The 55,922-nt window shown below is 57.9% G+C and carries 55 protein-coding genes and 2 tRNA genes (2 of these 57 cut by a window edge); 24 read left to right on the top strand and 33 right to left on the bottom strand.

The features are described from left to right. The 4 genes from surE to rpoS all read left to right on the top strand — a co-directional run. Window positions 1-67, top strand: partial view of a 5'/3'-nucleotidase SurE gene (surE, locus tag PMI29_RS18000; RefSeq protein WP_007996928.1) — the final stretch only. 683 nt of this gene lie to the left of the window's left edge; 67 of the gene's 750 nt are visible here — the last part of the coding sequence; the start codon falls outside the window, past its left edge; the stop codon is at window positions 65-67. Between the two features lie 41 nt (window positions 68-108). Next, the gene (locus tag PMI29_RS18005; RefSeq protein WP_177323274.1) at window positions 109-744 is read left to right on the top strand and encodes a protein-L-isoaspartate(D-aspartate) O-methyltransferase; all 636 of its coding nucleotides are present in this window, start codon (window positions 109-111) and stop codon (window positions 742-744) included. A gap of 211 nt (window positions 745-955) precedes the next feature. Further along, on the top strand, window positions 956-1,813 hold the full coding sequence (locus PMI29_RS18010; protein ID WP_007996924.1) for a peptidoglycan DD-metalloendopeptidase family protein: 858 nt from the start codon (window positions 956-958) through the stop codon (window positions 1,811-1,813). A gap of 105 nt (window positions 1,814-1,918) precedes the next feature. Next, window positions 1,919-2,926, top strand: a complete 1,008-nt coding sequence (rpoS, locus tag PMI29_RS18015) for an RNA polymerase sigma factor RpoS (protein ID WP_007996922.1) — start codon at window positions 1,919-1,921, stop codon at window positions 2,924-2,926. Window positions 2,927-3,397: 471 nt separating this feature from the next. Here the strand turns inward: rpoS and fdxA are convergent, their stop codons facing one another. Both fdxA and mutS read right to left on the bottom strand, forming a co-directional pair. Then, window positions 3,398-3,721, bottom strand: a complete 324-nt coding sequence (fdxA, locus tag PMI29_RS18020; RefSeq protein WP_007970729.1) for a ferredoxin FdxA — start codon at window positions 3,719-3,721, stop codon at window positions 3,398-3,400. Between the two features lie 141 nt (window positions 3,722-3,862). Continuing rightward, window positions 3,863-6,442, bottom strand: a complete 2,580-nt coding sequence (gene mutS / locus PMI29_RS18025; RefSeq protein ID WP_007996920.1) for a DNA mismatch repair protein MutS — start codon at window positions 6,440-6,442, stop codon at window positions 3,863-3,865. 209 nt (window positions 6,443-6,651) lie between these two features. Here mutS and PMI29_RS18030 point away from each other — a divergent pair, with 209 nt between their 5' ends. The 5 genes from PMI29_RS18030 to recX all read left to right on the top strand — a co-directional run bounded on the left by PMI29_RS18030 (window position 6,652) and on the right by recX (window position 10,138). Then, complete coding sequence (locus PMI29_RS18030) at window positions 6,652-7,386, top strand: LexA family transcriptional regulator (RefSeq protein ID WP_033052267.1); 735 nt, start codon at window positions 6,652-6,654, stop codon at window positions 7,384-7,386. A gap of 173 nt (window positions 7,387-7,559) precedes the next feature. Next, entirely contained in the window at window positions 7,560-7,901 is a 342-nt protein-coding gene (locus tag PMI29_RS18035) for a phage holin family protein (protein WP_007996917.1), read from the top strand. Between the two features lie 118 nt (window positions 7,902-8,019). Beyond that, window positions 8,020-8,520 carry a CinA family protein gene (locus tag PMI29_RS18040; protein ID WP_007971146.1) on the top strand — a complete coding sequence of 167 codons (501 nt, stop codon included), beginning with the start codon at window positions 8,020-8,022 and terminating at the stop codon, window positions 8,518-8,520. Between the two features lie 83 nt (window positions 8,521-8,603). Then, window positions 8,604-9,662: a recombinase RecA gene (gene recA, locus PMI29_RS18045; RefSeq protein WP_007996915.1), complete on the top strand. Its 1,059-nt coding sequence runs from the start codon at window positions 8,604-8,606 to the stop codon at window positions 9,660-9,662. Between the two features lie 8 nt (window positions 9,663-9,670). Next, window positions 9,671-10,138 carry a recombination regulator RecX gene (gene recX / locus PMI29_RS18050; protein WP_007996914.1) on the top strand — a complete coding sequence of 156 codons (468 nt, stop codon included), beginning with the start codon at window positions 9,671-9,673 and terminating at the stop codon, window positions 10,136-10,138. Between the two features lie 45 nt (window positions 10,139-10,183). Here recX and PMI29_RS18055 read toward each other — a convergent pair whose 3' ends face one another. Continuing rightward, window positions 10,184-11,302 (bottom strand): TIGR00730 family Rossman fold protein, encoded by a 1,119-nt coding sequence (locus tag PMI29_RS18055; RefSeq protein ID WP_007996913.1) that lies wholly within the window; start codon window positions 11,300-11,302, stop codon window positions 10,184-10,186. Between the two features lie 481 nt (window positions 11,303-11,783). Here PMI29_RS18055 and PMI29_RS18060 point away from each other — a divergent pair, with 481 nt between their 5' ends. Further along, complete coding sequence (locus tag PMI29_RS18060; RefSeq protein WP_007996911.1) at window positions 11,784-11,978, top strand: hypothetical protein; 195 nt, start codon at window positions 11,784-11,786, stop codon at window positions 11,976-11,978. Here PMI29_RS18060 and PMI29_RS18065 read toward each other — a convergent pair whose 3' ends face one another. Continuing rightward, entirely contained in the window at window positions 11,979-12,401 is a 423-nt protein-coding gene (locus PMI29_RS18065) for a quorum-sensing-regulated virulence factor family protein (protein WP_007990204.1), read from the bottom strand. Window positions 12,402-12,589: 188 nt separating this feature from the next. Here PMI29_RS18065 and PMI29_RS18070 point away from each other — a divergent pair, with 188 nt between their 5' ends. From PMI29_RS18070 to PMI29_RS18080, 3 genes are all read left to right on the top strand, one after another. Then, on the top strand, window positions 12,590-13,348 hold the full coding sequence (locus PMI29_RS18070) for a tRNA-uridine aminocarboxypropyltransferase (protein WP_007996910.1): 759 nt from the start codon (window positions 12,590-12,592) through the stop codon (window positions 13,346-13,348). 217 nt (window positions 13,349-13,565) lie between these two features. Beyond that, entirely contained in the window at window positions 13,566-14,216 is a 651-nt protein-coding gene (erdR, locus tag PMI29_RS18075) for a response regulator transcription factor ErdR (RefSeq protein ID WP_007996908.1), read from the top strand. Between the two features lie 75 nt (window positions 14,217-14,291). Beyond that, a complete protein-coding gene (locus PMI29_RS18080; protein WP_007996906.1) occupies window positions 14,292-14,654 on the top strand; it encodes a diacylglycerol kinase in 363 nt (120 codons plus the stop codon). On the opposite strand, the gene PMI29_RS18085 is transcribed toward PMI29_RS18080, so the two are convergent. After that, on the bottom strand, window positions 14,651-15,577 hold the full coding sequence (locus PMI29_RS18085; protein ID WP_007996903.1) for a LysR family transcriptional regulator: 927 nt from the start codon (window positions 15,575-15,577) through the stop codon (window positions 14,651-14,653). The genes PMI29_RS18080 and PMI29_RS18085 overlap by 4 nt on opposite strands. Before the next feature lie 147 nt (window positions 15,578-15,724). Between PMI29_RS18085 and fpr the strand changes: the two genes are divergently transcribed. Next, entirely contained in the window at window positions 15,725-16,504 is a 780-nt protein-coding gene (gene fpr, locus PMI29_RS18090) for a ferredoxin-NADP reductase (RefSeq protein WP_003443014.1), read from the top strand. A 182-nt stretch (window positions 16,505-16,686) separates the two neighbouring features. Here fpr and tsaA read toward each other — a convergent pair whose 3' ends face one another. From tsaA to rimO, 6 genes are all read right to left on the bottom strand, one after another. Then, a complete protein-coding gene (gene tsaA / locus PMI29_RS18095; protein WP_007996902.1) occupies window positions 16,687-17,382 on the bottom strand; it encodes a tRNA (N6-threonylcarbamoyladenosine(37)-N6)-methyltransferase TrmO in 696 nt (231 codons plus the stop codon). Between the two features lie 198 nt (window positions 17,383-17,580). Further along, window positions 17,581-18,351 (bottom strand): SDR family oxidoreductase, encoded by a 771-nt coding sequence (locus PMI29_RS18100; RefSeq protein WP_007996901.1) that lies wholly within the window; start codon window positions 18,349-18,351, stop codon window positions 17,581-17,583. 218 nt (window positions 18,352-18,569) lie between these two features. Next, the gene (locus PMI29_RS18105) at window positions 18,570-19,040 is read right to left on the bottom strand and encodes a DUF1456 family protein (RefSeq protein ID WP_007996900.1); all 471 of its coding nucleotides are present in this window, start codon (window positions 19,038-19,040) and stop codon (window positions 18,570-18,572) included. Between the two features lie 76 nt (window positions 19,041-19,116). Continuing rightward, window positions 19,117-19,827, bottom strand: coding sequence for an rRNA pseudouridine synthase (locus tag PMI29_RS18110; protein ID WP_007992725.1), 711 nt, complete (start codon window positions 19,825-19,827; stop codon window positions 19,117-19,119). 201 nt (window positions 19,828-20,028) lie between these two features. Next, window positions 20,029-20,502, bottom strand: coding sequence for an acetyltransferase (locus PMI29_RS18115; RefSeq protein WP_007996899.1), 474 nt, complete (start codon window positions 20,500-20,502; stop codon window positions 20,029-20,031). A 112-nt stretch (window positions 20,503-20,614) separates the two neighbouring features. Continuing rightward, window positions 20,615-21,952 carry a 30S ribosomal protein S12 methylthiotransferase RimO gene (gene rimO / locus PMI29_RS18120; RefSeq protein ID WP_007992720.1) on the bottom strand — a complete coding sequence of 446 codons (1,338 nt, stop codon included), beginning with the start codon at window positions 21,950-21,952 and terminating at the stop codon, window positions 20,615-20,617. Window positions 21,953-22,245: 293 nt separating this feature from the next. Here rimO and PMI29_RS18125 point away from each other — a divergent pair, with 293 nt between their 5' ends. Next, window positions 22,246-24,147, top strand: a complete 1,902-nt coding sequence (locus PMI29_RS18125) for a potassium transporter Kup (RefSeq protein WP_007996898.1) — start codon at window positions 22,246-22,248, stop codon at window positions 24,145-24,147. Window positions 24,148-24,393: 246 nt separating this feature from the next. Here the strand turns inward: PMI29_RS18125 and PMI29_RS18130 are convergent, their stop codons facing one another. The 4 genes from PMI29_RS18130 to PMI29_RS18145 all read right to left on the bottom strand — a co-directional run bounded on the left by PMI29_RS18130 (window position 24,394) and on the right by PMI29_RS18145 (window position 28,996). After that, on the bottom strand, window positions 24,394-25,689 hold the full coding sequence (locus tag PMI29_RS18130; protein WP_007996897.1) for a virulence factor family protein: 1,296 nt from the start codon (window positions 25,687-25,689) through the stop codon (window positions 24,394-24,396). Continuing rightward, the gene (gene mprF / locus PMI29_RS18135; RefSeq protein WP_007996896.1) at window positions 25,689-28,331 is read right to left on the bottom strand and encodes a bifunctional lysylphosphatidylglycerol flippase/synthetase MprF; all 2,643 of its coding nucleotides are present in this window, start codon (window positions 28,329-28,331) and stop codon (window positions 25,689-25,691) included. The genes PMI29_RS18130 and mprF overlap by 1 nt, the downstream gene beginning before the upstream one ends. A 279-nt stretch (window positions 28,332-28,610) precedes the next feature. Then, window positions 28,611-28,687: transfer RNA gene (locus PMI29_RS18140), tRNA-Met, on the bottom strand. 232 nt (window positions 28,688-28,919) lie between these two features. Continuing rightward, window positions 28,920-28,996: transfer RNA gene (locus tag PMI29_RS18145), tRNA-Met, on the bottom strand. Window positions 28,997-29,297: 301 nt separating this feature from the next. Between PMI29_RS18145 and dinB the strand changes: the two genes are divergently transcribed. Beyond that, on the top strand, window positions 29,298-30,359 hold the full coding sequence (dinB, locus tag PMI29_RS18150) for a DNA polymerase IV (protein ID WP_007996895.1): 1,062 nt from the start codon (window positions 29,298-29,300) through the stop codon (window positions 30,357-30,359). Window positions 30,360-30,488: 129 nt separating this feature from the next. On the opposite strand, the gene PMI29_RS18155 is transcribed toward dinB, so the two are convergent. From PMI29_RS18155 to PMI29_RS18170, 4 genes are all read right to left on the bottom strand, one after another. Beyond that, window positions 30,489-31,442: a hypothetical protein gene (locus tag PMI29_RS18155; RefSeq protein ID WP_007996893.1), complete on the bottom strand. Its 954-nt coding sequence runs from the start codon at window positions 31,440-31,442 to the stop codon at window positions 30,489-30,491. Window positions 31,443-31,461: 19 nt separating this feature from the next. Continuing rightward, window positions 31,462-33,177 (bottom strand): proline--tRNA ligase, encoded by a 1,716-nt coding sequence (locus PMI29_RS18160; protein WP_007996891.1) that lies wholly within the window; start codon window positions 33,175-33,177, stop codon window positions 31,462-31,464. A 143-nt stretch (window positions 33,178-33,320) separates the two neighbouring features. Then, a complete protein-coding gene (locus tag PMI29_RS18165; RefSeq protein WP_007996890.1) occupies window positions 33,321-34,880 on the bottom strand; it encodes an AmpG family muropeptide MFS transporter in 1,560 nt (519 codons plus the stop codon). 44 nt (window positions 34,881-34,924) lie between these two features. Beyond that, window positions 34,925-35,278 (bottom strand): MGMT family protein, encoded by a 354-nt coding sequence (locus PMI29_RS18170; RefSeq protein ID WP_007996888.1) that lies wholly within the window; start codon window positions 35,276-35,278, stop codon window positions 34,925-34,927. A 163-nt stretch (window positions 35,279-35,441) separates the two neighbouring features. Here PMI29_RS18170 and PMI29_RS18175 point away from each other — a divergent pair, with 163 nt between their 5' ends. Further along, window positions 35,442-36,449 (top strand): DUF481 domain-containing protein, encoded by a 1,008-nt coding sequence (locus PMI29_RS18175; RefSeq protein WP_007996886.1) that lies wholly within the window; start codon window positions 35,442-35,444, stop codon window positions 36,447-36,449. Window positions 36,450-36,598: 149 nt separating this feature from the next. On the opposite strand, the gene PMI29_RS18180 is transcribed toward PMI29_RS18175, so the two are convergent. After that, window positions 36,599-36,808 (bottom strand): cold-shock protein, encoded by a 210-nt coding sequence (locus PMI29_RS18180; protein WP_002554837.1) that lies wholly within the window; start codon window positions 36,806-36,808, stop codon window positions 36,599-36,601. Window positions 36,809-37,161: 353 nt separating this feature from the next. Here PMI29_RS18180 and dcd point away from each other — a divergent pair, with 353 nt between their 5' ends. Together dcd and PMI29_RS18190 are read left to right on the top strand one after the other, a co-directional pair. Continuing rightward, window positions 37,162-37,728, top strand: a complete 567-nt coding sequence (gene dcd, locus PMI29_RS18185; RefSeq protein WP_007940589.1) for a dCTP deaminase — start codon at window positions 37,162-37,164, stop codon at window positions 37,726-37,728. A gap of 107 nt (window positions 37,729-37,835) precedes the next feature. Further along, entirely contained in the window at window positions 37,836-38,045 is a 210-nt protein-coding gene (locus tag PMI29_RS18190) for a hypothetical protein (protein ID WP_007996883.1), read from the top strand. Window positions 38,046-38,190: 145 nt separating this feature from the next. On the opposite strand, the gene PMI29_RS18195 is transcribed toward PMI29_RS18190, so the two are convergent. The 6 genes from PMI29_RS18195 to PMI29_RS18220 form a co-directional block, all read right to left on the bottom strand. Continuing rightward, a complete protein-coding gene (locus tag PMI29_RS18195) occupies window positions 38,191-38,955 on the bottom strand; it encodes an ABC transporter ATP-binding protein (RefSeq protein WP_007996881.1) in 765 nt (254 codons plus the stop codon). A 13-nt stretch (window positions 38,956-38,968) separates the two neighbouring features. Next, on the bottom strand, window positions 38,969-40,087 hold the full coding sequence (locus tag PMI29_RS18200) for a succinylglutamate desuccinylase/aspartoacylase family protein (protein ID WP_007996880.1): 1,119 nt from the start codon (window positions 40,085-40,087) through the stop codon (window positions 38,969-38,971). Between the two features lie 27 nt (window positions 40,088-40,114). After that, window positions 40,115-40,825: an ABC transporter permease gene (locus tag PMI29_RS18205; protein WP_007996878.1), complete on the bottom strand. Its 711-nt coding sequence runs from the start codon at window positions 40,823-40,825 to the stop codon at window positions 40,115-40,117. Next, on the bottom strand, window positions 40,822-41,550 hold the full coding sequence (locus PMI29_RS18210; protein ID WP_007996876.1) for an ABC transporter permease: 729 nt from the start codon (window positions 41,548-41,550) through the stop codon (window positions 40,822-40,824). Before PMI29_RS18210 ends, PMI29_RS18205 begins: the two co-directional genes overlap by 4 nt. Before the next feature lie 56 nt (window positions 41,551-41,606). Further along, a complete protein-coding gene (locus tag PMI29_RS18215) occupies window positions 41,607-42,389 on the bottom strand; it encodes a transporter substrate-binding domain-containing protein (protein ID WP_007996874.1) in 783 nt (260 codons plus the stop codon). A 385-nt stretch (window positions 42,390-42,774) separates the two neighbouring features. Beyond that, window positions 42,775-45,225: a penicillin acylase family protein gene (locus PMI29_RS18220; protein ID WP_007996872.1), complete on the bottom strand. Its 2,451-nt coding sequence runs from the start codon at window positions 45,223-45,225 to the stop codon at window positions 42,775-42,777. 195 nt (window positions 45,226-45,420) lie between these two features. Here PMI29_RS18220 and PMI29_RS18225 point away from each other — a divergent pair, with 195 nt between their 5' ends. After that, window positions 45,421-45,975 (top strand): cysteine hydrolase family protein, encoded by a 555-nt coding sequence (locus PMI29_RS18225; protein WP_007996871.1) that lies wholly within the window; start codon window positions 45,421-45,423, stop codon window positions 45,973-45,975. A 160-nt stretch (window positions 45,976-46,135) separates the two neighbouring features. Here the strand turns inward: PMI29_RS18225 and PMI29_RS18230 are convergent, their stop codons facing one another. The 3 genes from PMI29_RS18230 to PMI29_RS0130030 all read right to left on the bottom strand — a co-directional run bounded on the left by PMI29_RS18230 (window position 46,136) and on the right by PMI29_RS0130030 (window position 47,397). Continuing rightward, a complete protein-coding gene (locus tag PMI29_RS18230; RefSeq protein ID WP_007955014.1) occupies window positions 46,136-46,342 on the bottom strand; it encodes an SEC-C metal-binding domain-containing protein in 207 nt (68 codons plus the stop codon). Then, the gene (locus PMI29_RS18235) at window positions 46,339-46,833 is read right to left on the bottom strand and encodes an LEA type 2 family protein (protein ID WP_007996870.1); all 495 of its coding nucleotides are present in this window, start codon (window positions 46,831-46,833) and stop codon (window positions 46,339-46,341) included. Before PMI29_RS18235 ends, PMI29_RS18230 begins: the two co-directional genes overlap by 4 nt. Window positions 46,834-46,920: 87 nt before the next feature. Continuing rightward, complete coding sequence (locus PMI29_RS0130030) at window positions 46,921-47,397, bottom strand: YchJ family protein (RefSeq protein WP_033052256.1); 477 nt, start codon at window positions 47,395-47,397, stop codon at window positions 46,921-46,923. Between the two features lie 500 nt (window positions 47,398-47,897). On the opposite strand from PMI29_RS0130030, the gene PMI29_RS18240 reads away from it, so the two are divergent. Then, window positions 47,898-48,659, top strand: coding sequence for a TOPRIM nucleotidyl transferase/hydrolase domain-containing protein (locus PMI29_RS18240; RefSeq protein ID WP_007996868.1), 762 nt, complete (start codon window positions 47,898-47,900; stop codon window positions 48,657-48,659). A gap of 328 nt (window positions 48,660-48,987) precedes the next feature. Here PMI29_RS18240 and PMI29_RS18245 read toward each other — a convergent pair whose 3' ends face one another. The 4 genes from PMI29_RS18245 to PMI29_RS18260 form a co-directional block, all read right to left on the bottom strand. Further along, window positions 48,988-49,212 carry a RidA family protein gene (locus PMI29_RS18245; RefSeq protein ID WP_274517871.1) on the bottom strand — a complete coding sequence of 75 codons (225 nt, stop codon included), beginning with the start codon at window positions 49,210-49,212 and terminating at the stop codon, window positions 48,988-48,990. A 202-nt stretch (window positions 49,213-49,414) separates the two neighbouring features. After that, the gene (locus PMI29_RS18250; RefSeq protein ID WP_177323272.1) at window positions 49,415-50,788 is read right to left on the bottom strand and encodes an amidase; all 1,374 of its coding nucleotides are present in this window, start codon (window positions 50,786-50,788) and stop codon (window positions 49,415-49,417) included. Between the two features lie 26 nt (window positions 50,789-50,814). Next, window positions 50,815-52,323, bottom strand: coding sequence for an amino acid ABC transporter permease/ATP-binding protein (locus PMI29_RS32830; RefSeq protein ID WP_443216449.1), 1,509 nt, complete (start codon window positions 52,321-52,323; stop codon window positions 50,815-50,817). 72 nt (window positions 52,324-52,395) lie between these two features. Beyond that, on the bottom strand, window positions 52,396-53,214 hold the full coding sequence (locus PMI29_RS18260; RefSeq protein WP_007996861.1) for an ABC transporter substrate-binding protein: 819 nt from the start codon (window positions 53,212-53,214) through the stop codon (window positions 52,396-52,398). A 454-nt stretch (window positions 53,215-53,668) separates the two neighbouring features. On the opposite strand from PMI29_RS18260, the gene PMI29_RS18265 reads away from it, so the two are divergent. The 3 genes in view from PMI29_RS18265 to PMI29_RS18275 are tightly spaced (at most 12 nt apart) and all read left to right on the top strand, a layout consistent with a single transcriptional unit that may run on beyond the window. Beyond that, entirely contained in the window at window positions 53,669-55,072 is a 1,404-nt protein-coding gene (locus PMI29_RS18265) for an amino acid deaminase (RefSeq protein ID WP_202948973.1), read from the top strand. A gap of 12 nt (window positions 55,073-55,084) precedes the next feature. Further along, window positions 55,085-55,876 (top strand): maleate cis-trans isomerase family protein, encoded by a 792-nt coding sequence (locus PMI29_RS18270; protein WP_007996859.1) that lies wholly within the window; start codon window positions 55,085-55,087, stop codon window positions 55,874-55,876. 4 nt (window positions 55,877-55,880) lie between these two features. Then, on the top strand, window positions 55,881-55,922 hold the start of the coding sequence (locus PMI29_RS18275) for a M20 family metallopeptidase (protein WP_050548070.1). Its footprint extends 1,098 nt past the window's final position; 42 of the gene's 1,140 nt are visible here — the first part of the coding sequence; the start codon lies at window positions 55,881-55,883; the stop codon falls past the right edge of the window.

The raw sequence follows: 55,922 nt of genomic DNA, 5'->3' as shown, positions 1-55,922 counted from the left end.
GCAACTCGATCGCACGTTCAATGATGCCTTCAGAAGTCTGGACGGCTGGCTGGAGGGGCTGCGCTAATGAGTCGCGAACAAGACGATATGCTGCGTCGCGGCATCGGCATGACCTCCCAGCGAACCCGGGAGCGGCTCATCCAGCGCCTGTACGAGGAAGGCATTTCCAACGCCAGGGTGCTGGAGGTCATTCGCCGAACCCCGCGTCACCTGTTCGTCGACGAAGCGCTGGCGCACCGTGCCTATGAAGACACCGCGCTGCCGATTGGTAATAACCAGACCATCTCCCAGCCTTATATGGTGGCGCGCATGAGCGAGCTGCTGCTGGAGGCCGGTCCCCTCGACAAGGTGCTGGAGATCGGCACCGGGTCGGGTTATCAGACGGCGGTGCTGTCGCAACTGGTCGAGCGTGTGTTCTCGGTCGAGCGCATCAAGGTTCTGCAGGATCGGGCAAAGGAACGTCTGGTCGAACTGAACCTGCGCAACGTGGTGTTCCGCTGGGGCGATGGCTGGGAAGGCTGGCCGGCACTGGCGCCGTACAACGGGATTATCGTCACTGCGGTGGCGACGGATGTGCCCCAGGCATTGCTTGATCAGTTGGCACCGGGAGGGCGAATGGTGATCCCGGTCGGGTCCGGAGAAGTCCAGCAATTGATGCTGATCATCCGCGAGGAACATGGTTTTTCCAGGCATGTCCTGGGGGCTGTGCGCTTCGTGCCATTGCTCAATGGGCCACTGGCCTGAGCATTTGTTTCGGCGCGCTGAATTCTCTTCGATTGCCTTTGTCTTACAGCGGCATCGTTCGTTTGAACGGGATTCATCGTCAGGCAGCAAACGTGTGCGCGACACCGATTCGCCGCATTAAAGGTAAAGCGTGCACGGCCCGTTATACTTGCGACAGTTCATGCCGGACTCCGGTATTTCACATTTTCAGCCACCACAAAGGGAGCGGCGGGTGAGTCTCACAGTCATAGCGCAGCGTATGGGTAAAACGAGCTTTCAGCGCCTGGTGACTGGCCTTGTCTTGAGTACCTTGCTGGTCGGTTGTTCCAGCAACAAATCCAGCGACGTACGTGTCGTGGACCGTAACAATGCCGCGGCCCAGCGTCCGGCCGTGACCACGGGACAATACGTCGTTCGCCCCAAGGACACCTTGTTCTCCATCGCCTTCCGTTATGGTTGGGACTACAAGGCCCTGGCGGCACGTAACAACATTGCTGCGCCTTACACCATCCATCCGGGTCAGACGATTCGCTTTGATGGTCGTAGCGATTCAACGTCGACGGCGGTGGTCAGTTCGTCCAGTTCAACACCTTCGTCTTCGAGTAAAACCACGGTCATCCGTCGTCCGGTAAACGGTGCGGCCACCAGCACAACGACGGTTGTACCGTCCGTCGCGAACAAGCCTGCACCCGCTCCGTTGCCCCCTCCCGGGCCAGCCCCGACCGGCTGGGGATGGCCATCTAATGGCATTCTGATCGGGAAATTCTCTTCAAACGGTAGTTTGAATAAAGGAATTGATATCGCCGGAGATTTGGGACAGCCTGTTTTAGCTGCGTCTGATGGGACGGTGGTGTACGCCGGGAGTGGCTTAAGGGGCTACGGCGAATTAGTGATCATCAAGCACAGTGAAACCTACGTCAGTGCCTACGGACATAACCGCAGGCTGTTGGTTCGGGAGGGGCAGCAGGTCAAGGTCGGACAGACAATTGCCGAAATGGGGTCAACGGGTACAGACCGGGTGAAACTGCATTTTGAGATTCGCCGCCAAGGTAAACCTGTAGATCCGCTGCAATTCCTGCCACGTCGTTGATCGCTTACCAGCCTGTTCCGTTGCGTAGAGGGGACAGGCTCCAGCGTTGCCAGGGATCAAGGCGCCGCTCGGGCTTGAGGTCGAACTCACCAAAGGACTATAACAATGGCTCTCAGTAAAGAAGTGCCGGAGTTTGACATCGACGATGAGGTTCTCCTGATGGAGAGCAGCATCGATACGGATTCGATGTCGAATGATGAAGGGGCGGCTCCACCTTCCGTTCGTGCCAAATCCAAACACTCCACATCGTTGAAACAACACAAGTACATTGACTACACGCGGGCACTTGATGCCACGCAGCTGTATCTCAATGAAATTGGTTTCTCCCCCCTGCTGTCACCCGAAGAAGAAGTTCATTTTGCGCGCCTGTCGCAAAGTGGCGATCCGGCCGGGCGCAAGCGAATGATTGAAAGCAACCTGCGGCTGGTGGTGAAAATCGCCCGACGCTACGTCAATCGTGGGCTGTCGCTGCTGGACCTGATCGAAGAGGGCAACCTCGGCTTGATCCGGGCAGTGGAGAAGTTCGATCCGGAACGCGGTTTCCGCTTCTCGACCTACGCGACCTGGTGGATTCGCCAGACCATCGAACGCGCAATCATGAATCAGACCCGGACCATCCGGTTGCCGATCCATGTGGTCAAAGAGCTGAATGTGTACCTGCGGGCTGCGCGGGAGCTGACGCAAAAACTCGACCATGAACCCTCACCCGAAGAAATCGCCAACCTGCTGGAAAAGCCGGTAGGAGAGGTCAAGCGTATGCTCGGCCTAAACGAGCGGGTTTCTTCGGTCGACGTCTCGCTGGGTCCGGACTCGGATAAAACCCTGCTTGATACCCTGACTGACGACCGCCCAACCGATCCATGCGAACTGTTGCAGGACGACGACCTGTCCCAGAGCATCGATCAATGGCTCTCGGAACTGACCGACAAGCAACGCGAGGTGGTAGTACGCCGCTTCGGCCTGCGCGGTCATGAAAGCAGCACCCTTGAAGACGTAGGCCTGGAAATCGGCCTGACCCGGGAGCGGGTCAGACAGATTCAGGTGGAAGGCTTGAAGCGGTTGCGCGAGATCCTGGAAAAAAATGGTCTGTCGAGCGAGTCGCTGTTCCAGTAAGGCACTCACTGTGATGGCATGAAAAACCCCGACTGGCTCGGGGTTTTTTAATGCCTGGCCAGGAAGCCGAGTCCCCTCGGAATTTTGGTTCCGTACTGTAAGCCTGGGCTTACTCTTGCGTAAGTGTTCGTTATTTTTACACCCTGGCAGTCGTCCATGCTGAGCGCTTCGTCGCTTTATCTTTTTGATTTATATAGCTATTTTCTATTATTAATGGCGTGTGACAGTTGGAATTCGCGCCAAGGGGCGATTGATCCCGGAGGGGAAAACTCTAATATTCAGGTTGTGTCGACGGACAGACACGTCCTTCAAGGATGAGGGATATGGATATCGCAGGACGCGATTCATCAGGACGATGAAGCGGAGTACAGGGAATAGGGAAAAAATGTGGGCGGGTCAAACCGCCCCTTTTTTTGCCTGCAGAAAAGCAAAAAGGCCCTTGTGGGGCCTTTTTCGCGAACGCGGGGGTAATCAGCGTTCGAGGTCTGCGATCTTGCCTGGCTTGCCGTCCCATTCTGCGGAATCGGGCATTGGATCTTTGCGTTCGGTGATGTTTGGCCAGATATCGGCCAACTCAGCGTTCAGCTCGATGAAGTTCTCCATGCCGGCCGGAACCTCATCTTCGGAGAAGATTGCCACAGCAGGGCATTCAGGTTCGCACAGCGCGCAATCGATGCACTCATCCGGGTGGATCACCAGGAAATTCGGGCCTTCGTAAAAGCAGTCCACCGGACAGACTTCTACGCAGTCGGTGTACTTGCACTTGATGCAGTTGTCGGTGACGACGAAGGTCATTTCTAATTTTCTCCTCAGGCGCGGCTTGCTGCGCCCCTTCTCGTAGGGGTCGCCAGGTTCGGGAGCGATAGTCTGCTGGCCAGGCTATAGCCAGCAGCATCCCAAACCGCGCGAGATTCTAACAGCTTGCAAGCCGCTGCGTTAGATCCGTGTCTTTAGTGTATAGAGCATTTCGAGAGCACGGCGCGGCGTCATGTCGTCCAGGTCGAGCTTGGCCAGTTCATCCAGCACCGGGTGCGGCAGGCTGGCAAACAGGTCGCTTTGCAGCGGCGCGGCCGGTTTACCTTTGGCCGGTGCAGGCGTCTCATGGGGCAGAGCGGTGTCCTCCAGGCGGCTCAAATGCTCGCGAGCACGGGTGATGACTTCACTCGGCACGCCCGCCAGCTGCGCAACGGCCAGGCCATAACTCTGGCTAGCCGGCCCAGGCAGCACGTGGTGCAGGAACACGATGCGTTCATTGTGCTCGGTGGCATTGAGGTGCACGTTGGCCACCAGCGGCTGGGCTTCCGGCAGGACGGTCAGTTCAAAGTAGTGGGTGGCGAACAGTGTGTAGGCACGCAGATGCGCCAGGCGCTCGGCCGCCGCCCATGCCAGGGACAGACCGTCGAAGGTGCTGGTGCCGCGCCCGACTTCGTCCATCAGCACCAGGCTGCGCTCTGTGGCGTTGTGCAGGATGTTCGCGGTTTCGCTCATTTCCACCATGAAGGTCGAACGCCCGCCGGCCAGGTCATCGCTGGAGCCGATCCGGGTGAAGATGCGGTCGACCAGCGACAGTTCGCAACTGGCTGCCGGTACGAAGCTGCCGATGTGCGCCAGGAGCACGATCAAGGCGGTCTGACGCATGTAGGTGGATTTACCGCCCATGTTGGGACCGGTGATCACCAGCATGCGGGTGTTGTCGTCCAGGCTCAGGTCGTTGGCCACGAACGGCGTGGTCAGCACTTGTTCGACCACCGGGTGACGACCCTGGCTGATGCGCATGCACGGCTCGCTGACGAAGCGTGGGCAGTTCAGGTCGAGGTTCAGCGCACGTTCGGCAAGGTTGCTCAAGACGTCCAGCTCGGCGAGGGCGCCGGCGGTGTCCTGCAAGGGTGGCAGCTGGGCGATCAGGTCTTCGAGCAGTGCTTCGTACAGCATCTTCTCGCGGGCCAGGGCGCGGCTCTTGGCTGACAATGCCTTGTCTTCGAAGGCCTTGAGTTCCGGCGTAATGAAGCGCTCGGCGCCTTTGAGCGTCTGGCGGCGAACATAGTCGGCCGGTGCTGATTCCGCCTGCTTGCTCGGCAGTTCGATGAAGTAACCGTGGATGCGGTTGTAGCCGACCTTCAGGTGAGACAGGCCGGTGCGGGCCTTTTCCCGTGCCTCAAGGTCGATCAGGAATTGTCCGGCGTTTTCGCTGAGCGACTGCAGTTCGTCGAGTTCGCTGTCGTAACCGGTTTTCAGCACGCCGCCGTCACGAATGACCGCGGGCGGGTTGTCGATGATGGCTTTTTCCAGAAGTGCCGCCAGTTCCGGGTAGGTGCTGGTGATGGTGGCGAGTTGCTGGAGGTGCGGAGCTTCGAGCTCGGTCATTGCCACTTGCAGTTCCGGCAGTGCGCCGAGGGCATCACGCAAGCGGGCGAGGTCGCGTGGACGGGCATTGCGCAGGCCGATCCGCGCAAGAATCCGCTCGATGTCACCGATTTCCTTCAGCTGCGGTTGCAGTCTTTCGAAGCGGTAGCCGTCGAGCAGGCAAGTGATCGAGGTCTGACGTGCCAACAGCACCGTCAAATCGCGCAACGGGCGATTCAGCCAGCGGGTCAGCAGGCGGCTGCCCATGGCGGTCTGGCAACGGTCCACCACCGATTGCAGGGTGTTGTCGCGGCCCCCTGCCAGGTTGGTGTCGAGCTCCAGGTTGCGACGGCTGGCGCCATCGAGCACTACAGTGTCGTCCAGGCGTTCATGGCGCAAGCTGCGCAAATGGGGCAGGGCGGTGCGCTGGGTTTCCTTGGCGTAGGCCAGCAGGCAACCCGCTGCGCCGATGGCCAGGGTCAGATTCTCACAGCCAAAGCCTTTGAGGTCCTGGGTCGAGAATTGCTGGCACAGGCTTTTGAGCGCCGAATCGCGTTCGAAATCCCACGGTGCACGGCGACGCACACCGCGGCGTTTTTCCGCCGGCAAGTCCTTGGGCCAGTCATCCGGGATCAGCAGTTCCACCGGGTTGACCCGCTCCAGTTCCGCCAGCAGGTTTTCCCAACCCTTGATTTCCAGCACACTGAAGTTGCCACTGGTGATGTCCAGCACCGCCAGGCCGAACAGGCGCTCATCACCCAGAACGGCGGCGATCAGGTTGTCCCTGCGTTCATCGAGCAGCGCTTCGTCACTCACCGTTCCCGGCGTGATGATGCGCACGACCTGACGCTCCACAGGCCCTTTACTGGTAGCCGGATCGCCAACCTGCTCGCAGATCACCACCGATTCGCCCAGCTTCACCAGCTTTGCCAGGTAACCCTCGGCGGCATGGTAAGGAATCCCGCACATCGGAATCGCCTGGCCAGCCGACTGCCCGCGGGCGGTCAGGGTGATGTCCAGCAACTTGGCGGCCTTCTTTGCGTCTTCATAGAAGATCTCGTAGAAGTCGCCCATGCGGTAGAACATCAGCTGGTCCGGGTGCTGGTTTTTCAGGCGCCAGTACTGCTGCATCATCGGGGTGTGGGAGGACAGGTCGGAGACGGCTTTATTCATCGGATTGTCAGGAAGCTCGTTGAAAGAGGTGGGGCAAAAGCGGGGCAACGGCCGGGCTTTTCCGCGATGGGCGCAAGGTTACCATGGGCGGTCTACCCGACGCAGGCACCACGGCCGGGTGACACCTTTTACGATGCAAAAATCATGTTATGCACCGTTTATGCAAATCGGCATTGTCTTCTTCGAGAAGAGCAAGCACTATGCGGGCTATGCATAAACGCAACGTATCTACCGTATTAAGAGCATTGCTCGATCAGCACGGGATCTCCCCCACGGAGCTTCACCGTCGAACCGGCGTGCCTCAATCCACGCTCTCGCGCATTCTCAGCGGTAAGATCGTCGATCCTTCGGATAAACATATTTCGAAGATCGCCGAGTATTTCTCCGTGAGCACCGACCAGTTGCGTGGCCGCGCGGACGTCGCGTCTGCCGCCAATGCCGGGCGCGCTCCCGTGCATTCGGAACTCAAGGATATAAGTCTGTGGGACGACGATACCCCTGTCGATGACGATGAGGTGTCGGTCCCCTTTCTTCGCGAGGTTGAATTGGCTGCAGGATCGGGAAGATTCGTAATCGAAGAAAGCGAGCGCTCTAGTCTGCGGTTTGGCAAGCGTAGCCTGCGCCACAACGGCGTGCAGTTCGACCAGGCAAAATGTGTGACAGTGCGGGGCAACAGCATGTTGCCGGTACTGCGCGACGGTGCCACGGTCGGGGTCAATGCCGGCAAGTGTGGCATTGGCGATATCGTTGACGGCGACCTTTATGCAATCAATCACAACGGCCAATTGCGGGTGAAGCAGCTGTATCGCCTGCCGTCCGGGATTCGCTTGCGCAGCTTCAATCGTGACGAGCATCCGGACGAAGATTACACCTTTCAGGAGATCCAGGAGGAGCCGATAGTTATCCTCGGACATGTCTTCTGGTGGGGTATGTACGCCCGTTAACACCCCGGTGTTCATTTAAAACCTGCTTCCCGAGCGGGGTTTTTTCGTGGTGCGAAAGCATCGAATCGTCTTTTTGTATGCGTTAATGCATTGACTGAATATGCACAAATGCATAATCTTGTTGCCTGTCCATTCAAGAACGCGGTGTGACCGTTCACTCAAGGAGGCATGAAATGACCGCTGAGCAATATGCGTTGCTGGACATGCCTCTTTGGTTGGTCATCATCCTGCCAATAGTCGGTGGCGTTACCGGTGAAATGTGGCGTGCCGATAAGGCGGGCGTTCGTGGCTGGTCCCTTATCCGGCGCCTGAGCTTGCGGTCTGGCTCCAGCATGATCTGCGGCGCCTCGGTCATCATGCTGCTGCACGCCGCCAATGTTTCCATTTGGGCGGCTTGTGCGGGAGGTTGTTTAGCGGCAATGGCCGGGACAGACGTCGTTTTAGGGTTGTATGAGCGTTGGGTGGCCAAGCGCATGGGGATCGATCATGTTCCGTCCGCTGATGTGGAAGATTGATTCCCCGGCAGGCCTTTTCCAGAGCCTCTGGTTCTTTACATTTTGATCGATCCTGTAACTTGCAAGTGCGGTCTGCTCGTGTACGGTTAACCTCATCCCGCCCGATCAGGAGATGACCGTGAAAGTAATTACCCAGCTCGCCGCTGACCTTGGCAGGCAATTGCAGATTCTCAATGCCCACGTTTCCACGGCCGAGTCCTGCACCGGAGGCGGGATCGCCGAGGCGATCACCCGTATTCCGGGCAGCTCGGCGTGGTTCGAGGCCGGTTACGTCACCTATTCCAATCTGCAGAAGAACCTGCAACTGGATGTTCCTGTGGAGTTGTTCACCACGGTGGGGGCGGTCAGTCGCGAGGTGGTCGAAGCGATGGCCAGGGGGGCGCAGGAAAAAAGTCGCGCGTATTTTTCCGTGGCGGTCAGTGGCGTAGCCGGGCCGGACGGTGGTTCGCCGAGCAAGCCAGTGGGGACGGTTTGGCTGGCCTGGGGCGTGGGCGAGCGAGTGTTCAGCGAGTTGCAACACTTCGCCGGTGACCGCGACGAGGTGCGCCGACAAACGGTGAAGGCCGCGCTAGAGGGGCTGCTGCGCTATGCCGCGGCAGAAATCTCAAATCAGGGGTAGGCGATCCGGAAACGCTGTGGAATAATACTGGCTACTTATACAGGTGTTGGCCGTCAGGCCTTATTGATTACGTGAGGACTTTAATGGACGACAACAAGAAGAAAGCCTTGGCTGCGGCCCTGGGTCAGATCGAACGTCAATTCGGCAAGGGTGCCGTAATGCGTATGGGCGATCAGGACCGTCAGGCGATCCCGGCCATCTCCACTGGCTCTCTGGGTCTGGACATCGCTCTCGGCATCGGCGGCCTGCCAAAAGGTCGTATTGTTGAAATCTACGGTCCTGAATCTTCCGGTAAAACCACACTGACACTGTCCGTGATCGCCCAGGCTCAAAAAGCCGGCGCGACCTGCGCATTCGTCGACGCCGAACACGCCCTCGACCCTGAGTACGCCGGCAAGCTGGGCGTCAACGTCGACGACCTGCTGGTTTCCCAGCCGGACACCGGCGAGCAGGCTCTGGAAATCACCGACATGCTGGTGCGTTCCAACGCGGTTGACGTGATCATCGTCGACTCCGTGGCTGCCCTGGTGCCAAAGGCTGAAATCGAAGGCGAAATGGGTGACATGCACGTGGGCCTGCAAGCCCGTCTGATGTCCCAGGCGCTGCGTAAAATCACCGGTAACATCAAGAACGCCAACTGCCTGGTGATCTTCATTAACCAGATCCGTATGAAAATCGGCGTGATGTTCGGCAGCCCGGAAACCACCACCGGTGGTAACGCACTGAAGTTCTACGCATCGGTTCGTCTGGACATCCGTCGTACTGGCGCGGTGAAGGAAGGTGATGAAGTCGTCGGTAGCGAAACCCGCGTCAAGGTTGTGAAGAACAAGGTGGCTTCGCCGTTCCGTCAGGCCGAGTTCCAGATTCTTTACGGCAAGGGCATCTACCTCAACGGTGAGATGATCGACCTGGGTGTTCTGCACGGTTTTGTTGAGAAGTCCGGTGCCTGGTATGCCTATGAAGGCACCAAGATCGGTCAGGGCAAAGCCAACTCGGCCAAGTTCCTGGCGGACAACCCGGAAGTCGCGGCAAAGCTGGAGAAGCAACTGCGTGACAAGCTCCTGTCCCCGGCATCGGTAGCAGACGCCAAGGCTTCTGCGGTCAAAGAGACCGAAGACGACCTGGCTGACGCCGATATCTGATCGAAGCGATGACCGCCGTACTCGATACACTCGTCGCGGTGCGGCGAACCGCAATGGACCTGCTCGCACGGCGCGAGCACGGTCGTGTCGAGCTGACGCGTAAACTGCGTCAGCGCGGTGCCCTCCCTGAAATGATCGAAACAGCACTCGACCGGTTGACGGAAGAGGGGTTGTTGTCCGAAACCCGTTACCTCGAAAGTTTCGTTTCCTACCGTGCCCGTTCCGGTTATGGCCCTTTACGCATTCGTGAAGAGTTGGGCCAGCGCGGCCTGCAGCGCACCGATATTGAACTCGCCCTGCGCGAGAGCGGTATTGACTGGCAGGAACAACTGGTCGAGACCTGGCGGCGCAAGTTCTCCGGGCAATTGCCGGTAGACGCCCGGGAGAGAGCCAAGCAAGGCAGGTTCCTGGCGTATCGGGGATACTCCATGGAAATGATCAATCGCCTGTTCAGCGGTCGAGGGATGGACGATTGAACTGAAACGGCCCGCTATTTCGATAGCGGGCCGTTTTTTTATACCTCACGTAACCTTTGACGGCTCCCGCGTGCGCTGTTGTACCTGGGGTTTTGATGGCGTCCAGTTTTCCGGCAGGTTGATGTAGTCCACAAGCTCGCGCAGACGGCCATGGTTACGGGCGTTGAAGTTGAAGACCAGCCTCGCCAGATGGCTGAACTCGGCTTCGTCATGCTCTTCACCGCTGTAAGCGTGCTGATGGAAGTGATCGCTCAGACACAGGTCGGCGAAAGCTTCCTGCATGTATTCGAGTGCCTGGTCGTTGAGTGCGTGATTCATGCGAATCAGGAACTGGTGCTTGAGCCAGCGACTGGAGTGGAAGTTGCTGTAGAACTGGTTGATGTGCTCTACCGCTTCTTCGACGTTGTAGACCAGTTTCACCAGCTTCATGTCGGTGGGCAGGATGTAGTGGTTTTCCTCCAGTTGCTGGTGAATGAAGTCCAGTGCGCCTTGCCAGAATTTGCCGCCCGGCGTGTCGAGCAGCACCACGGGCACCAATGGGCTTTTTCCGGTCTGGATCAGCGTCAGCACTTCCAGCGCCTCATCCAGCGTACCGAAGCCACCCGGGCACAGCACCAGGGCATCGGCTTCCTTGACGAAGAACAGCTTGCGGGTGAAGAAGAAGTGGAAGGGCAGCAGATTGGTCGTGCCATCGACAGTGGGGTTGGCATGCTGTTCGAAGGGCAGCGTGATGTTGAACCCAAGGCTGTGTGTCAGGCCGGCGCCCTCGTGGGCGGCGGCCATGATACCGCCACCGGCGCCGGTAATGACCATCATGTCCGAGCGCGCCAGCGCGGCACCGAGCTCCCGGGCCATGCTGTAGAGCGGATGTTCCATGGAGGTGCGAGCCGAGCCGAACACGGTGACTTTGCGTCGCCCCTTGAATTGTTCGAGTACGCGGAAAGCCTGTTCCAGTTCACGCAGGGCTTGCAGGGTGATTTTGGCATTCCAGCGATTGTGGTCTTCCTGAGCCATGCGCAGCACGGTCAGGATCATGTCGCGGTAGATCGGGATGTTCGGGCTGTTGGGTGAAATCAGCTTGAGTTGTTCTTCGACCTTGTTGATGAGGTCATGGCCGCTTTCTTCAAAATGACGGCTCAGGAGGTCATTCGGTTGGTAAGGCATTCAACTTCTCCTTCTGCACAGAACCCTCGGCCCGACAACGTACGTCGGTGCCACGACACTTCATGTGTCGCTGTCTGCCCAGGCCCGTGCCTGGGCGATCTACTTGACCCGAAAGGTATCGGATCATCCAAACAGGCTCTGTTTTTCCCTTGGATGAAAGAAACAATCGCACAACACGACAAGCGACGGCCAGCCCCTTTCCAGCCTTGAAAAAGTGAACATGGATACCCTGAATCTAGACCTTCGCAGTAATTTTCGCTGACTTGATCATTGCGCCACAAAGTTTTTCCTGGCAACCGCTTATTGACGATTTGCAAGGTGCTTTCACCGCTCGTCTGAACGTACGTCGCATGTGCGGCACTCTGATTTACTAAGTTACAGGCGTCACACGACAACTTTGCGTCAACGGCAGGGCGCACGGTGCAAGCGGATTAAGGATTTATCGCTCAAACATGAGTGAAGTGCAGGGAGGCGGGAAACCATGGCCAGAGTCGTTCTGGAGATCGATACGCATCTGTATCGATTGCTGAAGTCATCGGCCGAGACCAATCATTTGAGTCTCGAAGAGGAGTGCTGCCGGCGTTTGCGTGGCGGGGAGCGTCGTTCGCATTACTTGCAGGCGCTGCTGGCAGAATTGCGCGCCGAAGATGAACAACGGCGCGCCAACTCCCGGTGATTACTTTTTCTTCTTGGCCGGTTGCAGGCAATCCGATTCCTGGAAGCTTGCGGAGCCGACCGGGCGGTTGGTCTTCACCTCGGTGAAGTCGTAACGCATGATCGCGCCCTTGGCCATCAGCTTGCGAAACCCTTCGTTTCTGCAGACAGAAGCTCCCAACTGGAAGTAGACCGCTTTCGGGTCTGCACGCATCTTGTCGGCGTGGCTGCTCTGCACGCTCAGATGGTTGATCAGCTGTTTGCCTTCAACGGTGTAGCCTTGATCGAGTATGTCTTCGTTGATCGCTCGTGGAGTGCCGACGCTGCTCTGGGTAGCGACGTTTTGCAGCATTTTGTTCAGTTCCGTGTCTTTCAAGGACGCAGCCTGGGCGTTGAAGGACGACGCCAGTAAAATGGCCGCGGTAGGAACGATAAGGCGCAGCATGAAACTCTCCTGGTTCAGTGATGGGGGTTGGACCCGTCACGTGACTGTGCGTTCAGTGGCGGCGAATTATAGGGGAGGCGGGCTGGACGGTACAGGCTTGCGCCGGGCGGTCTGGTAAACTGCTGGCACTTTTTACTCTGTCGAGTGTTTTTCGTGTCGATTTCCGTTTCCTGTCGGCGTTGCCCGCGATGAGCCGTGCCTCCACGCGATTTGCATTGAATGCTGTAGCCCGCTTGCGCGACCAGCGCGAGGAGGAGGGCATCAAGCCGATTCAGGCCCGAGGCTGGCGCGCCCCGCGTTGCCGTGACTGCCGGGTGATCGAGAGTCACTGCCTGTGCGCTTGGCGTCCGCAGGTCGCTACCCGCTCCGGCGTGTGCCTGATCATGACCAACAAGGAAGTCTTCAAGCCAAGCAACACCGGTTGGCTGATCGCCGATGTGGTGCCTGACAACCATGCCTTCATCTGGTCCCGTACCGAGGTCGATCCGACATTGCTGGCGCTGTTGTCCGACCCCCAATGGCAGCCTTACCTGGTGTTTCCGGGGGAGTACGTCGAGCCTGAGCGTGTGACAAACAGCGTGGATGTCGATGGCACGAAGCGCCCCTTGTTCATTCTGTTGGATGCGACCTGGACCGAAGCGCGGAAGATCTTTCGCAAGAGCCCCTATTTCGACCGATTGCCGATCCTCAGTTTATTGCCCGAAAAACTCTCCCGTTACCGATTGCGCCGATCAACCCGCAGCGAACATCTGTGTACGGCGGAGGTTGCCGCGCTGTGCCTCGACCTTGCGGGCGATGTGGCTGCTGCATCGGCGCTGGATGCCTATTTCGATGTGTTCAGCCAGCATTACCTCGACGCCAAACATCAGTTGGACATGAACGTTTCGACCCCGGCGCACGCCGAGTTGATGCCCTATGTTCAGCCGGCAACCCCAGTGATGGACTGATTGTTGCCCATACTGCAATAAAGTGTACCGGCCACGCTGCTTGACCACCCCGGCTTCGCTGGGCATGCTTGGCGCCGATCAGGGTGCGGCCAGAGTTTGCAACGCGGTTTTTGCGTCGAGCGTGCCTTGTCAGTGCAGCTCCGTGGCCGTGCCTTGAGTTGCTTTGGCGAGGTCCGAATGCATCGGGCGCCCCATGAAAAACAGGATCATTTGAAAAATGGCCACATACGAAATCCTGATTGCCGATGACCACCCACTTTTTCGTAGTGCCTTGCATCAAGCGCTGACCCTGGGCCTTGGCCCGGATGTGCGCCTGGTGGAAGTGGCGAGCATCGCCGAACTGGAAGTCCGCCTGACGGAAAAGTCCGATTGGGATCTGGTACTGCTGGATCTGAACATGCCGGGGGCCTATGGTTTTTCCGGGCTGGTCCTGCTGCGCGGTCAGTACCCGCAGATTCCGGTGGTCATGGTCTCAGCCCAGGAAGAGCCGACCATTATGGTCAAGTCACGTGAATTCGGCGCCAGTGGCTTCATTCCCAAGTCCAGCGACTTGAGTGTGATCCAGAAAGCCGTGCGTGCAGTCCTCGATGGTGACGTGTTCTGGCCGCCGCAGGCGTTCGAATCGGTCAGCGTCTCCGATGAGGCCAAGGCGGCCAGCGAAGGCCTTGCCAGTCTGACGCCGCAGCAATTCCGGGTGTTGACCATGGTCTGTGAAGGTTTGCTGAACAAGCAGATCGCCTACGAATTGAGTGTTTCCGAGGCGACTATCAAGGCGCACGTCACCGCGATTTTCCGTAAGCTGAATGTGCGGACCCGGACCCAGGCCGCGCTGCTCTTGCAACAACTTGAGTCAATTTCCAGTCATTAAAGGCTGGCAACTTCACGCTTTTTTGACTTTGGTTGAACTAGCTTTCCCACTTCTTTTTTGTCAGTTGCCCACTCTATGTCACCTTTCAAAGGCCAGACCGGCCTGAAACGAATTCTCAATGCCTCCGGTTATTCGCTGGACGGCCTGCGCGCAGCCTTCACCGGAGAAGCCGCCTTTCGGCAATTGGTATTGCTCAACGTCATCCTGATTCCGTTGTCGTTCTTCCTGAATGTCAGCCGGGTCGAACGGGCGTTGTTGATCGCGGTATGCCTGTTGGCGCTAATTGTCGAGTTGCTCAACTCGGCAGTGGAAGCGGCCATCGACCGCATTTCCCTTGAACGGCACCCGTTGTCCAAGAATGCCAAGGACATGGGCAGTGCCGCCCAGTTCGTGGCATTGAGCATGATCGCCCTGGTGTGGGCGGTGATTCTGCTCTAAGCGATCGTCGGCAGCACGATCTCGTCGCTGCGCTGAACCCCGGCGGTGAAGGCGCGGCACAGATCGAGGAATTCGCGCATCGCCGATGTCTGATATTTCTGTTTATGCCAGATGAAATAAAACTGTCGCGCCAGATCCAGATCCGGCGTCTCGACAGGCACCAGACTGCCGCGGCGGAATGCGTCGCGCAAAGCCAGTCTGGAAATGCAGCCAATCCCCAAACCTGATTCCACTGCGCGTTTGATCGCTTCGGTGTGCTCAAGCTCTAGCCGGATATTTAAAGAAGTGCGGTGATGGCGCATGGCTTGATCGAAGGTCAACCGCGTGCCGGAGCCCTGCTCGCGCAAGATCCAGGCTTCGTGGCTCAACTCGTCCATGGTGGCCGTGCCGCGCTTGGCCAACGGATGCTGAGGGGCGCAAAACACCACCAACTCGTCCTCGACCCAGCTTTGTACTTCGATGTCCGGGTGACTGCAGTCGCCTTCGATCAGACCCAGATCAATTTCATAGTGGGCCACTTGCTGCACGATATTGGCAGTGTTCTGTACGTGCAGCTTCACCTGGCTTTCCGGATGGCGCTGCATGAAGCCGCCGATCAACAGGGTGGCCAGGTAGTTGCCGATGGTCAGGGTCGCGCCCACGGCCAGTGAACCGAAACCGGACTTGCCGTTGAGCAGGTCTTCGATTTCCTTGGCCTGATCCAGCAGGGCGACAGCTTGCGGCAACAGTTGTTTACCGAGGGCGTTGAGGCTCAACCGTTTGCCGGCACGGTCGAACAGTTGGCAGCTGCACTGGCGCTCCAGCTCGGTGATCGAGGTGCTCGCCGCCGATTGCGAGAGGTTGAGCAGACCCGCAGCACGGGACACGCTTTCCTGCTGGGCGACGGCGACGAACACTTGAAGTTGACGGAGAGTAAATCGCATATCGATATAACCGATAACCCTTATCTTAATAATCCATTTAACAGATATTGTGTCTGCCTTTAGAATGCGATGCAATTGCGCAGAGCTGGCTTTTTTGCAGAGCAGGCGCCGAACACGCGCAGACAAATCTCCAGGAGTCCCACGTACATGAGCAACATGAACCACGAGCGTGTCCTCAGTGTTCATCACTGGAACGACACTCTGTTCAGCTTCAAGTGCACCCGTGACCCGGGCCTGCGCTTCGAGAACGGTCAGTTCGTGATGATCGGCCTGCAACAGCCCAACGGCCGCCCGCTTATGCGCGCTTACTCGATTGCCAGCCCGAACTGGGAAGAGCATCTCGAGTTCTTCAGCATCAAGGTGCCTGATGGTCCGCTGACTTCGCAGTTGCAGCATCTGAAGGAAGGCGACGAGATCATCATCAGCAAGAAGCCTACGGGCACGCTGGTGCTGGATGACTTGAAGCCTGGCAAACATTTGTACCTGCTCAGCACCGGTACCGGTCTGGCGCCGTTCATGAGCGTCATCCAGGATCCGGAAACCTACGAGCGTTTCGAAAAAGTGATCCTGTGCCACGGCGTGCGTTACGTCAACGAAGTCGCTTACCGCGAGTTCATCACCGAGCACTTGCCGCAGAACGAATTCTTCGGCGAAGCGCTGCGTGACAAATTGATCTACTACCCGACCGTGACCCGCGAGCCGTTCGAGAACGAAGGTCGCCTGACCGACCTGATGCGCAGCGGCAAGCTGTTCAGCGACATCGGTCTGCCCCCGATCAACCCGCAGGACGACCGCGCCATGCTGTGCGGCAGCCCGAGCATGCTCGACGAGACCAGCGAAGTGCTGAACAGCTTCGGCCTGAAGGTTTCGCCGCGGATGCGCGAACCGGGTGATTACCTGATCGAGCGTGCATTCGTCGAGAAGTGACCGCAGGTCACGTTGTAGGAGCGAGCTTGCTCGCGATGGTCGTCAACAATAACGCGTTTTTTCTGGTGTAACGCGGTGCGCTCGAGTCCATCGCTGGCAAGCCAGCTCCTACAGTAGATGTGTATCGCAAAGAAAAGCCCGCATGGCCTGAGAAGGTTATGCGGGCTTTTTCGTTTCCGGGTTTACTTTACCGGGACAATTTCCAGAACCCGGATCACGTTTGCCTCGGGATAGTGCCAACGCACATCCAGATCCCAGAACTGCGCACCGTATTCCCGCTCGGGTGCCGGTGTTTGGTAGGCCGGGCGTGGATCCTGTGCCAGGCATTGCTCGATCAACTCAACCAAGGGCTCTTCAAGGCGCTGGGCATGCTCGTGAGCCTGTTGCAGCGCTGCATCCGTCCACTGCACGGGAATCAACAGCGGCGCAGCGCTGGCGATGCTGTTGGTGGCTGTATCGATGATGTCGGCGTAGGGCACGTAGGGTTTGATATCGAGAATCGGCGTGCCATCCAGCAGATCTATGCCCGAGATCCACAAGCGACCAGCTTCGACTTTGTCCAGTTTCACCACCGACTGCCCAATGCCATTGGGGCGGTGGGTGGCGCGGGTGGCGAACACGCCCATGGATTTGTTGCCGCCGAGGCGAGGAGGGCGGACCTTCAGGCGAGGCTTTTCCTCCAGGGCCTGGTGGAACAGGAACAGCAGCCACACGTGGCTGACCTGCTCCAGGCCCTGTACCGCGTCCCCTTGATCGAACGGTGCCACCAGTTCCAGCACCCCACGGGCGGCCGGAGCCAGTTGCGGCTGGCGCGGAATGGCGAACTTTTCCTTGAAGCAGGAGCGCACGAAGCCGATGGGGGAAACGCTGTAGGTCATGGTTTGAGGTCGAAGCGGGAAGAGGGTGGGCATGATAACCCGATCAACCATTGCTTAGGCGGTGCCTGTCATTCCATCATCGTCGGAACGCCGCCCGGAGCAAGCCCGCTCCCACAGGGTTCTCGAGCGCACACAAGTTTTGTGTATGGCATAAAACCTGTGGGAGCGTGTCTTGCCCGCGATGGGCGCGCCGCCGATCTACAGACTGAATCCGCCATCCAAAGGAATGATATTCCCGGTCATGTAAGCTCCTGCGGTACTCGCCAGACTGATCGACAGCGCCGCCATCTCTTCCTCGCGGCCCCAGCGCTTCATCGGGATCAGCGCTGTATCCTCGGCCAATGCCTGTTCATCATTGCCAATGTGCTGGGTCATCTTGCTCGGAAAACGCCCCGGGGCGATCACATTGACGTTGATGTGCTGGCTCACCAGTTCGCGCGCCAGAATCCTCGACAGTTGATGCAACGCAGCCTTGCTCGGCCCGTAGGCATACGCCTGTTCACCGAAGGGTGAAATCCCGGCTACCGAACCAATGTTGATGATCCGCGCCGGATTCTGCGCCGAGCCGGCCTTGCGCAGCAGCGGCAGGAATTGCTGGATACAGTTGAACACCGACGTCACGTTGAGCTGCATGACTTTTTCCCAACCCTTGATCGGGTAGCTCTCCAGTGGAGCGCCCCAGGTGGTGCCGGCATTGTTCACCAGAATGTCCAGATGGGAGATCTGCTCGCCCAGGCGTGTGGCCAGTTGCAGGACGCCCTCTTCGCTGGCGAGGTTGGCTGCAATGGCGTGGCAGCGTCCAAGTGCTCCGAGTTCGTCAGCGGTTTGCTGGCAGGCTTGCGCGTCGCGGGCGCAGACGTACACGGTGGCACCCGCCTCGACGTAGGCCTTGGCGATCATCTTGCCGATACCACGGGTGCCGCCGGTCACCAGCGCGGTGCGGCCTTGCAGGGAAAAGTACGGGTGCATGGCGAATCCTGAGAGCTGAGGTCTTCACACCCTAGCCGTCGGCCGCGGTCAGCGGAGCCACTATTTTCGCGCGGAATAGGGAGGCATTCGGCCTTGTAGGAGCTGCGATGCGGCGTTCCGACTTGCCAGCGATGGTCGATAACGATAACGCGCGTTTGCTGGATAATCGCGGCGTTGTCGAATCCATCGCGAGCAAGCTCGCTACTACAGGGAACGGTTTACTGCGGGCGCACTCGCAGGGTCAGACCTTTGAGGAAATTGCGCAGCAGCTGGTCGCCGCACGGGCGGTAGTTGGTGTGGCCGAACTTGCGGAACAGCGCGCTCAGCTCAGGCTTGGACACCGGGAACTCGGCGGCCTTGAGGATCGCGTGCATGTCGTCTTCTTTCAGCTCGAACGCCACCCGCAGCTTTTTCAGGATGATGTTGTTGGTCACCGGCACTTCGATCGGCTGCGGCGGACGGCTTTCGTCCTTGCCGCGCTTGAAGATCACCAGGCCATCGAGGAAATGCGCCATGACATCGTCCGGGCAGCGTACGAAGCCTTCTTCGTCTTCCTCTTTCTTGTCGAGGTACGTCACCAGGTCTGCCAGGGCCACGTCCTTGCCGCCGAGCTTGATGATCTCGATGACTTTCTTGTCGCTGATGTCGAGCATGTAGCGCACGCTGCGCAGTACGTCGTTATGGATCATGTGTGCAGTCCTGATAATTCAGCTATGGGCGCCGCCGAAAACAGCAGCGCCGAAAGGTATGGTGGCGCGGGAAGCCTTAGAACTTCTCTTTGCCGGACAAGTAGCGCCATTGCCCCACGGGCACTTTGCCGATGGACACGCCGCCGATGCGGATGCGGCGGATGGCGACGACCTTCAGGCCGACGGCCTGGCACAGCTGGGCGATGATGCCCGGTTGCGGATTCTTCATGGCAAAGCGCAGGCGGTTTTCGTTCTGCCAGCTGGCCTTGACCGCCGGCAACTCCTTGCCCTTGTAGGTCAGGCCGTGGTTCAGGCGGTTCAGGCCGTGAGCCACCATCTCGCCTTCAACCTCGACCACATACTCCTGCTCGATCTTGCTGGAGTCGGCGGTGAGTTTGCGCAGGATTTTCCAGTCCTGGGTGAACACCAGCAGACCGCTGGCGTTGGCCTGCAGGTCGGTGCTGGCGGTCAGGCGCAGGAAATGGCCACGCAACGGGCGCTTGCCGTAACGGTGTTCTTCGCTCAGGGTCTCGGCGCCGAGGGTGGCCATGGCGGTGTCTGCATCCATGCCGGCGGGCACATTGAGCAGCAGCGTCACCGGTTCCGGTGCGGTGGCCTTGGCTTCTGGATCAAGCTCGACTTTCTGGGTGTCGACCTTGAATTGCGGCTCGTCGATGACCACGCCGTCGACGGTGACCCAGCCGCCCTCGATGAACAGCTCAGCCTCCCGACGGGAACAGCCGACGAGTTCGATGAGGCGTTTGGAGAGACGAATCGGGTCAGTCATGTCAGGGCCGTAACAAAAAGGGGGTGGGCATTGTACCTGCCTGGCGCCGGTTAATCGCGGTTCCATTTGCACTGTGTGGCTTTTACTGTAGGAGCTGGCTTGCCAGCGATGGATTCAAGTGCGCCGCTTTTATCCTGAGACAGCGCGTTATCGTTAACCACCATCGCTGGCAAGCCAGCTCCTACAGTGTTTTGTGTTGTGTCAGGCATGTTTTGAGTGTTGCTGGGCCTGGCGCAAGCGCATGTGCAGCAGCGGATATGGCTGGCCCATGCCATCGACTTCCGAACGACCGATCACCTCGAAGCCCTGCTTGAAGTAAAAGCCGAGGGCTTGCGGGTTTTGTTCGTTGACGTCCAGTTCGACGGCGTTCAGGTGTTCCAGGGCATAGCGCAACAATTTCTTGCCCAGGCCCTGGCCGCGATGGTCAGGGTCGATGAAGAGCATTTCGATCTTGCCTGCCGCGACGCCGGCGAACCCGGTGATGCGCTGGCTCGAATCCTTGGTGCAGATCAGCATCACTGCGTCGAGGTAGCGGGTCAGCACCAGGTTTTTCAGCAGTTCGATGTAGCTGTCTGGCAGAAAGTCGTGGGTGGCACGCACCGAGGCCTCCCAGACCCGGGTCAATTCTTCGAAGTCGCTGAGTTTCGGCGTGTGGATGACCGAATGCTGACGCATGCCCGTCTGCTCCTTCTGCAGTGGTTGACAGGAATCCTTTCAACCTCAAACGATAGCCGTAAAAAAGCCCCGCATCTCGTCAAGAGAGCGGGGCTTTGCGTATTTTTTGCGTTTAGATCTGTTCAGCCCACAGATCGTATTCGTCGGCGTCGGTCACTTTGCACCAGACCTTGTCGCCCGGCTTGAGGTTGCTGCCGTTGTCGATGAATACGTTGCCGTCGATTTCCGGGGCATCGAAGAAGCAGCGGCCCACCGCGCCTTGCTCGTCGACTTCATCGACCAGCACTTCGATCTCACGGCCGATGCGCATTTGCAGGCGCGCCGAGCTGATGGCCTGCTGGTGCGCCATGAAGCGCTCCCAACGGTCCTGCTTGACGTCGTCCGGGACGACTTCCAGGTCCAGGTCATTGGCCGGTGCGCCTTCTACCGGCGAGTACTGGAAGCAGCCAACGCGGTCGAGCTGGGCTTCGGTCAGCCAGTTCAGCAGGTACTGGAAATCTTCTTCGGTTTCGCCCGGGAAGCCGACGATGAAGGTCGAACGGATGATCAGGTCCGGGCAGATTTCGCGCCAGTTCTTGATCCGCGCCAGGGTCTTGTCTTCGAAGGCCGGGCGTTTCATCGACTTCAGCACTTTCGGGCTGGCGTGCTGGAACGGGATGTCCAGATACGGCAGGATCTTGCCAGCGGCCATCAACGGGATCAGCTCGTCGACGTGCGGGTACGGGTAAACGTAGTGCAGGCGAACCCAGACGCCAAGGGTGCTCAGGGCTTCGCAGAGTTCGGTCATGCGGGTTTTCACCGGCGCGCCGTTCCAGAAACCGGTGCGGTATTTCACGTCGACACCATAGGCGCTGGTGTCCTGGGAGATCACCAACAGCTCTTTGACGCCGGACTTGACCAGGCGCTGGGCCTCGTCGAGCACGTCGCCCACCGGACGGCTGACCAGCTTGCCGCGCATCGACGGGATGATGCAGAAGCTGCAGCTATGGTTGCAGCCTTCGGAAATCTTCAGGTAGGCGTAGTGGCGCGGGGTCAGTTTGATGCCTTGCGGCGGCACCAGGTCGATCAGCGGGTTGTGGTCCTGGCGCGGCGGCACGACGTCGTGCACGGCGTTGACCACTTGCTCGTACTGCTGCGGACCGGTCACGGCCAGCACGCTCGGGTGTACGTTGCGAATGTTGCCTTCTTCGACGCCCATGCAGCCGGTCACGATGACCTTGCCGTTTTCCTTGATGGCTTCGCCGATCACTTCCAGGGACTCGGCCTTGGCCGAATCGATGAAGCCGCAGGTGTTGACTACCACGACGTCGGCGTCCTGGTAGGTGGACACCACGTCATAGCCTTCCATGCGCAGCTGGGTAAGGATGCGCTCGGAGTCGACCAGTGCTTTGGGGCAACCCAGGGATACGAAGCCAACCTTTGGATTGGCCGGCGCAGGAGTGGTGGACATGTCTAACCTCGGTGTTTTGTGACGCCGCTTGCCGGGCAGGGCAAAACCGACGGACGGGCGCTTGAACTGCGCCTCTGATCAAAAAGTGCGCAATTCTAGCGATGAGTCGCTCACTTGACCAGCTTTATGCAGGGAAATACGACGAGTGCTGCGCTATGCTTCGCGCCGTTACGCTTTACTGGGTTTTTACTGTCAACAAAACGTCTGTAACGTGAAGTAAAACAGCGCATGCTGCACGACAAAGCATAGTGCTTCTTTCAAAGAAGCCCGGGTCTGAGAAGTAGGAGTGGTGGATGGGTCAGGCAAGTAGTCAGGCTGCAGGTGCCGAGCATTCGGCGGTGAAGCCGATCGGCATGCTGGTCGCGGCAGTCGGGGTGGTTTATGGCGATATCGGCACCAGTCCGTTGTACACCCTCAAGGAAGTGTTTTCCGGAGGTTATGGCGTGCCGGTCAACCATGACGGGGTACTGGGGATTCTGGCACTCATTTTCTGGTCGCTGATCTGGGTCGTGTCGATCAAGTACATGATGTTTGTGCTGCGCGCCGACAACCAGGGCGAAGGCGGGATCATGGCCTTGACCGCACTGGCCCGGCGGGCGGCGTCGGGGCACGCGAAATTGCGCACGTTGCTGGTGGTCTGCGGACTGATAGGTGCGGCGTTGTTCTATGGCGACAGCATGATTACCCCGGCGATTTCCGTGCTGTCGGCGATTGAAGGTCTGGGCCTGGCATTCGAGGGCATCGATCATTGGGTGGTGCCATTGTCGCTGGTGGTGCTGGTCGCGCTGTTTCTGATTCAGAGTCACGGGACCGCGCGGATCGGCATTCTGTTCGGGCCGATCATGGTTACCTGGTTCCTAGTGCTGGGCGCACTGGGCGTCTATGGCATCAGCCAGCATCCGGAAGTCCTGCAAGCGATGAATCCGGTATGGGGTGTACGTTTCTTCATGGTCCATCCGGGCATGGGCGTGACGATTCTCGGCGCCGTGGTGCTGGCATTGACCGGTGCCGAAGCGCTGTACGCGGACATGGGCCACTTCGGCCGCAAGCCGATTGCACGCGCGTGGTTCATCCTTGTGCTGCCGGCGTTGGTGCTGAACTACTTCGGCCAGGGCGCCTTGCTGCTGGGCGACCCGGAAGCTGCCCGTAACCCGTTCTACCTGTTGGCACCGAGCTGGGCATTGATCCCGCTGGTCGGCCTGTCGACCCTGGCCACGGTGATTGCCTCGCAAGCGGTGATTTCCGGTGCGTTCTCCCTGACCCGTCAGGCGATCCAGCTTGGTTACATTCCGCGCATGCACATCCGGCACACCTCCAGCGCCGAACAGGGCCAGATCTACATCGCCGCGGTGAACTGGGCGCTGATGGTCGGCGTGGTGCTGTTGGTGCTGGGTTTTGAATCCTCTGGTGCCCTGGCCTCGGCCTACGGTGTGGCGGTGACCGGGACCATGCTGATGACCAGTATTCTGGTGTCCGCGGTGATCCTGCTGCTGTGGAAATGGCCTCCGGTTCTTGTGGTGCCGATCCTCTTGGGTTTCCTGTTGGTAGACGGTGTGTACTTCGCCGCCAACGTGCCGAAAATCATTCAGGGCGGTGCATTCCCGGTAATCGCCGGTTTCGCCTTGTTTGTGCTGATGACCACCTGGAAGCGTGGCAAGCAATTGCTGGTGGAGCGCATCGATGAAGGTGGGCTGCCACTGCCGATCTTCATCAGCAGCATCGCCGTGCAACCGCCGCATCGCGTGCAGGGCACGGCAGTGTTCCTCACCGCGCGTCCGGATGCCGTGCCCCATGCGCTGTTGCACAACTTGTTGCATAACCAGGTACTGCACGAGCAAGTGGTGCTGCTGACGGTGGTCTACGAAGACATCCCGCGGGTGCCGCCATCACGACGGTTCGAGGTCGATGCCTACGGCGAAGGTTTCTTCCGGGTGATCCTGCATTTCGGCTTCATCGATGAGCCGGACGTGCCACAGGCGTTGAAGCTGTGTCATCTCGATGAACTGAACTTCAGCCCGATGCGCACCACGTACTTCCTCAGCCGCGAAACGGTCATCGCCTCCAAGCTCGAAGGCATGTCGCGCTGGCGTGAGGCGCTGTTTGCGTTCATGTTGCAGAACGCCAATGGCAATTTGCGTTTCTTCAATCTGCCGTTGAACCGGGTGATTGAACTGGGTACTCAGGTGGAGATGTAAGCGACCCACAAAAAGCCCCCGTTGCCTTGCGGCAGCGGGGGCTTTTTTGTGGACGGTCGCTGGATACTTCAGAACCTCTGTGGGAGCGAGCTTGCTCGCGATGGCGGTGCCACATTCAACAGAAATGCTGACTGATCTACCGCTATCGCGAGCAAGCTCGCTCCCACAGGGAATGTGTGGTGCACGCAAGAATAAAAAAGCCCCCGCTACCGTGAGGTAACGAGGGCTATTTTGCTGGCTGTCAGATCACTCTGTAGCAGCTGTTTCCTTCGGCTGGCGCTTCTCGATGATGTCCACCAGACGCTTGGCCAGCGCCGGGTAGTTCTCGTCGAAGTGGTGACCGCCGGGCAGTTTCATCGCTTCGCCCACCGCAGTCTTGTCGGTGCAGCCGCTTTCGTCGGTTTCCTCTTCACCGTAGATGCACACCACTTTGGCGGCTGGCAACCTGGCCATTTCCGGGCCGGTGGCGGCTTCCTTGCCGGCGTTGCCGAGCCAGCCTTCGACTTCGATTTCAAAGCTGCCGGTACGGGCGAAGGCCAGCAGGATGATTGCGTCAACGCGATTCTGCTCCGACTCGGCCAGGCGGTTGTAGATCGCCGGCAGAACATCCGCGCCGAACGAGTAGCCGGTCAGGATGAAACGCTTGGTGCCCCATTTCTGCCGGTAGTGTTGCATCAGTTCAGCCAGGTCCAGCGCGCTTTGCTCCGGGCTCTTGTGCTGCCAGTAGTAGCGCAGGGTGTCGATGCCGACCACCGGGTAGCCGATCTTGGCCATCTCGCCCGCCACGTCGCGGTCGAGGTCGCGCCAGCCGCCGTCACCGGACAGGAACAGGGTCACGGTGTCCCTGGCCTGGCCCGCCGGCACTTCGACCACCGGGATCTGCAGGCCGCCAGCGGCTTTGTCGCCACCAACGAGGATCTTGCGCAGTTCGTTGTTCAACACTTGCGGCAGGTTGATGTCGTAGTCGCTGATGCTGGTTTCGGCATTGACCTGGTCGCGCACAAAACCGGCGCTGGTGTCGTCCGGGTTGTCGTTCCAGGCTGCCAGCCAGTGGCCGTGGGCGGCGCTTTTCGGCAACAGGTGAGTGCAGCCACCCTTTTCCAGAGCCAGGTCGACCGAGACGGCGTAAGCCTTGTCATCCTTTTGCTCGGACAACCAGCGCCAGGCCAGCACGGCGCCCGGGCCGATGCCGCCGACCAGGGTCGCCGGGCCTTTGAGTTCTCGCAGGCCTGATTGCAGGGCACGGCTTTGCAGCAGGCAGTCCTTGGGCAGGATCACCTGGACAATCTGCGCCGAGCCACTGCGGCTCAGGGTCATCAATTGCTTGTCGCTGAGTTTCTGGTCTTCGTTGACCGCCACCAGCACCTGGGCGCGTGGCGTGGTGCCGGGGATGACACGGGTCATCGCCGCACCATCGGCCGGGGTCAGCCATTCGAGGGTCGGTTCCGGTGCCGGGCGTTTCAGGTACCAGTAACCGCCACCGAGAATCAGGGCCACTATCACCAGTGTGCCCAGTACATACCGCAAGGAGCGTTGAATCATCAGCGTTTCACCAATCCGGTCAAGCCGCCCGCGATCAGGGCAGCAGTGTCGGCCAGCGCAACCAGCGGATCGAGTCCGGCGGGCACGGCCATATAACGGGGTTCCCAATCAGGCTGGAACTTGTCTTTGAAGCGGCGCAAGCCCTGGAAGTTGTATAGCTGCTCACCACGGCGGAATACCATCGAGCCCAGGCGCTGGGTCAATGGCGCGCCGCGACGGGGTTGTAACCCCGACAACGGCACCATGCCCAGGCTGAAACGCGCGTACCCATGATGTTTATAATGTTGAATCAGGCCGACCATCATGAACTCCATGGTCAGCTTCGGGGCATCCGGGTGCGCGCGCATCAGGTCGAGGCTGGCCAGGTCATGACCGTAGGTCTCGAGCAAGTTGGCGAACGCCACCGGGCGCCCTTCGAAGCGAATCACCGCGATGCGGAAATACTTGAGGTAGTCATCGCTGAAGCGGCCCAGCGAAAAACCTTTCTCCCGGACATTCTTGCCGGTCAGCCAGGCATCGGAGATCACCTTGAGCTCATCCATCGGTGCGTGGCCCGGCTCAAAGATTTCCAGCGACAGGCCGTCACGGGTGCCACGGTTCCAGGTGTAGCGCAGGTCCTTCATCTCTTTGCCCTTGGCTTCGAGATCAAAACGCTTCAGGTCGACCCTGGCTTCTTCGCCGAGCTTGATCGCCGTCAGGCCGATGTCCATGTAGTACGGCAGGTTCTCTGCGCGCACTTGATAAAACACGGGACGGGCATGGTGGATGTCGCACAGGTCGCGGAACTGCCAGATCATTTCCGCCCGTTGCTGGCCCGGGCCGATCGGGTCATACAGCGCCACCAGGCTGCGGCCGCGACGGGCGTACATCAGGAATGCTTCGTCATTGGGGTGAAACAGCAGCGCCTTGTCACCGGTCAGGGCCAGGCCGCCATCCGGTTGGGCCGATGCCATGAGGATCTTGCTGGCGCGCTCCAGTTCGTCGGGCGTCGGCAGGTGTATGACCGGGCGTGCAGTGCGCAGCAGCCAAGTCAGCGATACTACTACCAGCAGCACCGCGGCACCGAGCAGCGAACGCAGGCCGCGAGGGGCGTCGGCGTCGAGGGTGAACTGCCACCAGAGTTGGTGGCTGTAGGGAACGTCCTGATAGGCGAACAGCAGCAGCCAGATCGACGCGCCGAGCACGCACAGGCTGGCGACCAGGTACAGCGGGGAGAACGGCACTTCAGTCAGGCGGCTGGGGCGATAGAACGAGCGGCGGAATACCCCGAGCAGACTTGCCGTCAGTACCATCAGGCTGGCTTCTTCCCAGTCAAAACCCTTGAGCAGCGAGAGCAGGGCGCCGACCAGCAACAGAATGGTGGTCAGCATCCACGCGGCCGACAGCCGGCGACGCAGCCCCTGGGCCAGCAACAGGCACAGAACGCCGACCAGGCTGGCGCCAAAGTGCGAAGCATCGACCAGTCGATGGGGGATCAGAAAACCGATGTGTTCCAGGCGGGTATCGATTTCCGGGGTGGCGCCGGAGAACAGCAGGACAACGCCGGACAGGAATACCAGCACCGCCAGTATCGGAGCCGCCAGGCCTGAGGCCGCGCGCAATGTCTGGCGTGTCTGGAACAGACGCTGACCTTCGTTGATCAGCAGCAGCAGGCAGGCCACCAGCAACGGCAGGACCACGTAGATCAAGCGATAGAGCAGCAGGGCGGCCGCCAGTGGCGCGGCGCCAAGGGTGTCGGAAAACGCGGCCAGCAAAATTGCCTCGAACACCCCGACTCCGCCCGGCACATGGCTGAGCACGCCGGCGGCCAGAGCCAGCAGGTAAACCAATAGGAACGCGCCGAAGGGCGGAGTTTCCGGCAGCAGCAGATAGAGCACGGTTGCGGCGGCGGCTACGTCCAGGGCGGTGATGATCAATTGCAGGAACGTCAGTCGAAGCCCGGGCAGGCGCAAGGTGCGGCGTCCGACCTTGACCAGCAGGTTGTCCGGGTAAGGCTGTTCCGGCAGCCGACGACGGTAGATGCCTAAGGCCAGCACCGAAAACAACACGAGCACGGCAGTCGCCACCACGCCCAGCAAGGTCTCGGAGAGCCCCAGCGCGGTGGACGCGGCAGACAGGTCGCTGAGCGTCGCCAGGGCGGCCAGCGGCGGCAGGGCGCAACCTAGCGAGAGGCTGGCGAACAGCGTCATGCGGGCGACTTCAGCGGCTCCCAGGCCATGACGGGCATAGAGGCGATAGCGGACCGAGCCGCCCGACAACATTGAAAGACCGATGGCATTGCCGATGGCAAAGGCCGTGAAACCACCGAGCGCCAGCGTGCGCGGTGTCAGGCTCACTCCGGCATAGCGGCTGGCCGACCATTCGTAGCCGAGCAGAATGATGAAGCCCACTACGGTTGCGCCCAGCGCGCCCATCAAGGCAGGTTTCGGAACTTCGAGGATCGAGTCGTGCAGCGCGTAAAGGTCGAGTTCGCTCAACAGGTGGCGACAGGCAATCAGCGCGATCGCGAACAACAGCAGGGTGACCGCCAGGCCAATGGGTTGACGGTATTTGCTCAATCGATCAAGCAGACGCAGGCGCTCAGCCTTGATCGGTTGTGTCGCTGTGACAGTGTCTTGTGAATCAGACGAGTTGGCGCGCATCAATCACCTCTTGGATTGTGCGCGACAGGATGGGGGTATCCAGCCAAGTTACCAATCCCTGCAGAAAAAAATAATCACAAATATTAACGCCTATCACCCGGCAACAGGGACGGCGCGTTATCAGTCGTGAAGGCTTCAGCCTGCGATAGAGCATAGTCTGAACCCGGCGCATGGGAGACCCCCAAACGGCTTGCTACACAGTGACAGATCATTGTTGCGAAAGGACTTTTTCAACAGATACAAAAAAGGCCACTCTTTCGAGTAGCCTTTTTTGATGTTTGGTTGCGGGAGCCGGATTTGAACCGACGACCTTCGGGTTATGAGCCCGACGAGCTACCAGACTGCTCCATCCCGCGTCTGTGTGGCGGCATTCTATAGAGTAATGCCGGGGTGTCAACCGTTAATCCTGAAGCAGGTCAAATAAACGTTGAATCGCGGCAAACGGTCGCAGCGATGGTCTAAGTTTCGGAATCAGAACGATTTCCGCTTTCGGCGTCGCTGAGTGTCCAGCCCGTGTTCCTGCGTTCGGCGCTACAAAACGAGCGCGCACAAAAAAGGCCACTCTTTCGAGTAGCCTTTTTTGATGTTTGGTTGCGGGAGCCGGATTTGAACCGACGACCTTCGGGTTATGAGCCCGACGAGCTACCAGACTGCTCCATCCCGCGTCTGTGTGGCTGCATTCTATAGAGATACGCCGGGGTGTCAACCGTCAATTCCGATAAAACCTGTTTTGCTTCAATCGGTTAGCTTGCCGAGGGGCGGGGTCGTCAGCCTGTGAGGCAGGCGGGGCAAGGCCTGCGGCTCTATCGCGAATGTTTTTTCGATTGAAAAAATAAATTTACCAATGATATTTCCCACGAGTCGAAAAGAACATTCAGACTACTGGTGCTATATACAGGTGTCGGTGAGATACTGGATGTCCGTCACACCAATACGCCTTTTCCTTGCCATGAACACTGCTTTGCCATGACTCAGCGAAAGATCATCCACGTCGATTGTGACTGTTTCTACGCCGCCATTGAGATGCGCGACGACCCGCGCCTGGCCGGTAAGCCATTGGCGGTGGGCGGGTCGGCGGATCGGCGCGGGGTGATTGCCACGTGTAATTATGAGGCGCGAGCGTACGGGGTGCGTTCGGCGATGTCCTCCGGGCATGCCTTGAAACTTTGTCCGGACCTGACCATCGTCAAGCCACGCATGGATGCTTATAGAGAGGCGTCCAGGGAAATTCACACGATCTTTCGCGAATACACCGAAATCATTGAGCCGCTTTCGCTCGACGAGGCGTACCTCGATGTGTCGGACAGCGCGCATTTCGGCGGCAGTGCAACGCGAATCGCCCAGGACATCCGGCGCCGGGTCTCCAACCAATTGCATATCACCGTGTCGGCGGGAGTGGCGCCGAACAAGTTTCTGGCCAAGATCGCCAGTGACTGGAAAAAGCCCAACGGCCTGTTTGTCATCACACCGGACCAGGTCGAGGACTTTGTCAGTGGCTTGCCGGTGAGCAAATTGCACGGGGTCGGCAAAGTCACCGCCGACAAGCTCGGCAAACTGGGTATCACCGATTGCCTGCAATTGCGCGAGTGGGACAAGTTGGCGTTGGTGCGAGAGTTCGGCAGCTTTGGTGAGCGACTCTGGAGCCTGGCCCGTGGGATTGATGATCGTGTGGTGCACAACGACAGTCGTCGTCAGTCGATCAGTGTCGAAAATACCTACGACGTGGATCTACCGGATCTAGTGAGTTGCCTGGATAAATTGCCCGAGTTGCTGGAAACCCTGGCTGGTCGCATGACGCGAATAGACAGCAGTTATCGGCCTGGCAAGCCATTCGTCAAAGTGAAATTTCACGACTTCACGCAGACGACATTGGAGCAGGCTGGGGCAGGGCGGGATCTGGGAAGTTATCAGTTGATGCTGACCCAGGCCTTCAATCGTGGCGGTAAACCGGTTCGGTTGTTGGGCGTGGGCGTGCGGTTGGAGGACTTGCGGGGCGGGTTCGAGCAGATGGAGTTGTTTGAGCGGTAGTTTAGTGTTGAATGTGAGGCGCCTTCGCGAGCAAGTCGGATCGCCGCACCACCGCTCCCACAATGGACCGCGTGATCAACTGTGGGAGCGGGCTTACTCCGGGCGGCGATCCGACGAAGCTTTTGGCTTTTAGTTCAGCCCCGGATTCGCCACCAGCCGCTCGCCATTGCGGGCTAGCGACTTCAGAAACTCGGTCTGCAATTCGGGATCATTGCGTGTCAGTTCGATCAGGCTCTGTTCCAGTTCGCTGGCTTCTTCTTCAAGACCCAGCTCCGACAGGCGTTTGACCCGGTGGACCCACTGATTGACTTCATCACCTTCGAGGTCGTCATAAATCAACCCATGGGCTTCATAGAGCTTGCTGCGCAAATTGCTGCTGATGGTCAGGGTGGAATCGTTGTGCACGTTCCCCTGGGCATCCTCAACACGGATCAGCAATCGGCTCAGATGATTGATGTCATGTTCGGCGAACGGGCTGTCCAACAGATTCAGGCGTAACACGCCGTTTTTGTCGGTGCTCAGTTCGAAGGTTTCCTTGCCGGCCTTGACCTCAACCGGGCGCTCGCTCCAGGGCAGGCTCGAGTACTCCGTGCGTTTGTCGCGCTGGACTTCACCAATACTGGCCAGGTTTTGCTGCGCGCGGCCGTGGGACTGCACGTTCATGAACGGGTTGAGCCCGGCGAAGCCGTAGCTCAGCCAGTCCTTGGTCACGCTGTCCGGCAGATTGCCGAGGGTGAACACGTTGACCACGTTGGCACCGATACCTGCCACCACGGCCACCGCGCCCAGCGGGATTTCGTAAATCTCCCGCCAGGGTTGGTACGGCGTATAGCGGTCGTAGTGACGCGTGACTTCGTATTCGGTGACTTCGAAAGTCTTCTGCTCGTGGATTTTCACCCGCCTTTGCGGCAGCTCAAGCACCTTGGGCTCACCGACATCGATTTGCAGGCTGTGATCGAGCAATTTACGCTCGATCCGTTCCTCTTGCTCGCTGCGTTGTGACATGTGGTTGGCACAGCCGCTGACCAGCAGGGTGCCGCACAAGGCGGCACCACCGAGGCCTAAGGTGTTTCGCTTGAACATGACGCCTCTATATCTGGTATCAGCGGCGGATGCGGGCCTGAAGGAACGACAGCACGTCGGCGACCGGCAGCGCTTGTGCGTCGGCCTCGGTACGGCTCTTGTATTCCAGGTTGCCTTCGGCCAGGCCGCGATCGCTGACCACGATCCGGTGTGGAATGCCTATCAGCTCCATGTCCGCGAACTTGATGCCCGGGCTGGTTTTCTTGTCGCGGTCATCGAGCAGCACTTCGAAGCCGGCAGCGGTGAGTTCCGCGTACAGCTTGTCGGTGGCTTCACGAACCTGTTCGGTTTCGTAGCGCAGCGGCACCAGGGCAATCTGGAAAGGCGCGAGGGTGTCGCTCCAGATGATTCCGTTTTCGTCGTTGTTCTGCTCGATGGCAGCCGCCACCACGCGAGACACACCGATGCCGTAGCAGCCCATTTCCAGGGTGACCGGCTTGCCGTTCTCGCCCAGCACTTCGCACTTCATCGCTTTGCTGTACTTGTTGCCCAGCTGGAAAATGTGCCCGACTTCGATGCCGCGCTTGATTTCCAGGGTGCCTTTGCCGTCCGGGCTCGGGTCGCCGGCCACGACGTTGCGCAGGTCGGCAACGGTCGGAACAGGCAGGTCGCGCTCCCAGTTCACGCCGAAGTAGTGTTTGTCGTCGATGTTGGCACCGATGCCGAAGTCGCTCATCAATTCGACCGAACGGTCGATGATGATCGGCAGCGGCAGGTTCAACGGGCCGAGGGAGCCGGCGCCGGCGCCAATGGCGTCGCGCAGTTCACTTTCCGAAGCCATGACCAGGGGGCTGGCAACGCCTGGCTGGTTGGCGGCCTTGATTTCGTTCAACTCATGGTCGCCACGGATGATCAGGGCAATCAGCTTGCCTTTCTCTTCTGCGTGCACCACGAGGGTCTTGATGGTTTTCTCGATCGGCAGGTTGAAGCCTTCGACCAGTTGCGCAATGGTCTTGGCATTCGGGGTATCGACCAGACGCAGCTCTTCGGTCGGAGCGGCACGCGATGTTTCGCGCGGCACGGCTTCGGCTTTTTCGATGTTGGCGGCGTAGTCGGAGCCGTTGCTGAAAACGATATCGTCTTCGCCGGACTCGGCCAGCACGTGGAACTCGTGGGAACCGGCGCCGCCGATGGAGCCGTTGTCGGCTTCAACAGGACGGAACTTCAGGCCCAGACGGGTGAACACGTTGCAGTAGGCCTGGTGCATGCGGTCGTAGGTGACTTGCAGAGAAGGCTGGTCTGCGTGGAACGAGTAGGCGTCCTTCATGATGAATTCGCGGCCGCGCATCAAGCCGAAGCGTGGGCGGATTTCATCACGGAATTTGGTCTGGATCTGGTACAGGTTGATCGGCAGCTGCTTGTAGCTGCTCAACTCGTTGCGCATCAGATCAGTGATGACTTCTTCGTGGGTCGGGCCGGCGCAGAAGTCGCGGCCATGGCGATCCTTGAAGCGCAGCAATTCAGGGCCGTACTCTTCCCAGCGCCCGGATTCCTGCCACAGCTCGGCCGGTTGCGTGCTCGGCATCAACACTTCGAGAGAACCGGCGGCGTTCATTTCTTCACGAACGACGGCTTCGACCTTGCGCATTACCCGCAAGCCCATCGGCAGCCAGGTGTACAGGCCCGAGGCGAGTTTGCGGATCATGCCGGCGCGCAGCATCAGCTGGTGGCTGATCACGACCGCGTCGGAAGGCGTTTCTTTTTGTGTGGCGAGCAAAAATTGACTGGTGCGCATGGTTGGCCGTTATCGATTGCTGATGACGAGAAATGACGGAGCATTGTACGGGCGAGATCCGCTGGCGTACAGGCATGCGGTCGGTGGTGTGGCAGGAGGGCGCGATTCACACGGCCCTCCGCGATTTTTCCTGCGTTAAGAGCCTACGATTCTTCGACGACCGGGGTCTGCACCGGTTCCGGTGTAGGTGTCGGACCTGCGCGGCGGTTCTCCTGGAACCAGTGCAAGGCGATCAACAGCAGTGTCGGAACGCCCAGCAGGGCTGTGATCAGGAAGAAGTTGTGGTAACCGAATTTTTCCACCATGACCCCGGAGTAGCCGCCGATCAGGCGTGGCAGCAACAGCATGATCGAGCTGAGCAGGGCGTATTGGGTGGCGGAGAACTTGAGGTTGGTCAGGCTCGAAAGGTAGGCGACGAAGGCCGAAGTCGCCAGACCTGAGCTGAAGTTGTCCAGGGAGATGGTCAGCACCAGCATGTTCAGGTTGGGGCCCATGTCGGCGAGCAGCAGGAACAGGATGTTGGTTGCAGCGGATGCCACGCCGCCGATGAACAGGATTGGCAGGATGCCGAAACGCACGATCAGCAGGCCGCCCATGCCGGCACCCACCAGGGTCATGATCAGGCCGAAAATCTTGCTGACGCTGGCGATCTGGTCTTTGGTGAAGCCCTGGTCGATATAGAACACGTTGGCCATCACGCCCATGACCGTATCGGACATCCGGTAGGTGGCAATCAGGCCGAGCAGCAGCAGCGCTTGCCAGCGGTATCGCAGGATGAAGTCGTTGACCGGTGTCAGCACTGGCGCCAGGCCGCGACGACCCATGGCCGAGAGGCACAGGGCGGTGAGGGTGGTGTAGAGAATCGCGCGCAGGAAGGCGCGGTCCTCCAGCAACAGGTCAAGCAGACTCACGCCCTGGAACAGTACGCTGGCGAAGTCGGTGTTGTAGAACTGGGTGAACATGGCCGGCACGGACACCAGCAATATGATCAGCACGAACACCGAGGCCAGTTGATGCACGAAGCTGTAGCGCCCGGCCTGCAGTTGCGTGCGCAACGGCACGGGTGGTTCGCGCATGAACAGGGAGGTCAGCAGTGCCGGGACCATCAGCACTCCGAACAGGATGTAAGTGCCGGCCCAGGCCGAATGCTTGTAGTTGAAGCCGGTGGAGCCAAAGCCTTCGGCGAAGTACAGCGCGCCTGCAGTAGCCAGCAACGCAGCGACCCGGTAACCGGACATGTAGCTGGCGGCCAGTGCGGCCTGACGATTGTCTTCGGCGATTTCCAGGCGATAGGCGTCTACCGCAATATCTTGCGTCGCCGAGGCGAAAGCGACGACCACGGCGATGGCGATCAGCCAGGACAAATGCTTTTGCGGGTCGCAGAAACCCATCCCGATCAGGCCGAGGATGACCAGTGCCTGGGACAGCACGAGCCAGGATCGTCGTCGACCGAGTTTGCCGAGCAATGGCAGTCGCCATTGGTCGAGCAACGGTGACCAGACCCATTTGAAGGCATACGCCAGGCCGATCAGGCTTGCATAGCCAATGGTTTCACGAGCGACGCCAGCTTCCCGCAGCCAGACCGAAAGCGTCGAAAATACCAGCATGTAGGGCAGGCCGGCGGCGAAACCGAGCAGCAACAGCACGAGTGTCGAAGGGCTGGCATAAGCGGCGAGCGCGGCGCGCCAGGTTTTACGGGGCATGGGCTGGAGTCTGCCTCAAGAAATACGGAAACAAAGCGCGCACTCTAACCGCTGTGCTCTACCGGGCGCCAGCCATGGCGCTGAATATCAACACGATTATTCAGGATGCTGATTCCCTCCATGCGTAATCGTGCGCGCTGCTCATCACCCGAAGGGCTGCCCGCCGGCAGGCTGATACGCCCGTTTGCTCCCAGAACACGGTGCCAGGGTAACTTGCTGTCGCCCGGCAATTGGCTGAGCGTGCGGCCGACCCAGCGCGCGGCGCGACCCAGTCCGGCAAGCTCGGCCAGTTGGCCGTAGCTGACGACTTTGCCCTCGGGTATTTGTGCAAGTGTCAAATACAGCGCCGTGCGTCGGATTTGCGCTGCACTCTGGGGTTCATCGGTTGGATCGGTCACGTCCGTCAGTCCTAAAGAGGTTTGCTTTACCGTCTGTAGAGTAATTCCTGCACAGGCAGTTGAGAAATGAACTCAAGAGAAATAGTCGGGTCAGTCCTTGTCAGGGCCTTGTTCCTACGGATAATGCCGACTTTTTTCGCAAGCCTGAGCCCGTGTTTTGCTTATGTTGTCCAGATCCCTGCTGTGTCTCGCCGTCCTTGGTACTTCCACTCCCTTGCTAGCCGATACCGTGTGGTTGAACAACGGTGACAAGCTGAGTGGCAAGATCACGCTGTTCGATGGCGGCAAGCTGCTGATCCAGACCGAGTACGCCGGTGCGGTGACGATCGACTGGAAACAGGTCAAGACCCTGGATAGCGATCAGGAGCTGCTGGTCAAGCAGGATGCCTACAGTGGCGAGAAAGCCAAGTCGCTGAAAGCGGCGGACGCTGGCAAGGTCACACTGGCCAATGGCGAAGCACCGAAGACGGTCGAGCTGGCAAGCATTCAGCAGATTCTCAAGCCAAAACCGGTGGTCGAGGATCTGGTGTGGAAAGGCAACGTCGATATCGCACTGGATTATCAGCGGGCGGAAAACGACACCGATGACTACGACATCGATTTCAAGACCAGTGCGCGTCACGGTCGCTGGCGGCACACCGCTGAAGGTGAATACAACCGTGAGTTTCAGGACGACGTGGTGACCACGGACAACTGGCGGGCCGAGTACTCCATCGACCGATTCCTGACCGAGCAATGGTTCTGGCAGGGGCGCCTGGTCTACAAGCGCGACAAGGTCGAAGACCTTTCCCGGCAGCGCACCGTCGGTACCGGTCCCGGCTATCAGTTCTGGGATGACGAACTCGGGGCGTTCTCCCTGGGCTCGCTGGTCAACCGCACGGACTATGAATTCTCCGATGGCAGCAAGGACAATTTCTATGCCCTGGCCATGAAGTGGGATTACAACCGCTACCTGATCGGCAAGCGTGTCGAGTTCTTTACCAATGGTGAGGTCGCTAAGCCGCTGTCGGGTGTGGCCGACTACGCACTCGATGCCGAGATGGGGTTGCGCTACAAGGTGACTGACTGGGCTTCGCTGAACCTGAAGGCGGAGCGGGACATAATCAGTGGCACCGACGACGCGGATCTGGACAAGACCAGGTACACCGCCGGGTTTGGCGTGGCCTGGTAAGAACATCAAAAGATCGCCGCCTTCGGCAGCTCCTGCAAGGTAAACGCAGGAGCTGTCGAAGGCGGCGATCTTTTTTGTGTGGACAAAACACTCTCCCACAAAAAAGCCCCGCTGTTGAGGGCGGGGCTTTTTACTAAAGCAAGTACAAGTTAGATAACTTGAACTTCTTCAGCTTGCATGCCTTTCTGACCGCGGGTAGCGATGAAAGAAACCTGTTGGCCTTCTTTCAGGCTTTTGAAGCCGTCGGACTGGATAGCTTTGAAGTGAACGAACAGGTCGTCACCGGATTGTGGAGTGATGAAGCCGAAGCCTTTTTCATCGTTGAACCACTTAACGGTACCGGTTTGGCGATTAGACATGGTGTAACTCCTTGAACAAAGATAACTGCGACTCAGGAAGAACCCTGGCCGAGACTGAGTGCAAAGAGCAGGAAAAATTCTTGTAGATGGTTGGATCGAAATTCAACATATCGTGTAGAGATTCTCAGTGACACAAGCAGCACAGTGACGCCACCTTAACCCTTTTTCCGGGACGTGCCAATGCTTCTTGCGCAGGTTTCTCTGTTTTAAGGATCGGCGGTGTGACGGTTCGTCGCCGGCGCAGGTAATTCCTGCCTGTTCGGCGAGAATTGCACCGCGGACTTTGAACCCGGCGGCGCGCCCGGTAAGATGCCGGACAGAATTTTTCGACCCCGCTATTCAGGACACCCGCCATGAGCATCAAATCGGACAAGTGGATTCGCCGCATGGCGCAGGAACACGGCATGATCGAACCTTTCGTCGAGCGTCAGATGCGCGGCAGCGACGATAGCCGCGTCATCTCCTACGGCGTGTCGAGCTACGGCTACGATGTGCGTTGCACTAATCATTTCAAAGTGTTCACCAACATCAATTCGGCCATCGTCGACCCGAAAAACTTCGATGCCGGCAGCTTCGTCGACATCCACAGCGACGTGTGCATCATTCCACCGAACTCCTTCGCCCTGGCCAGCACCGTCGAGTACTTCCGCATTCCGCGCAATGTATTGACCATTTGCCTGGGTAAAAGCACCTACGCGCGCTGCGGCATCATCGTCAATGTCACGCCGCTCGAGCCTGAGTGGGAAGGTCACGTGACCCTGGAGTTCTCCAACACCACCAATCTGCCGGCGAAAATCTACGCCAACGAAGGCGTGGCGCAGATGCTGTTCCTTGAGTCTGACGAAGAATGTGAAGTGTCTTACAAGGACCGTGGCGGCAAGTATCAGGGCCAGCGTGGCGTGACCCTGCCTCGTACCTGAGTCAACCGTCTGACAAATGCCGGGAATTACTGAGCGGGCGTACACTCTATGGGGTGTACTGTTCCGATCCGCGCAAGGCGGGTCGGGCCATCGCTCAGGAGTGCCGAATGAAGATCGATCCGCGAATCAGTGCCGAACTGGCAAGGCTTGAACCCAATCAGGTTGGCATTCTGGCCTGGTCCTTGTTGGCACATCCGCCCGTCAGCATGTCAGGAGGCATCCCCGGTCAGCCTGATCCCGATACCCCGAACGAAGAGCCGATGGAGCCTGGTGAACCCACTTTGCCGGATGAGCCACCGCCTGCGCCTGTTGTCTGACAGACCATACGCGACCGATCAAATGTGTAGGAGCGAGCTTGTTCCGGGCGGCGATCCGACGAATACGGTCTGACATTCAACATGTGCGTTGTCTGACACACCGCGTTCGCGAGCAAGCCCGCTCCCACAGGTTTTTCTGTAGACGTTATTTCAGGTTGCCACTAAGGAACTGCTTCAACCGCTCGCTTTTCGGATTGCCCAGCACGTCTTCCGGCGCGCCTTCTTCCTCCACCAGGCCCTGGTGCAGAAACAGCACCTGGCTCGACACTTTGCGGGCAAAACTCATTTCGTGGGTCACCATGATCATGGTCCGGCCTTCTTCGGCCAGGCCCTGGATCACCTTGAGCACTTCACCCACCAGTTCCGGGTCCAGGGCCGAAGTCGGTTCGTCGAACAGCATGACTTCCGGCTCCATGGCCAGTGCGCGGGCAATCGCTACCCGTTGTTGCTGACCGCCGGACAGGAAGGCCGGGTATTGGTCCGCCACACGGGCGGCCAGCCCCACCTTGTCGAGGTAGCGCCGGGCGCGGTCCTCGGCTTCTTTCCTGTCGCAGCCCAGCACCCGGCGCGGGGCCATGGTGATGTTTTCCAGCACCGTCATGTGGCTCCACAGGTTGAAGTGCTGGAACACCATGGCCAGGCGGGTGCGAATCCGCTGTAGTTCATTGGCGTCGGCCACGTGCATGCCGTGACGATCCTTGATCATTCGGATGCTCTGCCCGTCGAGGCTCATGGCGCCGTCGTTGGGTTGTTCCAGGAAGTTGATGCAACGCAGAAAGGTACTTTTACCCGAGCCGCTGGCACCGATCAGGCTGATGACGTCGCCGGTCCTGGCCTTGAGCGAAACACCTTTGAGGACTTCATGGTCGCCATAGCTTTTATGCAGCCCTTCGATGGTCAATTTGTACATGGGGCGTGCATCCTCAAGGCGAAAGTAGGTAGCCGCTGCGATAGGCTTCGGTGCCCGCGACGTGGGCAATCACCATGCCAGCAGTGGCCATGCGGCGCAGCGAACGGGCGTACATCAACCCGGCGGCGGAGCAATGAACGGGAGTGACGCGATCGTTGACCGGATCAATTATCTCGGCGATCAGTTGCCCGGCTTCCAGGTACTGGCCCGGCAACGCGGTGAACACCAGTAGCCCGCCGACGGGCGTGGCCACCGGTTCTACACCGGCCAGCGGTGTCGCCGGATAGGGCAGGTCGGGCAGGGGCGCGGGTTCGCCGGCGATCGCGCCGAAATGGATCAGGTAATCGATCAGTGCCTGGCAATCGAGGCTGGCCAGCGGGTGGTTGACGTCGCCCTGTCCGCGCAGTTCGACGGTCACCGAAAAACTCCCCGGCGGAATGTCGAAGTGCTCGCCGAAGCGCTCCTTCAACTGCCACCAGAGCAGGGTGAAGCATTCGTCGAACGATTGGCCACCGGAATCGGTTGCCAGCAGGCTGGCCTCGGCGCCGATGTAGCGGCCCAGCGGTTCGACCTGCGGCCAGGCTTCAGGTGTTGTGTAGAGGTGTGTAACCGCTTCGAAATCGCAATGCAGGTCGAGCACCATGTCGGCGTCGCAGGCCAGCCGTTGCAAGGTCAGGCGCAGGGATTGCAATTGGGTGTCGGCGGTCTGCCGGGCCAGCGCATCGCGCAGGCTGCTGCGCACCAATTGCTGGTTGTGCTGCGGATCGTCACCGAGCTTGCCCTCGATCGCGTTGCCGACTTCTTCACTGAGGTCGACGAACCAGCGGTTGAAGTTCTGGCCGCTTTCCAGCTCGTAGCGGCCCAGCGGCACATCCATCAGTACCTGTTCCAGACCTACCGGGTTGGCGATGGGCACCAGTACGATTTCGCTGCGCAGGCGACCGGCGGCTTCCAGCTCCGCCAGGCGTTGCTTGAGGTGCCAGGCCACCAGCATGCCGGGCATTTCGTCGGCGTGCAGGGAGGCCTGGATGTAGATCTTGCCGTTGGCCGGTTGTGGGCCGAAGTGAAAACTGTGGATCTGTCGTGCGGTCCCCGGCAGCGGGGCCAGCAGGTCATGTTTCTGGTGGCGCATCTGTTGTTTCCTGAAGCAGGTTGAGACCTAGTGGGTCGGCCCGAGGAAGGCCAGCCATCGACGTTCGGCAAGGCGGAACAGGCCTACCAGCGCAAAAGTGACGGTCAGGTAGATCAGCGCGGCAATGCCGAACGACTGGAAGGTCAGGAAGGTCGCCGAGTTGGCGTCCCGCGCGACTTTCAGGATGTCCGGGATGGTCGCGGTGAAGGCCACGGTGGTCGAGTGCAGCATCAGAATCACTTCGTTGCTGTAGTACGGCAACGAGCGACGCAAGGCCGATGGCATGATCACGTAGGCATACAGCTTCCAGCCGGTCAGACCGTAAGCCTTGGCCGCTTCGACTTCACCGTGGTTCATGCTGCGAATCGCCCCGGCGAAGATCTCCGTCGTGTAGGCGCAGGTGTTCAGGGCGAAGGCCAGGATCGTGCAGTTCATTGCATCGCGAAAGAATGCGTCCAGTATTGGCTGGGCCCGAATGGCGGCCAGGCTGTAGATCCCCGTGTAACAGATCAATAACTGGATATAGAGCGGCGTGCCACGGAACAGGTAGGTATAGAACTGCACCGGCCAACGGATGTGGAAGTGCGGCGATACACGGGCGATGGACAGCGGGATCGACACGATAAAACCGAAGAAGATCGAAGCGCTGAGCAGCCACATGGTCATGGCCAGGCCGGTGATGTTGTTGCCGTCGCTATAGAGGAAGGGTTTCCAGTATTCCTGCAGGAGTTCGATCATCGTACGGCCTCCCGGGTCCCGGCGGAGTAACGACGTTCGAGCCAGCGCAGGATGACGTTGGATGCGCTGGTGATCACCAGGTAGATCAGCGCGGCAAGTACCAGGAAATAAAACAGCTGATAGCTGCTTTTACCGGCGTCCTGGGCAGCCTTGACCAGATCGGCCAGGCCGATGATCGACACCAGCGCGGTGGCCTTGAGCATCACCATCCAGTTGTTGCCGATACCCGGCAGGGCATAACGCATCATCTGTGGGAACACCACGATCCAGAAACGCTGGCCGCGCTTGAGGCCGTAGGCGGTGGCCGCTTCGACCTGACCCCGCGGGACTGCGAGAATCGCGCCACGGAAGGTTTCGGTGAAATACGCACCGTAGATGAAGCCCAGGGTAATGACCCCGGCACTGAACGGGTTGATCTCGATGTATTCCCATTCCATGAAATCGGTGAACGATGTCAGCCAGGTTTGCAGGCTATAGAAAATCAGCAGCATCAGGACCAGGTCCGGAACGCCGCGAATGAGGGTGGTGTAGAGCTGGGCAGGCACGCGCATCAGTTTGGCTTTTGACAACTTGGCACTGGCGCCGAGCAGCCCGAGCAACACGGCCAACAACAGCGACAACGCCGACAACTTGATCGTCATCCAGGTGCCTTGCATCAGCAGCGGACCGAAGCCCTTGAGGCTGAACGCAGAGAGCCCCAGATTTTCCAGTAGGTTTTCGAACATAAATCAGCAACCTGATCGGATGAAAAAAGCGCCCATCGCGAGATGGGCGCCGGGCATTATTTGCCGCTGTACAGATTCAGATCGCCAAAGTGTTTCTTCTGAATGGTGGCGTAGGTGCCATCATCGTGTAACGCTTTGATACCTTTATCCAAAAGTGCTTTCAGCTCGGTGTTACCTTTCTTAATACCGACCGCTGTTTTGGCCGGCAGCAGTTCATTGTCGACCGGCTTGCTGACTTCGTAGTCGGCACCCTGTGGCGACTTCAGGAAGCCCAGTTCGGCTTGCAGCATGTCCTGGATCCCTGCATCGAGACGACCGGAAGTCAAGTCAGCGTAGACCTGATCCTGGTTGGCGTAGGCCTGGGTTTTTACGCCGGCCTTGTCCAGAATGGCTTTGGCATAGGCTTCCTGAATGGTGCCTTGTTCGTAGCCGACGGTTTTGCCCTTGAGGGACGCGACGTCTGCGGTCACGCCGGAACCTTTCTTGGACACGTAAGCGGTTGGGCCGGAAAACAGCTCGCTGGAGAAGTCGATGACTTTTTCACGGGCCGGGGTCACGGTCATCGACGAGATCACACCGTCGAATTTATTGGCTTTGAGGCCCGGAATCATGCCATCGAAGTCACTTTCGACCCACTTGCACTTGACCTTCAGCTCGGCGCAGATCGCGTTCCCCAGATCGATGTCGAAGCCTACCAGGCTGCCATCGGCCGCTTTTGACTCAAACGGTGCGTAGGAAGGGTCAACGCCGAAACGCAGTTCTTTGTACTCCTTCGCCATGGCGGAGCCAGCAGCCATGCACAACGCCAGTGCAGAAAGGGTCAGCAATGCTTTTTTCATTATTCAATCCCTAAGAACCAATATGAGCGCTTGTGGCGCAGAATTATTGTTACTGGAAAGCGTAAGACCTATTGAAAGTAGCAATTTCCGAACCAGAGTGCCGAACAAGCGTTTTAAAAGGTGCTTGGAGAATGGTCGGAGACAGATTTATGCACGAAAACGGGCGCAGGGAAATGGCCGCACTCATTCGGCTCAAAAAGAAAAAAATCCGGTATGAGAAAAAGTCTTGGCTGAGCAGATTTTACAGGGTCGTCAAACTATCGGCTTCGTCGACCGACTTGTCCTCGCGCCAGCGCAACATCCGCGGAATGAGGTTGGCGCGGGGCGAGAAGTTGGGGGGCAATGACAACCACCTGTGGGAGCAAGCTCGCTCCCACATTGGCGGTCATTTACCTGGAGTCAGCGTCAACCGTGCCTTGCCATAGGTGTTGTCGAAGTTCTGTGGCTGCATCGGCAGGCTCATGTACTGGCCCTTGAGCCACGGTTCGATGCTGTTGAGGTAGTTCGGGCTGGCCGGGTTGCCGGACTGGCCGGTGCCGTTCTGCGCCATCAGCGGTTCGGACTGGCCGAAGTCGACGATAAAGCGCATGGCTGGCGCCAGCGTGGTGTTGAAGTCCTGGCCCCAGGTAAAGGCAGCGGTGTTGAGCGTGGTGTGATCGCCACCTGCCGGCAGCGGACCGCGTACGGTCTGGCCGCTGGTGTTCTTCCATTCATAGCGATGCAGTTTGCCCCACTGCCAGGCTTTGTGATCACCGCCCAACTGGCTGTCGCCTGCGCTGATCGCTGCGGCGAGGCTGCGAGCGAGGATGGCCGGTTTGTCTTCTTTTTGCGCGGTGCGCACGTCATCCCAGAACGGGCTGTCCTCACGCCCCAGCAAGTGATCGGCCTGGGCCGCGTAGGACAACTTGCCGTCGGCGACAAAGGCCTTCCACGCCGGGCTGCTTTGCGGGCCCAGTTCGTCGAGAAAGATCTGCCGGGTGCTTTCCTGCAGGAACAGTTCGTAGATTGCCGCATCGGTGGAGGTCGGGTTGAGCTTGCCGTCAAACGCCATCAAGCGGCTGTAGGCTTCGTGTGCCTTGGCGCGATCGGCCGCGGGCAAAGCGTCGATGGCTTGTTTGAGCGGCTGGGCCATGCCCGGCGCTTCGAACATTTTCTTCAGCTTGGCAGCGAAGGTAGTGGTCTGGTCGTATTGCATGGCGATCAGGCTGCGGCTGTCGTGTTTACCTGCGCCGGCCAGTTCGGCCAGGCGCTCGCCGCGCTCCGGAGCGGCCCAGGAATTGGACAACTGCATGCCGTAGCCATGGGGAATGACTCGCTGGTTGGCGGTGCCGAGCCAGCCTTGGGCCGGGTCCTGGTCGTACGGGTGCAGCATCGGGTCGGCATAACCGTCCCAGTCGTAACGACCTTCCCAGCCCGGCGAGGGCAGCAGGCCTTCGCCTTCGCGGCGGTTCGGGTAACGACCGGTGACTTGCCAGCCGATGTGGCTCGCGTCGGCAAACACCAGGTTCAGCGCAATGGCGCGGATTTCGCGGCTGGCATCCGAGGCTTTCTCTACGCTCTGGGCGCGGGACAGGTCGAAGAACGCGTCCAGGGATTTGTCATCGGTGAAACTCGGCGTCTGCAAGGCCAGGCCGAAACCATTGGCCAGCGTGGTGCCCTGGGCGCTGTTGAGCAGCGGGCCATGGCGGGTTTCGTACACAGCTTCGCGAATCGGCCGTTGGCCTTTTACGAAGTAGGTTTCGTTACGCACGATCGCCGGTTGCCACTTCCCGGCGTTTTCGTAGGTGAGCCCGTTGCCCTGGCGTTTGATCTTCTCCAGGAACAGGTCCTGGTTGTCGCCCATCACGGACGTCATGCTCCACGCCACTTTACCGTTGAAACCGCCAAGCACCATCGGCAGGCCCGCGATGGTCACGCCGGACGCCTGATACTTCGGCGTGTGAATCTGCACGTAACTGAACAACGAAGGCACGCCCAGCGGGCCGTGACTGTCACTGGCCAGCAGGCTCTTGCCACTGCGGCTGCGTTGCGGGGCGATGGCCCAGTTGTTCGACGAGGTGGCGCCCAGCAGGTTCAGGTCCGACAGTTGCCCCGTGGCTTTGCTGAGTTCGGCCAGCCCCGGCACTTGCCCGTTGAGCTTGATGCCTTGCAGTTTTTCGCTTTCGGCGACCGGCAGTTTTTCGTCGGGAGCCGACGGCGTCAGCCATGCCAGTTTGTCGGTGGTGACGGTCTGGGCCAGTACCAGCGAGGAAATTTCTTCCGGCAGGTTGGTCGATTGGCTGAAGTTCAACAGGCAGAAAATCAGCGCCGAATCTTCCGGTTGCCAGTATTCAGGCTGGTAGCCGGTGGCGGCCAGATCCGCTGGCAGCTTGTCGCGGTAGCGGAACAGGTAGGCGTTGACTCCCCGCGCATAGACTTCGAAGAAACGCTTGAGGCGCGGCGAAGAGGCCTTGTACAACTCGCCGGCACTTTTCTTCAGGTTGACCGCCCGCATGTAGCGGTCGGCATCCAGAAGGTCTGCACCGTGCATCTCGGCCAATCGGCCCTGGGCCAGCAGGCGCAGGGTGACCATCTGCGTGATGCGGTCGCTGGCATGCACGTAACCGAGGGTGAACAGCGCGTCGTGGAAGCTGTTGCTTTCGATCAGCGGCATGCCCATGGCATTGCGGCGCACCGAAACGTTCTGCGCCAAGCCCTTGAGCGGTTGCACGCCGGAGGTCGGCGGGAGGGTGTCCTGGGCGTTGAAGCTCTGACAACCGGTCAGGCTCAAGACGCCGGCCACTGCTGCGGCAACGCCGAACCGGGGTAGAAAATGAGTAAGGGCTGGCGAGGCCATGGCAAAGCTCCTGCGGGGGTAGAGGCGGCGGCGCGCAATAAAGGCGCTACGTTAGTGAGCAGGAGGTGGCCGTGCAAGCGGGGTACAAGGTTATTTCAGGATTTGTCTGATAAACCCAAAAAATCGCAGCCCTTGCCGGTCGCAATGGGAGATGTTGAAGTGCGACTCGGTCAACAATCCAGGAGAACAGTCGGCATGGAGCTCAAGACAAACGCGGCACTGATCATCATCGATCAACAAAAAGGCATTCTGCATCCAAAGCTCGGCCGCAGGAATAATCCAGAAGCCGAAGCGCGCATGCTGGAATTGCTCGGCCATTGGCGGCGCACCGCTCGGCCGGTGATCCATGTGCAGCACCTGTCCCGCTCAGTGGACTCGGTGTTCTGGCCGCAGCAGTCGGGGGTGGAGTTTCAGCAGCGGTTTCAGCCAATGGCCGGTGAACGCCTGATCCAGAAGCAGGTGCCGGATGCGTTTTGTTCAACGGGGCTGGAGGCGCAGTTGCGCGAGGCGGGGATCGGGCAGTTGATCATCGTGGGCGTCGCGACCCACAACTCGGTGGAGTCCACGGCGCGCACCGCGGGCAACCTGGGGTTTGATACGTGGGTGGCCGAGGATGCGTGCTTTACCTTCGACAAGGTTGATTTTTTCGGCCATGCCCATCGCGCTGAAGAGGTGCATGCGATGTCGCTGGGGAATTTGCATGGCGAGTATGCGACGGTGGTCAGCAGTGCATGTGTACTAAAAGGCTGACTGAAAAACCTGTAGGAGCAAGCTTGCTCCGGGCGGCGTTCCGACGATGGCGGTCTGACTGACACATTGATAGTTAATGTGCTGCCGTCATCGCGAGCAAGCTCGCTCCCACAGGAGGATGCGGTGATTCAACAGGCGATATCGATATCCGCCCGAAGCATCAGGCGCCGTGGCACTTCTTGAATTTCTTGCCGTTGCCGCATGGGCACGGATCGTTGCGGCCGACGTCTTTCAGGGCGTTGCGCACCGGTTCCTGGTGAGCGTGGCCGCAGTTCGGACCGTGGACATGGCCGTGGTCGTGATCATGGTGGTGATGGTCATGATCGTGGTTACAGTCAGGGCCGTGGACATGGGGTTGCTGGGTCATCGGTGTTGCTCCGGAATTAAATCGGCGGCGATTATCACGCCATTGCGCGCCAGGTGCACGTAGTGGGCGATGAATATACCGGTTTCCAGTTCACCTTCCAGACGATAGGGAATGGGCTGATCGGATTTTTTCAGCAGTTTGGCCATTTCACGGACCTTGGACCACAGGTTGGTGCGGATCGGCACCTTGAAGTAAGTGCTGTGCCTGGGGCCGATGGTGAACCAGTGTTCGTACTCGCCGTCGGCCAGCAGTATGTCACCCAGGTGAACGCGGTACTCCAGACTGCGCACGGTCAGGTCGCTGTCGTTGGGGTTGTCGATGCGAAAATGCAGGAGGAATTTCTGTTCCAGCAGTTTGGCGCTGACCACCTCGATCTTCACCAGATGGACTTCGGGGTCCGGCAAGTCGTCGTCGAACCACGATGCACAGCCACCGAGTCCGAGTGTCAGGAACAAAGTGAGTAGATAAAGTGCACCGCGCCGGATGATCATCGTAGTGTTTCTCCCTTGAGCCACAGTCTAGACCCAAAAGATCGCAGCCTTCGGCAGCTCCTGCGGGGTGGACAGGCATTCCATGTCCTAACTGCTGAAATACCCCGCACAACACTTCTTGAACTTCTGCCCACTCGCGCACGGACAGGCGTCATTGCGTCCGAGCTTGAGCGGCACGGTGGGGTCGATGAAATACCAGCGGCCGGTGTTTTGCACAAATGACGAACGCTCGCGGTGGCTGTGCTCGCCGTTGCTGTCGTGCCACCGCGCGGTGAAAGTCACGAAAGCGTGTTCGGGCTGGCCGCCCAGCACTTCGGAGCTTTCCACCTCAAGCCCCAGCCACGTACTTTGCGAGCTCCAGTCGCTGATCGATTGACGATCCAGGCCGGCCTGTTGGGCGGGCAGGGTGGTGGCCACCAGATAGTCGACCAACCCCAGCACGTAGGCGCTGTAGCGCGAGCGCATCAAGGCTTCTGCGCATGGTGCCGGGTGCCCGGCATGGTAATGACCGCAGCAGGCATCGAGCAGGGTGCCGCTGCCGCAAGGGCAAATGGATGTACTCAACCATTCCGGAGCCTTACTAACAGTTACATGTGTTTTATCTTCCATAAATCAGTCACTTACCTAATTTAACTTTTTTTATGTTTTTTACGCGTGTAACGAGTGAGTGGTTGCCAATCTGCACAATTGCAATTCCATAGTAACCTTTCATTTTGAGCTCGTCTGAAGTGGAGGCTAGGCCATGACGGCCATTTATGTTTGGAGGTTCTGCACCCCAAGTGCCGGTTAGCCTTCCGAGGTCTCGATTTCGACTCACTCTTGTTCGTTTCCAGTCGGACTGATGACGGTTAAAAATCAGTGCGCAGCGTTGGGATGGCAAGACGCACTACAGTGCGAACCAGCTCACTAGGATGGCCGTTCCTTTCTGAGCCTAAGAGAGCGAGTCGGATCGTTACATCAAGAGTTTGCCATTTTTCATAGGTGAGCCGCATCGAATCACCCGCCTCATTAAGCACATTAGGGAAGATAAGCGCGGACAATATTTCCTGACAACCCATTCGCCCATGGTGCTGCGCGAACTCACGGTGAAGGACCTTTACATCGTCCACAGCAAGGGCGGTGTGGTTCAGATCATTTCTGCTGCTCAGAAGGGGCTCGAAGAACACGAGGTTCAGGGCAAGATTCGCTCGAGCACGGAGGCATTCCTGGCGAAGAAGGTCATAGTGTGCGAGGGCGCTACTGAGGTGGGCTTCCTGAGAGGCTTTGACGACTACCAGATAGAGAACGAAAAAGATCCGTTTTCGTTCCACGGCGTAGCGCTACTGGACGCGAAGGGAGCCAGCAAAGTGAAAGCACTGGCGAAAGCTTTTAAATCACTTTGCTATGACGTGTCGGTGCTAGCTGATGGCGACGCGGAGAAGCAGTTTTCTACTGCCGATGCGGCAGAGCTTGTTGCATTGGGGATTCCGACCTATGTGTGGAGCGACAAGCTTTCACTTGAAGAGCGAGCTTTCCAAGATCTGCCTTGGGACGATGTATTGGCCAGTGTGACGCTCGCTCAAGATGAGCTGGTTTACCCTGTATACGACCAGGTGCGATCACAGCTTCTGGAAAACCTGGACAAAGATATTGGCTCGTGGACGGAAAGCCCCAAGCTACGGTCCGCTATCGGTGTAACGGCGAAAAACTCTGGTTGGTTCAAGGACACCACCAGAGGCGATTTGTGGTTCAAGGCTATCTGTCCAGCCTTCCAAGACGCTGCCTTCGGCAAGAAGAACCTTGCGCTTGAACTCAGCAAGCTTTGGGAGTGGTCAGAGCGTGTCTGATGAACTGGCGATCAAGCTCAACGACTGCACAACCAAGGGGTATGTGATCGCGCCTGCTGGGTAGCCATGGGGCAAGGGCGGTCGCCTTCTACCGTGTGCTCCCGCCCCACTCCGGTCGAGAGGACAGACAGCAGCCATAAGCAGCCATTGATACGTTAACTACTTGGTGCCAAACCGCCGCCCAGTCGAGTCTATCTTTGGCAGCGCTCGGCTTTTTTCAGGCTAAAAATGAAGGCTTGAGAGTTCTGCCTGGGAAGAGCCAGTCAGAACCTCAAGCCTTAAACCCCTAAAGTGTTGATTAGGGATAAAACTGGTTTTCTAAACGCCCTCAGCCTTTCCTGACATAACCCGCAGCTTCAATTTCGACTTTGGCATTCTGCGGCAGGCCGGAGATCGCCACACAAGAGCGAGCTGGGCGACGGCCAGGGAAGTGACAGATATAGATTTCGTTGAACGCAACGTAGTCGTCCATGCTAGTCAGGAAGATGGTCACCTTCACCAAGTTGTCCACGGTGCAATCTGCCGTCGCCATTACTGCTTTCAGGTTTAGGATCGCTTGATCGGCCTACTCCACGAAGTCATCCGGCACCGAGCCATGAGCCATAGCGCCCGCTTTGCCAGAAAAAGAGATCCAGCCATCCTGATGGATGAAATCGGAATACGCCTTTTCCTTTTACATGCTGCCCTCTCAATCAAATCTGCTGGGTGTTTACGTAAGTTGCTGGTACATCAGGCTCCTGCAGGGTGACGTTTGATCAGTGGGGCACGGACAGGTACTCGGAAAGTAATACTTCAATGCTTCGTGCAGCCTGAAGGACCCTCGCGTCATGACCATTCAAACCACAAATGCTCAGTCCAATAGCAAGCTCCCCCGGGAGATGGCACGGTACACTAATAGCGCAACCATCGATGAAGTTGATGACGCTGGTGTTGCGAAGTACTAGTGCATTGGTGGCAAAAAAAAGCTCGTCGTTCTTTTCAAGTTCTTTCAATAGCGGCGCCGTGCATGCAACGGTGGGCATCAACCAGACGTCAAAATCGCTTAAGCGAGCCTTTGCCTCTTCTGATAAACGACGCCGATGACCTATCAATTCAAGGTAATCTGCGGCGCTCAGCGACGCTCCCCGTCGGATTCGCTGGGCTACACGTGGGTCGTATCTTGTATCGAGTTCGCTTTGTAGCCAGTGCTGATGAAAGTTCCAAGACTCCGCAGCAGTCAGTCCACCTGACTCATTAATGCTCGGCAACTCGCAAAGCTCTGAAAAATCAAACCAGTGAATGACAGCCCCAGCATCGTTAAGCAATTTCAGCACGCGTTCAAACGCAGCGCCTACTTCACGATCAAGATTATCCAAGACAAAGTCCCGTGTTACCGCCACACGTAATCCCCTTAGATTTGCAGGCCGTGTATCAAGCAATTGGCCTGAAAGCACCTGATCCAGCAAGATGCAATCTGCCACGCTATGCGCTATTGCACCGATCGAGTCTAGGCTTTCTGCCAAAGGCAGCGTCCCCAAAGTAGGCACCCGCGATGCAGTTGGCTTGAAACCGACCAAGGCGCAAAATGCTGCTGGTATCCGTAAGGAACCACCCGTATCAGTGCCGAGTCCGGCGACCGCCATATCGAGCGCGACACTAACTGCAGCTCCTGAACTTGAACCACCAGCGATCCGATCATTGTCGTAAGGATTCACGGGCGTGCCGTAATGTGGATTGAGGCCTAGTCCTGAGAAAGCGAACTCGCTCATGTTGGTTCGACCCAACATCACAGCACCTGCGGCGCGCAGGCGCGCCACAGCGAATGCATCATCTAACGCAGGTGGAGCTTGTGCCAGCAGCGATGATCCAGCTGTAGTCACCTGACCCCTGACGTCGAAGAGATCCTTGATCGAAATGGGCAAACCGGCCAGTGGGGATAATTCCCGACCGGCTGCCCGATCCATATCACTGGTTCTCGCAGCCCTCATGGCGGCCTCACGATCCACATCCACATATGCACAACCACCGTCATGGAGATGACGTTCAATACGTTCCAGTGCATCGCTGACCAATTGGACACTACTCGTCCATCCCGTCGCTATGTCGTTGACTAATGAGCTGATTGGTTTTATGCCGAGTGAATGCGCCATACCGGAATACCTATTCATGATAACCATCAAGCCTGTGATAGGAAGGCGGCGAGTCGGCTGTCCGTTTCACCAAAAAGGCTTTCAGGAGCGCCCTTGGTAACTATCGCACCGTTCTCCATGAACACGATCCGATCAGAAATCTTGCGTGCAAATCGCATTTCATGGGTCACGATGACCATGGTCATACCTTCGTCAGCAAGCTTCTCAATTACGCGTAGTACTTCGTTTACAAGTTCAGGATCTAGGGCGGAGGTTGGCTCATCAAACAGCATGATGCGAGGTTCCATCGCCAGGGCTCGGGCGATCGCAACACGCTGTTGCTGCCCGCCAGACAATTGATGTGGGAACTTGTTCGCATGGCTCTGCATGTCGACTTTACGCAGTGCAGCCAAGGCTTTCTCACGAATTACGTCGCGATTGCCCCGCCGATGATAGATCGGCGCCATCATCACGTTGTCAAGGATGCTGAGATGAGGAAACAAGTTGAAATTTTGGAACACCATACCGATGTCCATAATCCGGCTATGGAAATCACCAGCCATTTGGTAGTGCCCTTCTGGGGCGCCAAGCCAAGGCTTACCATCAAAAACAATTGCGCCTCCATCAATATCTTGCAAAGCATTGATAGTACGAATTAGCGTGGTTTTTCCAGAGCCGGACGGCCCAATAATACTGATTACCTCTCCTTCATGGACATCGAGCGAAACATCGTTCAATACACGTTTTGAACCAAAGGATTTTGATATTCCGTGCATGTCGATTACAAGTGACGTTTTTAGCTTTCGCAGTGGTCGAATGCTTGCAGTTGGAGTCGCATTTTCTATTGGTAAGCTAGGATCGGCCAAAGTTTGTTTCTGTCGGCGTAGCGAAACGTCCAGCCATGCCTCAAGACGCGCAACAAGAAAACTGAATACGCTAACGATTAGAACGTAATACAAAGCAACTACGATTAACGTGTCAATAACCTTGAAATTTTGAGTGTAAAGCCGTTGCCCTACCAGAAGCAACTCATTCAAAGAAATGACTGAAACCAAAGAGGTCAGCTTAACGATCGTAATGAATTCGTTCGACAAGCTAGGTAGTGCGATACGAAACGCCTGCGGAACAACAATAAGTCTGAGTCTTCCTAAATAACGAATCCCAAGAGCACGCCCGGCCTCCTGCTGTCCTTTCGGCACACCAATAAGACCTCCGCGGTAAATCTCCGCCATATAGGCCGTTTCACTCGCTATCATAGCGATTAGGCCCGCGGCAAAAGGATTAGATAATGCTCCTTGCAGCTGTGGAATAAGTTGCGGTAAGTTGTAAACAAAAATCAATAAGACTAATAGAGGGAGGCTGCGAAAGAACCAAACATAGACTTCAGCCGCCTTGCGCACTGCCAGTGTCGATGATTCCTTTGCAAGTGCCAGGCATAGGCCTAGCAATAATCCGGCACCCCAAGTCAAAATACTCAAGGTTACGACATTAATACTTGCCAACCAAAAATCAGCATCCAGCAGCAATGTGAATATATATTGTAAATCAATCATCACTAGTCATCCCCTAACACGATAACATCCGCAACTTCAGATGACCTGAAGTTGCGTAACAACAAAGTGCTGCAATCAATTTTCTGACGCAAGGACTTTTGCTACCTCATCCGGGCTTGGCTCGGAAATGTTATAGGCCTTGAGAAGTTCGTAATATTTACCATTGGCTTTTATTTTGGCGAATGCCGCTTCCAAGCCAGCTTTGAGATCGACGTTGTTTTTGTTGAGCCCAAGCCCGCCAAGCACGGGGAAGATGTTTTCCTTGCTTGAAATCATCACTCGCCCGGACGTCTTTTCAACAGCCATTTTGATAACTGCAGAGTCATCGGTTTGTGCGTCGATGTTGCCCGAAAGCAGGGCTTGAGTAGCTTCAGGTGAGCTTGGAAATTCTCGAATATCGATTATCGTCCCTTTGGGGGCGCACAATTCCTTGGACAATTGCTCTAATTTCGGTTTATAGGCAGCGCCTTTGATAAAGCCAATACGCTTACCGCAAAACTCCTCTGGAGTAAGTGGCTTGAAACTACTGGTTGACAAGACAGCAATTGAAATCCCTGTTTTCATATAGGGAATGAAGGCGATCTGTCGAGAACGCTCGGGATTGATATAAAGAGCGGACGCAATCACATCAAACTTGTTGCCGCTCACGCCGATGACAAGGTTCTCAAAACGGGTGTCTACCGATGCCACTTTGAATCCACCGGCATCCGCTAGGAGCTGCATGAACTCCGGGTCAAATCCCGCTGGTTTTTTATCAAGGAAGTAGTCGTACGGAGGATAAGTCAAATCTCCACCGACTCGAATCGTCTTTCCGGTCAGGTCCGCTGCAACAGCAGCCCCAGCACCAAGCGAAAAAAATAGCGCTACCAGCGTTGATGTGAGTTTGTTATTCATTTTTGTTGTCCTCTACATAGCTTGTCTTCAGGGAAAGTATGTATTGCCCAAGGGCCGCTATTGATGGGCCAAAGCGCAAACAATGATGGTTGGCGAAAACCAAATTCTATCTCGCGTTCCTCCTTCGCATTCGCTGTCCTGAAGATCATGACCACGCCTAGGATTAGGCACAAACTAAAAAAACCGACAGATATGTAACCTGTGCTTACCTATTGATAAAAATGCACAGCTTTGGTGCAGCCTCCTTTGATGCGTGGATTAGGCAGATGAGCAGTCGAATAAAATCAAAGGTTCTATAGAACACCCAGCCCACGCCTAAAACACCCAGCCCGTGCCTAGTAGCTGCGCCCAGGAAGGTCTGACTGGTAGGTAGGCACCTCTTCGGTAACTGGCCAGCTATAACCATTGCTAACAAGTCCAACAGCAATTATTGATTTTCTCGAATTGTATTTACGTGGATAGTTTGATCGTCGGCGGCGACTCTTCCGCCGAATTAAACTCGACGTGGATTAATATTATGTCGCAACGTCATCACAGTTCTCGTGCTTATAACGCGGAAATCCTGACCAGGAAACTTGTGGTCTACGCCGCTGATAAACCTGAGTTTTGTAAGGGTGTACCAGAGTCATTTAAGGGCTCCTACTCCGACCTCGGCTCAGCAGGTCTATCACTGCTCGAAGATAACTTGCCTATGCCGGTAGCCTTGCTTAAAACGGCAGCTATTAGCGCCAATCGAGACTGGATGCATCGCTTCCTCGACTTATCCGGTTTGAAGATCGCGCCGCATGGCAAAACGGTGATGTCACCTGAAATTTTTCAGATGCAAATGGAAGACGGTGCGTGGGGAATTACCGCTGCCACGGCTCAGCAGGTCGCATTTTTAGCAGGTGTGGGAATCCGTCGCGTAATTCTTGCGAATCAACTAGTTGGCACCGAAAACATTCGCCTCATCCTGGATATTCAGGAGGCTCACCCTGATTTAGTATTCCATTGCCTGATCGATAGCCAAGAGGGGGTCGATGCCCTTGCAGAGGCCGCCAAGGCGAGGGGCAATGCCACCATTAATGTATTACTAGAAATGGGGGCATGGAGTGGGCGTACGGGGATCCGCACGGTAAACCAAGCTCTGTCGCTGGCGCGCCATGTTCGTGACCAAGGGCCATGGCTAGTGTTAAGCGGCATTGAGTGCTACGAAGGCATTGCTCCAGGCACCTCCCATCTGGAACGTGAAGAAGCCGTCTCAGACATGATGGCGAGTATGTGCGATCTCACGTCGCGCTGCGATGCTGAAAACCTGTTTTCCTCTGACGAGATATTGCTGACTGCTGGTGGATCTGAATATTTCGACATAGTTGGTGAAGCATTGAGCGCCCTTAAAACACGTCGACCAGCTAACGTAGTCATCCGCTCTGGATGCTATATCGCTCACGATAGCATCGCTTACGAGCGTGCATATCACCGATTGGTCGAGCGCTCAAAGACAGCACGGGAAGTGGGTCACCCACTCCAAGCAGCACTGGAAATCTGGGCAGCGATTCAGTCTCGCCCTGAATCGGGCCTTGCCTTCGCTACCTTGGGCAAGCGCGACATTTCCTACGATTGGGATCTGCCAACGCCTCTCAAATGGCTTCGACCTGGAGTGATGTCTGCCCCAGCTCCGCTACCCGCTGGCCACCGGGTCACGAAACTCAATGACCAGCATGCATACCTTGATATCCCTCCGGACTCGCCTCTTAGCGTTGGCGACCTGGTGGGTTTCGGAATCTCCCATGTCTGCACGACTTTCGATAAATGGCGCTGCCTTTTATTAGTCGATGACAACTACCGCGTCACCGGTGCGGTTCGCACTTTCTTTTGAGGAGGACTTTTTATGTTGAATGAACAAACGCAACCCGATCATTCTGCTGACATCCTGATGCATCTGCCCAGTCATCTAGAACAGCCTTATGGGACTAAGGCGCGCATTGGGTTGATTGTTCTGTCTACCGACCCAGTTATCGAGCGCGATTTCCATAAGCTCGTGCCCGGCGATGACATTGGTGTGTATTCGACTCGAATCTATCTGGAGACACCGAATAGCGATCGAACTTTGACCGCGTTGCAGGACGAGATCGAAGAAGCGGTCAAGCTCATCATCCCTGATACCCGGCTCGATGCAGTCGTCTTCGGTTGTACAGCTGCCTCAACCTTGATCGGACCTGATCAAATCGCCGCGAGAGTGGCGCGAGGTCGGCCAGGACTCGCAACCACCAATCCAGCCACCGCCTCACTTGCTGCATTGCGTCGTCTAGGGGCAAAAAAGATTGTTTTGGTGACACCCTACACCATGGAGATGACCGCCAATGTGTGCAAATTCCTTTCGGAAGGCGGCCTGCAATTCACTTCAGTCCGTGCCATCGGCTGTGACACTGATGACGCCATCGGCAGCGTCCCTGCTTCTGTCTATGTGGATGCCGTACGCCAGTCCGATCTAGCCGGGGCAGATGCGATCTTCATTTCGTGCACCGTCACCAAGGCCCTGAGCGAAATTGAAATGCTCGAAGCCGAGACCGGGTTGCCCGTGGTTACAAGCAACCAAGCATCTTTCTGGCATGCCCTGACTCTTGCTGGTTGGAGTACCCCTATTAATGGCTACGGCCGTTTACTTCGCGAAATGTGGTGATCAGATGACTATAAAAATGAGTGAAACTCTGGAACTTACTCGTGCC

Source organism: Pseudomonas sp. GM49 (assembly GCF_000282355.1).
GTDB lineage: Bacteria > Pseudomonadota > Gammaproteobacteria > Pseudomonadales > Pseudomonadaceae > Aquipseudomonas.
Note: the sequence above shows the minus strand (reverse complement) of the source record. Positions and strands in the feature narration are given on the sequence as shown.

What these genes read in the sequence shown, in the direction of transcription:
- mutS (WP_007996920.1), bottom strand. Translation starts at nt 6,442, where the DNA reads ATGAATAAAGCCGTCTCCGACCTGTCCTCCCACACCCCGATGATGCAG.
- PMI29_RS18165 (WP_007996890.1), bottom strand. Translation starts at nt 34,880, where the DNA reads ATGCCCCGTAAAACCTGGCGCGCCGCGCTCGCCGCTTATGCCAGCCCT.
- PMI29_RS18105 (WP_007996900.1), bottom strand. Translation starts at nt 19,040, where the DNA reads ATGATCCATAACGACGTACTGCGCAGCGTGCGCTACATGCTCGACATC.
- PMI29_RS18035 (WP_007996917.1), top strand. Translation starts at nt 7,560, where the DNA reads ATGACCGCTGAGCAATATGCGTTGCTGGACATGCCTCTTTGGTTGGTC.
- PMI29_RS18100 (WP_007996901.1), bottom strand. Translation starts at nt 18,351, where the DNA reads ATGCACCCGTACTTTTCCCTGCAAGGCCGCACCGCGCTGGTGACCGGC.
- PMI29_RS18055 (WP_007996913.1), bottom strand. Translation starts at nt 11,302, where the DNA reads ATGCCTTACCAACCGAATGACCTCCTGAGCCGTCATTTTGAAGAAAGC.
- PMI29_RS18085 (WP_007996903.1), bottom strand. Translation starts at nt 15,577, where the DNA reads ATGCGATTTACTCTCCGTCAACTTCAAGTGTTCGTCGCCGTCGCCCAG.
- dcd (WP_007940589.1), top strand. Translation starts at nt 37,162, where the DNA reads ATGAGCATCAAATCGGACAAGTGGATTCGCCGCATGGCGCAGGAACAC.
- PMI29_RS18125 (WP_007996898.1), top strand. Translation starts at nt 22,246, where the DNA reads ATGGGTCAGGCAAGTAGTCAGGCTGCAGGTGCCGAGCATTCGGCGGTG.
- PMI29_RS18130 (WP_007996897.1), bottom strand. Translation starts at nt 25,689, where the DNA reads ATGATTCAACGCTCCTTGCGGTATGTACTGGGCACACTGGTGATAGTG.
- PMI29_RS18220 (WP_007996872.1), bottom strand. Translation starts at nt 45,225, where the DNA reads ATGGCCTCGCCAGCCCTTACTCATTTTCTACCCCGGTTCGGCGTTGCC.
- PMI29_RS18005 (WP_177323274.1), top strand. Translation starts at nt 109, where the DNA reads ATGACCTCCCAGCGAACCCGGGAGCGGCTCATCCAGCGCCTGTACGAG.
- fpr (WP_003443014.1), top strand. Translation starts at nt 15,725, where the DNA reads ATGAGCAACATGAACCACGAGCGTGTCCTCAGTGTTCATCACTGGAAC.
- rimO (WP_007992720.1), bottom strand. Translation starts at nt 21,952, where the DNA reads ATGTCCACCACTCCTGCGCCGGCCAATCCAAAGGTTGGCTTCGTATCC.
- PMI29_RS18115 (WP_007996899.1), bottom strand. Translation starts at nt 20,502, where the DNA reads ATGCGTCAGCATTCGGTCATCCACACGCCGAAACTCAGCGACTTCGAA.
- PMI29_RS18030 (WP_033052267.1), top strand. Translation starts at nt 6,652, where the DNA reads ATGCATAAACGCAACGTATCTACCGTATTAAGAGCATTGCTCGATCAG.
- PMI29_RS18250 (WP_177323272.1), bottom strand. Translation starts at nt 50,788, where the DNA reads ATGGCGCATTCACTCGGCATAAAACCAATCAGCTCATTAGTCAACGAC.
- PMI29_RS18110 (WP_007992725.1), bottom strand. Translation starts at nt 19,827, where the DNA reads ATGACTGACCCGATTCGTCTCTCCAAACGCCTCATCGAACTCGTCGGC.
- PMI29_RS18215 (WP_007996874.1), bottom strand. Translation starts at nt 42,389, where the DNA reads ATGAAAAAAGCATTGCTGACCCTTTCTGCACTGGCGTTGTGCATGGCT.
- PMI29_RS18180 (WP_002554837.1), bottom strand. Translation starts at nt 36,808, where the DNA reads ATGTCTAATCGCCAAACCGGTACCGTTAAGTGGTTCAACGATGAAAAA.
- rpoS (WP_007996922.1), top strand. Translation starts at nt 1,919, where the DNA reads ATGGCTCTCAGTAAAGAAGTGCCGGAGTTTGACATCGACGATGAGGTT.
- PMI29_RS18175 (WP_007996886.1), top strand. Translation starts at nt 35,442, where the DNA reads ATGTTGTCCAGATCCCTGCTGTGTCTCGCCGTCCTTGGTACTTCCACT.
- PMI29_RS18205 (WP_007996878.1), bottom strand. Translation starts at nt 40,825, where the DNA reads ATGATCGAACTCCTGCAGGAATACTGGAAACCCTTCCTCTATAGCGAC.
- PMI29_RS18210 (WP_007996876.1), bottom strand. Translation starts at nt 41,550, where the DNA reads ATGTTCGAAAACCTACTGGAAAATCTGGGGCTCTCTGCGTTCAGCCTC.
- PMI29_RS18235 (WP_007996870.1), bottom strand. Translation starts at nt 46,833, where the DNA reads ATGATCATCCGGCGCGGTGCACTTTATCTACTCACTTTGTTCCTGACA.
- mprF (WP_007996896.1), bottom strand. Translation starts at nt 28,331, where the DNA reads ATGCGCGCCAACTCGTCTGATTCACAAGACACTGTCACAGCGACACAA.
- recX (WP_007996914.1), top strand. Translation starts at nt 9,671, where the DNA reads ATGACCGCCGTACTCGATACACTCGTCGCGGTGCGGCGAACCGCAATG.
- PMI29_RS18260 (WP_007996861.1), bottom strand. Translation starts at nt 53,214, where the DNA reads ATGAATAACAAACTCACATCAACGCTGGTAGCGCTATTTTTTTCGCTT.
- PMI29_RS18195 (WP_007996881.1), bottom strand. Translation starts at nt 38,955, where the DNA reads ATGTACAAATTGACCATCGAAGGGCTGCATAAAAGCTATGGCGACCAT.
- PMI29_RS18200 (WP_007996880.1), bottom strand. Translation starts at nt 40,087, where the DNA reads ATGCGCCACCAGAAACATGACCTGCTGGCCCCGCTGCCGGGGACCGCA.
- PMI29_RS18080 (WP_007996906.1), top strand. Translation starts at nt 14,292, where the DNA reads ATGTCACCTTTCAAAGGCCAGACCGGCCTGAAACGAATTCTCAATGCC.
- PMI29_RS18060 (WP_007996911.1), top strand. Translation starts at nt 11,784, where the DNA reads ATGGCCAGAGTCGTTCTGGAGATCGATACGCATCTGTATCGATTGCTG.
- PMI29_RS18225 (WP_007996871.1), top strand. Translation starts at nt 45,421, where the DNA reads ATGGAGCTCAAGACAAACGCGGCACTGATCATCATCGATCAACAAAAA.
- dinB (WP_007996895.1), top strand. Translation starts at nt 29,298, where the DNA reads ATGACTCAGCGAAAGATCATCCACGTCGATTGTGACTGTTTCTACGCC.
- PMI29_RS18160 (WP_007996891.1), bottom strand. Translation starts at nt 33,177, where the DNA reads ATGCGCACCAGTCAATTTTTGCTCGCCACACAAAAAGAAACGCCTTCC.
- PMI29_RS18070 (WP_007996910.1), top strand. Translation starts at nt 12,590, where the DNA reads ATGAGCCGTGCCTCCACGCGATTTGCATTGAATGCTGTAGCCCGCTTG.
- PMI29_RS18065 (WP_007990204.1), bottom strand. Translation starts at nt 12,401, where the DNA reads ATGCTGCGCCTTATCGTTCCTACCGCGGCCATTTTACTGGCGTCGTCC.
- PMI29_RS18270 (WP_007996859.1), top strand. Translation starts at nt 55,085, where the DNA reads ATGTTGAATGAACAAACGCAACCCGATCATTCTGCTGACATCCTGATG.
- PMI29_RS18230 (WP_007955014.1), bottom strand. Translation starts at nt 46,342, where the DNA reads ATGACCCAGCAACCCCATGTCCACGGCCCTGACTGTAACCACGATCAT.
- fdxA (WP_007970729.1), bottom strand. Translation starts at nt 3,721, where the DNA reads ATGACCTTCGTCGTCACCGACAACTGCATCAAGTGCAAGTACACCGAC.
- PMI29_RS18240 (WP_007996868.1), top strand. Translation starts at nt 47,898, where the DNA reads ATGGTGCTGCGCGAACTCACGGTGAAGGACCTTTACATCGTCCACAGC.
- PMI29_RS18155 (WP_007996893.1), bottom strand. Translation starts at nt 31,442, where the DNA reads ATGTTCAAGCGAAACACCTTAGGCCTCGGTGGTGCCGCCTTGTGCGGC.
- PMI29_RS18190 (WP_007996883.1), top strand. Translation starts at nt 37,836, where the DNA reads ATGAAGATCGATCCGCGAATCAGTGCCGAACTGGCAAGGCTTGAACCC.
- recA (WP_007996915.1), top strand. Translation starts at nt 8,604, where the DNA reads ATGGACGACAACAAGAAGAAAGCCTTGGCTGCGGCCCTGGGTCAGATC.
- erdR (WP_007996908.1), top strand. Translation starts at nt 13,566, where the DNA reads ATGGCCACATACGAAATCCTGATTGCCGATGACCACCCACTTTTTCGT.
- tsaA (WP_007996902.1), bottom strand. Translation starts at nt 17,382, where the DNA reads ATGACCTACAGCGTTTCCCCCATCGGCTTCGTGCGCTCCTGCTTCAAG.